The following is a 57,671-nucleotide window of genomic DNA, read 5'->3' as shown; positions in this document are numbered from 1 at the left end:
GCCGTTCCCGCCCAGTGGGGATGCCGTGCGCGACGTCGCCGCCGAGGACGCACTCCGAGACCCGTTGCAGGCGGTCTGGGCAGAGCACCTGGGCACGACACTCGCCCCGACGGGCTCGTTCCACGACGTCGCTGCGGCCGAGTTCGTCACCCGCACGGTGCCCGCGCTCGAGACCGAGGGCGTCACGGTCACGGTGTCGGGTCGTCGCAAGAGCTATCACGAACTCACAGGTGAGCCCGAGATCACGGTCTCCACCGTCGAGAGCAGCGACCCCGATTGGTTCGACCTGGGGGTCCTGGTCAAGATCGACGGACGCACCATCCCGTTCGAGCCGCTCTTCACGGCGCTCAGCAAGGGGCGGAAGAAGCTGCTGCTCGTCGACGGCAGTTACTTCTCCCTGAACCATCGAGCCCTCGATCGGCTGCGGGAGTTGATCGACGAGTCCGGGGAGCTCGACGAATGGGAGACCGGCCCGCGCATCAGCCGCTACCAGACCGATCTCTGGGAGGAATTCGAGGACCTCGCCGATGAAGCGGTTCCCGCCGTCACGTGGCGCGCGACCGCCGACGGTCTCCGCACCGCCACCTCGGTGCCCGCCGTGGCGGTGCCGTCGGGGATCACTGCCGGGCTGCGGCCGTACCAGAAGGAAGGCCTCGACTGGCTCGCCTTCCTGTGGAGCCATCGCCTGGGTGGCATCCTCGCCGACGACATGGGGCTCGGCAAGACGCTCCAGCTCCTGGCCCTGATCGCGCATGCTCGAGAGACGGGGGAGCGGCGTCCGTTCCTCGCCGTGGTGCCGACGTCGGTCCTGTCGACCTGGCGCAGCGAGGCTGAGCGCTTCGCGCCCGCCCTCCGGGTGCTGCTCCGGGGGAGCACGCAGGGCCCATCACTCGACGAGAGCATCCGTGACGTCCATCTCGTCATCACGACCTATGCCGTCGCCCGTCTCGATCAGGCCGAGTACGCCCGCGTCGACTGGGCGGGACTCATCCTCGACGAGGCGCAGTTCGTGAAGAACCCGGCGACCAAGCTGCACCGCGCCGTCGCCTCGTTCCGCGCGGACGTGACCTTCGCGGTCACCGGCACCCCGATGGAGAACAGCCTCAGCGAACTGTGGGCGCTCTTGAAGCTCACCGCGCCCGGTCTCTTCGCCTCCGCGCGCAAGTTCCGCGAGCAGTACATCCAGCCCATCGAGCAGGGGAAGGTCCCGGAGAACGAGGAGGGTGGCGCCTATCGCCAGCGCCGGCTCGAGCAGCTGCGTCGGCGCATCCGGCCGCTGCTGCTGCGACGCACCAAGGAGCTCGTGGCCCCGGACCTGCCGCCGAAGCAGGAGCAGATCCTCGACGTCGAGCTCAGCTCCGCCCACCGCGCGCTGTACGAGGTCGTCCTGCAGCGCGAACGTCAGAAGGTCCTCGGCCTGCTGGAAGACCTCGATCGCAATCGCTTCATCGTGTTTCGCTCGCTCACTCTGATGCGGATGCTCAGCCTCGCTCCGGGGCTCATCGACCCTGAAGACGCGAAGATCGGCTCGCGCAAGCTCGACGTGCTGCTCGAGCGTGTGGTCGAGCTGCAGGCCGAGGGCCACCGGGCGCTCGTGTTCAGTCAGTTCACGTCGTTCCTCGACCTGGCGGCGGCCCGCCTCGATGCTGCCGGCATTCCGTACGCGCACCTGGACGGATCGACCCGCCACCGCCAGAAGGTCATCGACAGCTTCACCTCGGGGGAGCAGCCGGTCTTCCTGATCAGCCTGAAAGCCGGCGGATTCGGCCTCACCCTGACCGAGGCTGATTACGTGTTCCTGCTCGATCCGTGGTGGAACCCGGCGGCGGAGGCGCAGGCGGTGGACCGCACGCACCGCATCGGCCAGGAGAGTCAGGTGTTCGTCTACCGGATGATCTCCACCGGCACGATCGAGGAGAAGGTGCTCCACCTGCAGCGCCGCAAAGCCCGGTTGTTCACCGCCGTGCTCGACGACGAGGCGCTGTTCGCGCAGTCGCTCTCGGCCGACGACATCCGCGGCCTGTTCGAGGGCTGACCGGAATACTCACGGCCGGGTCGACCGGGCGCACAGGGAGCCCTCGGTACAATCGAACGGTTCACTTTCGGGAGGAATGCAATGCGGATCACGGGACTCGGCCACGCCGGGATGTTCATCGAGACCTTGGGCGGGAACATCATCTGCGACCCGGTCCTCGGACCCTCGTTCTACGGATCCTGGTTCCCGTTCCCCGACAACCGGGGCCTGGATTGGGAGCGCTTCGGACGTGAGGCCGACTTCCTCTGGATCTCGCACCGCCACCGCGATCACTTCGACCCGAGGCTGCTCGAGCGGTACATCCGCAAGGACATCGAGGTGCTGCTCCCGGAGTATCCGACCGATGACCTCGAGAAGGACATCCGCGCCCTCGGGTACACGAACATCACCTACGCGCCGGCAGGCCAGGTGATCCAGCGCGGTGAACTCAAGATGATGATCACGCCGCTCCGCGCTCCCAGCGACGGCCCGATCGGGGACTCCTCGCTGAGCGTCGACGACGGCACCGGCTCGGTGCTCAACCAGAACGACTCGCACCCGCTCGATCTCGAGAAGCTGCTCGACTTCGGCAAGCCCGACGCCTACTTCACGCAGGTCTCCGGCGCGATCTGGTGGCCCATGGTCTACGACCTGCCGCTGGACGCCAAGCAGAACTTCGCACGGCTCAAGCGCGAGGCGCAGAATAAGCGCGCGATGTACTACATCGAGAAGGTCGACGCCCCGCACGTCTTCCCGATGGCGGGGCCGCCCATGTTCCTGCGCGACGATCTGTTCGACTTCAACGGGCTCGGCAAGAACGGCGAGTCGATCTTCACGGATCAGAAGCAGTTCCTCGCCCACATGAAGGAGCTCGCGCCCCAGTACGACGGGCAGCTCTTCATCCCCGGCACCGTCGTCACGGTCGAGGGGGGAGCGGTCACGACCGAGCAGACCCTTTACACCGAGACCGAGATCGCGCACATCTTCGATGAGAAGTGGGAGTACCTCGAGGAGCAGCGGGCGAGCCGGCAGCAGGAGATCCGCGACGAGGAGGCGTCTCGTGCCGCCGTCATCCCGCCCGCGGAGATGCTCGAGGCGATCAAGACCTGGTGGGAGCCCCTGCTGAAGAAGTCCCGCACGATCCGGCTCGGCGTCGGTGGATGCGTGCGCTTCCGCATCGGCGAGCTCGACATGGTCGTCGATTTCCCCCGGGCGAAGGTCCGCGAGTACGCGGGCGAAGAGTGCGTGTACTGGTACACGATCCCTGCCGATCTGGTCTCGACGAACATCGTCGATCACGAGATCGACTGGTCCAACTCGATCTTCCTCTCGATGCAGTTCTCGGTGGGCCGCAGCGGCAAGTTCAACGAGTTCCTCACCACGTTCCTCAAGTGCCTCTCGGTCGATCGGATCGAGTACGTCGAGAACTGGTACCAGGAGCAGACCGACCAGACCGAGGACGCCGAGATCGGCGACTGGGTCGTGCAGCGCCGTTGCCCGCACCTCCGCGCCGACCTCACCCGCACCGGAACGGTCGACGAAGACGGCATCCTCACGTGCAGCATGCACGACTGGAAGTGGGACCTGAAGACCGGTCGCTGCCTCTCCACTGCGGGACACCCGATCCGCTCCTCGAAGATCGACGACGTCACCGACCCTGTGCTGCAGGAGGCCAGCTGAGCCGCGGGAGCATCCACGCTCGGATAGACTGACGTCACAAGCAACCTTTAACACCGTCCTGTGAGGCGGAGAAGGGAGCGGCCGATGAGCATACGCACCGTGCTGCACGAAGCCGACATCTCACGAGCGCTGACTCGAATCGCGCACGAGATCCTCGAATCCAATCGTGGAGCCGAGAATCTCGTCCTGCTGGGCATTCCGACCCGCGGCGTCACGCTCGCCCACCGCCTCGGACTGCTGATCAGCGAGATCGCGCAGCAGCCCGTCCCGGCTGGAGCGCTCGATGTCACGCTCTTCCGCGACGATCTCGCCAAGCACCCGACACGCTCTCCGCAGCCCACCGAGATCCCCGTCGGAGGCATCGACGGCAAGACCGTGGTGCTCGTGGACGATGTCCTCTTCTCCGGTCGCAGCATCCGCGCCGCGTTGGACGCGATCCAGTCGATCGGACGCCCCGCCGTCGTGCGACTGGCGATCCTGGTCGACCGCGGGCACCGCGAGCTTCCGATCCGCCCCGACTACATCGGCAAGAACATCCCCTCGGCCCGCACCGAGCGCGTCAACGTTCGTCTCCTCGAGAACGATGGCGCCGAGGAGGTGACGATCGGCGAATGAGACACCTCCTCGACACCCGCACCCTCGACAGGGCGACCGCCCTTCGCATCCTCGACGTCGCCGAGGACATGTCCGACACGCAGTCGCGCGAGGTCAAGAAGCTCCCGACGCTGCGCGGCAAGACCGTCGTGAACCTCTTCTTCGAAGACTCGACCCGTACCCGCATCTCGTTCGAGGCCGCCGCCAAGCGCCTCTCCGCCGACGTCATCAACTTCGCGGCGAAGGGCTCGAGCGTCTCGAAGGGCGAGAGCCTGAAGGACACCGCGCAGACGCTGGAGGCCATCGGCGCAGACGCTGTCGTCGTCCGCCATCCCGGCTCCGGCGCCCCGCAGACCCTCGCCACCAGCGGCTGGATCTCGGCCGGTGTGGTCAACGCCGGCGACGGCACCCACGAGCACCCGACGCAGGCGCTGCTCGACGCCTTCACGATCCGCAAGCGCCGCTTCGGCGCCGACAGCCGCGGTCGTGACCTCAGCGGTCTGCGCGTCGTGATCGTCGGCGACGTGCTGCACTCGCGGGTCGCGCGCTCCAACGTCTGGCTGCTCACCACGCTCGGCGCCGAGGTCACGCTGGTCGCGCCGCCGACCCTGGTTCCGCAGAACGTGTCCCTCTGGCCGGTCCGTGTCGTCTACGACCTCGATGAGGCGCTGGCGGAAGAGCCGGATGCCGTCATGATGCTGCGCATTCAGCTGGAACGGATGAACGCGGCGTATTTCCCCACTGAGCGGGAGTATTCCCGCCGCTGGGGTCTGGACGCACGGCGTGTTGCCGCGCTTCCGGGCGGTAGCATTGTCATGCACCCCGGACCCATGAACCGGGGACTGGAGATCTCCTCGGAAGCAGCCGATTCCCCCCGCTCGACGGTGCTGGAACAGGTCACGAACGGAGTATCCGTCCGCATGGCGGTGCTGTACCTGCTGCTGGCAGGAGAACGAGACGACGAACGAGGGGGAGACCTGTGAACGAGACCCTCGTCATCACCGGTGCACAGCTGCTCGGTGCGGAGAGCGCCGACATCATCATCGAAGACGGACGGATCGCCGAGATCGGCAACGGGCTGAAGCGCTCGGGTGCGCGCGTCATCGACGCGGCGGGGCTCGTCGCGCTGCCGGGCCTGGTCGACCTCCACACACATCTGCGGGAGCCCGGTTACGAAGCCTCCGAGACGATCCTCACGGGGACGAGGGCTGCGGCCGCCGGTGGTTTCACCGCCGTCTTCGCGATGCCCAACACCTCGCCGGTCGCCGACACCGCGGGTGTCGTCGAGCAGGAGCTCGCTCTCGGTGAAGCAGCCGGATACGCCACGGTGCAACCCATCGGCGCCGTCACCGTGGGCCAGAGGGGCGAGCGCCTCGCGGAGCTGGGCGCGATGGCCACCTCCCGCGCGCAGGTGCGCGTCTTCAGCGACGACGGCTTCTGCGTGTTCGACCCGCTCATCATGCGCCGCGCACTGGAGTACGTGAAGTCGTTCGACGGCGTCATCGCCCAGCACGCGCAGGATCCCCGCCTCACCGAGGGCGCGCAGATGAACGAGGGCACGGTGTCTGCGGAGCTGGGCCTCGCCGGCTGGCCCGCTGTCGCCGAGGAGTCGATCATCGCCCGGGATGTGCTGCTGGCCGAGCACGTCGGTTCGCGGTTGCACGTCTGCCACCTCTCGACCGCAGGCTCGGTGGACATCATCCGCTGGGCCAAGAAGCGCGGCATCAACGTCACGGCCGAGGTCACCCCGCACCACCTGCTGCTGACCGACGAGCTCGTGCGCGGATACGACGCACGCTTCAAGGTCAACCCGCCCCTGCGGCGGGAAGAGGACGTGCTGGCTGTGCGCGAAGGCCTCGCCGACGGCACGATCGACATCGTCGCCACGGACCACGCTCCGCACCCGAGCGAGCACAAGGCGTGCGAGTGGCAGGCGGCGGCGAACGGCATGGTGGGTCTCGAGAGCGCCCTGCGGGTCGTGCACCAGTCGATGGTCCAGACCGGACTGCTCGAGTGGTCGGACATCGCGCGCGTGATGAGCGCGGCCCCGGCCCGGATCGGACGCCTCACAGGCCACGGCACGCCGCTCGAGGTCGGACAGCCGGCGCAGATCACCCTCTACGACGCGTCGGTCGACGGCGTGTTCACCGAGGCCGACCTCCACGGTCGCAGTGTGAACTCGCCGTACCTCGGCCGCGCTCTTCCCGGACGGGTGGAATACACGCTCCACGGCGGCGTCCTCACAGTCGATGGCGGCAGCGTCGTCGAGGAGCTTCACGCATGAGCGCTCGTGACCTCGCCGTCGCGATCACGATCGCCGTCGCGCTCCTCGTGCTGCTCGTGATGCTGCTCTCCTGGCGACGACGAATCCGCCGCGATTCCGTGTTCTCGGCCCCGCTGGGTGTCCCCGAGCATGCGGAGGTCGCCCGCCGCGACGAGGTGCTGTACGTGTCGACGACACGGCATGAGCAGCCGCTCGAGCGCCTGGCGGTGTCGCCTCTCGCATATCGGGCACGCGGTGAGATCGCGCTCACGGATCGCGGTATCGCGCTCTGCCTCGACGGCACCCCGACGGTCTTCCTCGCGAAGGACCGCCTGGTCGCCGTCGACCGCGCCACGGTCACGATCGACCGCGTCGTGGAGCCCGGCGGCCTTGTGCGCATCGCCTGGAACATCGACGACGACACGATCGTCGACAGCTACCTGCGCCTCGCCACCGGCGATCCCCAGAACCTCATCTCCGACCTGCAGCGGCTCGTCCCCGCCGCCCCCGACACAGGAGCAACGTCATGACATTCTCGACACTCTCCGGGCAGGCCCCCGCGGCCCAGCTCCCCGACCCCGCCGTCCTCGTCCTGGAAGACGGCACCCGCCACACCGGCCGCGCGTACGGCGCACGTGGACGCACTCTCGGCGAAGTCGTCTTCGCGACCGGCATGTCCGGATATCAGGAGACGATCACGGATCCCTCGTATGCGGGTCAGATCGTCCTGCAGACGGCTCCGCACATCGGCAACACGGGCATGAACGACGAGGACGCCGAATCGCGTCGCATCTGGGTCGCCGGTTACATCGTGCGCGACCCCTCGCGCGTGGTCTCGAACTGGCGCGCGAACGCCTCGCTCGACGACGTGCTCGTCGCGGACGGCGTCGTGGGCATCAGCGGCATCGACACCCGCTCGATCACCCGCCACATCCGTTCCGCCGGCTCCATGCGCGGCGGCATCTTCTCCGGTGCCGACGCGGCGCTCGACCCCGAAGAGCAGGTGCGCATCGTCCGCGAGGCGCCCGAGATGGCCGGGCGCAACCTGTCGGCCGAGGTCTCGGTCGACGTCGCGACCGTGACCACGGCGATGGGGGAGCGCATCGGCAACCTGGCCGTGCTCGACCTCGGCGTCAAGCAGGCGACGATCGACAACCTCGCCGCCCGCGGCTTCGAGGTGCACGTGCTTCCGCAGAACGTGACGATCGACGAGATCCGTGCGATCGACCCCGTCGCCGTCTTCTACTCGAACGGTCCCGGCGACCCCGCGGCCTCCGGTGACCACGTCGAGCTGCTGCGCTCGGTGCTCGACGACGGGCTTCCGTTCTTCGGGATCTGCTTCGGCAACCAGCTGCTCGGCCGTGCGTTGGGCCTCGGTACCTACAAGCTGCCGTTCGGTCACCGCGGCATCAACCAGCCGGTGCTGGACAAGCAGACCGGCAAGGTCGAGATCACCGCTCACAACCACGGCTTCGCGGTCGAGGCTCCGATCGAGGGCACCTTCGACAGCCCGAACGGCTACGGCAAGGTCGAGGTCAGCCACGTCGGCCTCAACGACAACGTCGTCGAGGGACTCCGCGCCCTCGACATCCCCGCCTTCTCGGTGCAGTACCACCCCGAGGCGGCAGCGGGCCCGCACGACGCCAACTACCTCTTCGACAGGTTCCGCGACCTGGTCATCGCAAGCCAGAAGGACTCCAAGTAATGCCCAAGCGCGACGACATCAACTCCGTCCTCGTCATCGGCTCCGGCCCGATCGTCATCGGTCAGGCCTGCGAGTTCGATTACTCCGGCACCCAGGCGTGCCGCGTACTCCGCGAGGAGGGCGTCCGGGTCATCCTGGTCAACTCCAACCCGGCCACCATCATGACCGACCCCGACTTCGCCGATGCGACCTACATCGAGCCGATCACCTGGCAGGTCATCGAGACGATCATCGCGAAGGAGCGTCCGGACGCGATCCTGCCGACTCTCGGTGGTCAGACCGCGCTGAACGCCGCGATCGAGCTGCACAACCACGGCATCCTCGAGAAGTACGACGTCGAGCTCATCGGCGCCAGCTTCGAGGCGATCAACAAGGGCGAGGATCGTCAGATCTTCAAGCAGCTGGTCCTCGATGCCGGTGCGGACGTGGCGGACTCCCGCATCGCCCACACGATGGACGAGGTGCTCGCGGCCGCCGACGAGCTCGGCTACCCGATGGTGGTCCGTCCGAGCTTCACGATGGGCGGGCTGGGCTCCGGCTTCGCGTACGACGAGGAAGACCTGCGTCGCATCGCCGGCGCCGGCCTGCGCGACTCGCCCACCACCGAGGTGCTCCTGGAGGAGTCGATCCTCGGCTGGAAGGAGTACGAGCTCGAGCTGATGCGCGACACGGCCGATAACACGGTCGTCGTCTGCTCGATCGAGAACGTCGACCCGGTCGGCGTGCACACGGGTGACTCGATCACGGTCGCCCCGGCGCTCACCCTCACCGACCGCGAGTACCAGAAGATGCGCGACATCGGCATTGACATCATCCGCGCCGTCGGCGTCGACACGGGCGGGTGCAACATCCAGTTCGCCGTCGACCCGTCGAACGGCCGCATCATCGTCATCGAGATGAACCCACGCGTCTCGCGGTCCAGCGCGCTGGCATCGAAGGCCACCGGCTTCCCGATCGCGAAGCTCGCGGCCAAGCTGGCCCTGGGCTACCGTCTCGACGAGATCCCGAACGACATCACGGGCGTGACGCCGGCGAGCTTCGAGCCGACGCTCGACTACGTGGTCGTCAAGGTGCCGCGCTTCGCGTTCGAGAAGTTCCCGGCAGCCGACGCCACGCTGACCACGACCATGAAGTCCGTGGGCGAGGCCATGGCGATCGGCCGCAACTACGCGACCGCGCTGCAGAAGGCCCTCCGCTCGCTCGAGAAGCGCGGATCGAGCTTCCACTGGGGCGCCGAAGACCGCTCCGTGGAGGAGCTGCTCGAGATCTCGAAGATCCCGACCGACGGTCGAATCGTCACGCTGCAGCAGGCGCTGCGCAAGGGCGCGACCGTCGAGCAGGCGTTCGACGCGACGGCGATCGACCCGTGGTTCCTCGACCAGATGGTCCTGATCAACGAGGTCGCCGAGATCGTGCGCACGGCTCCGGAGCTGGATGCCGCGACGCTGCGCTACGCCAAGGAGCACGGCTTCTCCGACGCGCAGCTCGCAGAGCTCCGCGGCATCTCCGAGGCAGAGGTCCGGGGTGTGCGTCACGGCCTCGGCATCCGTCCGGTCTACAAGACGGTCGACACCTGCGCCGGCGAGTTCCCTGCTCTCACGCCGTACCACTACTCGAGCTACGACTTCGAGACCGAGGTCGCACCGTCCGAGCGCACCAAGGTCGTGATCATCGGATCCGGCCCGAACCGCATCGGTCAGGGCGTCGAGTTCGACTACTCGTGCGTGCACGCCTCGTTCGCGCTGTCGGACGCCGGCTTCGAGACAGTCATGGTCAACTGCAACCCGGAGACGGTCTCGACCGACTACGACACCTCCGATCGCCTGTACTTCGAGCCGCTGACGCTCGAAGACGTGCTCGAGGTGCTCGACGCCGAAGCCGCGAGCGGCACCATCCTCGGCGTCGTGTGCCAGCTCGGCGGACAGACGCCGCTCGGGCTCGCGAAGGGCATCGAGGCCGCCGGCTACACGGTGCTCGGCACCAGCCCTGAGGCGATCGACCTGGCCGAGGAGCGCGAGCTGTTCTCCCGTCTCCTCGACGAGGCGGAGCTGGTCGCGCCGCGCAACGGCACCGCGATCGACGTCGAAGGCGCCGTGCGCATCGCCGAGGAGATCGGCTACCCGGTACTGGTGCGCCCGAGCTTCGTTCTCGGTGGACGCGGCATGGAGATCGTGTACGACACCGCGTCGCTGCGTGATTACTTCGTGCGCACCGCGGGCGAGGTCGTCATCGAGGAGGGCAAGCCGCTGCTGGTCGACCGTTTCCTCGACGACGCGATCGAGCTCGACGTGGACGCGCTCTACGACGGCACCGACCTGTACATCGGCGGTGTCATGGAGCACCTCGAGGAGGCCGGCATCCACTCCGGCGACTCCAGCTGCACGCTGCCGCCGGTCTCGCTCGGCCGCACCGACGTCGACCGCGTGCGCGAGGCGACACTGGCGATCGCGAAGGGCGTGGGCGTGCGCGGACTGCTGAACGTGCAGTTCGCCATCAGCGCCGGTGTGCTCTACGTCATCGAGGCGAACCCGCGTGCCAGCCGCACCGTGCCGTTCGTGTCGAAGGCGCTCGGAATCCCGATGGCCAAGGCCGCAAGCCGCATCATGACGGGGTCGACGGTCGCCGAGCTGCGCGCCGAGGGCATGCTTCCCGAGCAGGACGGATCGCGCGTTCCGCTCGACGCCCCGGTCTCGGTGAAGGAAGCCGTGCTGCCGTTCAAGCGGTTCCGCACGGCCGACGGCAAGACGGTCGACTCCGTGCTCGGACCGGAGATGCGCTCCACCGGTGAGGTCATGGGCATCGATCGCGACTTCCCGACCGCATTCGCGAAGAGCCAGGCTGCGGCCTACGGCGGCATGCCCACGTCGGGAACCGTGTTCATCTCGGTCGCCGATTCGGACAAGCGCGCCGTCATCCTCCCCGCGCACCGCCTGCAGCAGCTCGGTTTCACGATCGTCGCGACCGAGGGCACGGCCGAGATCCTCTCGCGCAACGGCATCGCCGTGACGGTCGTCGAGAAGTACAGCGAGACGCAGGAGTCCGGGGCGAAGAACATCGTCGACCTCATCAACGAGGGCGCGATCGACATCGTCGTGAACACCCCGTCCGGCGGAGCCGCCCGCGCCGACGGCTACGAGATCCGCGCCGCCGCGGTAGCAGCGGACAAGGCGCTGTTCACCACGATGGCTGTCCTCGGCGCCGCCGTGAGCGGGATGGACGCCGCGCATGAGGGCTTCCAGGTCAAGAGCCTCCAGGAGTACGCACTGGACCGGAAGGCGGCACTGTGAGCGAAAGCTTCGGGGAACGAGTCCGCTCCGCCCTCCACGCGCGAGGGCCCCTCTGCGTCGGTATCGACCCCCACGCCGCGCTGCTCGCGGCGTGGGGGTTGACCGATGACGCCCAGGGCGTCCGTGAGTTCGGCCTGCGCACGGTCGAGGCGGCTACCGGGAAGGTCGCCGTCGTGAAGCTGCAGGTCTCGTTCTTCGAGCGCTTCGGATCGCGGGGCATCGGCGCGCTGGAAGACGTTCTGGGGGCGGCACGCGCTGCGGGGCTGCTCGTGATCGCCGATGCCAAGCGGGGCGACATCGGGTCGACGATGGACGACTACGCGCGTGCCTGGCTCACTCCCGGTTCGCCCCTGGAGGCGGATGCTCTCACCGTGAGTCCCTTCCTCGGAGTGGGTGCCCTCGACGGCACCTTCGCCGTCGCTGAGACGTATGGCAAGGGTGTGTTCGTGCTCGCTGCGACCAGCAATCCCGAGGCCGAGGGCCTGCAACGCTCCACGGGTACGACAGGGAAGACGGTGTCGGCTTCGGTCATCGCCGAGGTCTCGGCGCGCAACGCCGAGCTGGCCCCCGCGGGGGAGTGGGGGAGCTTCGGCTTCGTCATCGGCGCGACCGTCGACTGGACGCAGGCGGGCATCGGGGCCTTCTCGCCCGCGGCCCCCATCCTCGCTCCCGGCTTCGGCGCCCAGGGCGCGACGCCGACCGATCTCCGCCCGCGCTTCGGCGAGATGTCGGAGGCGGTGATCGCCAGCGAGAGCCGCAGCATCCTCTCCGCCGGCCCCGTGGATCTGGCCGAGGCCATCTCCGCACGTGCCGCCGAGTACCTCGAGGTGGCCGGTGTCTGACGCGCAGCGCACGGTTCCCGAGGTCGACAGGGCCGCAGCGGCACGGCGCGCGGTGGAACGCCGTCGGGCCAGAGCATCGGTCAAGCGAGACCTCACGATGCGCGTGGTGACGCCGCAAGCCGTGCTCCACCGGGCGACGGCGGATGCCGACTCGGTCGAGGGCTCGATGCGCATCACCGACTTCCTGCTGGCCCTTCCGGCGATCGGCGCGGGAAAGCGCGACCGCGTCCTGGAGGAGCTGCATATCTCCCCGGTGAAGCGTCTCGGGGGTCTCGGTGCCCGCCAGCGCCGCGTGCTCGAGGCCTGGCTCGATTCCCGATTCCCGGAGCCGACCCCCCGCGGTGCACGCAGCCGCCTGCTGGTACTCGCCGGCCCCACCGCCGTCGGCAAAGGGACGGTCGCCGCACACATCCGCGAGAACAACCCGGAGATCCACCTCTCGGTCTCCGCGACGACCCGGCCTCCGCGCCCCGGTGAGATCGACGGCGTGCACTACTACTTCGTGGACGACGCCGAGTTCGATCGCCTGATCGCCGACGACGAGCTGCTCGAATACGCCGTGGTGCACAACCGCTCCCGCTACGGCACTCCGCGCGCTCCGATCGATGCCGCATTGGCCGACGGCAAGACCGTCCTGCTGGAGATCGATCTGCAGGGCGCACGGCAGGTGCGCAGGGCCGAGCCCTCCGCCACGCTGATCTTCCTGCTGCCGCCGAGCTGGGACGAACTGGTGCATCGGCTGGTCGGACGAGGCACGGAAGACGCCGAGGAGAGGGCCAGACGACTGCGTACCGCGAAGGTCGAACTCGCCGCACAGAACGAGTTCGATCACCTCGTCGTGAACGAGGACGTCGCCACTGCGGCTCGCGAGGTCGTAGAATTGTCTACAAGCTCTGCGCGCTGAGCGTCTTCGCGCGCCTTTCGCACCGTCTTCGCGACGATCCCGTCGCCTGATCAGGAGGTCTCACCATGGCCGGACACAACAACGGCATCATCGATCCCCCCATCGACAACCTGCTCGACCGCGTCGACTCGAAGTACGAGCTCGTCATCTACGCCGCCAAGCGTGCGCGTCAGATCAACGACTACTACTCCGACCTGCATGAGGGAAACCTCTTCGACAACGTCGGCCCGCTCGTGGACTCGTCGGTCGAGGACAAGCCGCTCACCATCGCCCTGCACGAGATCAACGAGGACAAGCTCCGCCTGCGTCACGCAGAGTGATATTCGAGACCGCGCCTCCCGTCTGTCGGAGGCGCGGTCCAGAATGGGTGCCACACCCTCCTTCCGTCCGTCCCGTTCTGGAGTATCGATGAGCGCCCTGCGTCTGTTCACATCCGAGTCCGTCACCGAGGGGCACCCGGACAAGATCTGCGACCAGATCTCCGACAGCATCCTCGACGGCCTCATCGCGAAGGACAAGGGCTCTCGGGTGGCGGTCGAGACGCTCGTCACGACCGGCCTCGTGCATGTGGCGGGTGAGATCCGCACCGATGCCTACGTCGACATCCCCACGATCGTCCGCCACGTCGTGAACGGCATCGGGTACACCTCCAGCGACACCGGTTTCGATGGCTCATCCTGCGGCGTCAGCGTCTCGGTGGGGGAGCAGTCGACAGACATCGCCCACGGCGTCGACAGCGCACAGGAGCACCGGGACGGGTCCTCCGTCGACCCGCTCGACAGCCTCGGCGCCGGCGACCAGGGAATCATGTTCGGCTTCGCGACGAACGAGACCCCTCAGCTCATGCCGATGGCCGCCTGGACGGCACACCGTCTCGCTGAGCGTCTCACCGAGGTGCGTCGCAGTGGTGCACTGCCGTTCCTGCGCCCCGACGGCAAGACCCAGGTCACGCTCGGCTACGACGGCTTCACGCCGAAGACGGTCGATGCGGTCGTGGTCTCCACTCAGCACCACCCGGACATCTCTCAGGAAGAGCTCCAGGCGCAGGTCCGCGAGCACGTGATCGACCCGGTGCTCGAGACGACAGGCCTCGACCTCGATGACGTCACCTTCTACATCAATCCCGCTGGTCCCTTCGTGACCGGTGGCCCCAAGGGTGATGCCGGTCTCACCGGACGCAAGATCATCATCGACACCTATGGGGGGGCAGCACGCCACGGCGGCGGTGCCTTCAGCGGCAAAGACCCCTCCAAGGTCGATCGTTCCGGTGCCTACGCGACCCGGTGGGTGGCGAAGAACGCGGTGGCAGCGGGCCTCGCAGATCGTCTCGAAGTTCAGGTCGCTTATGCGATCGGCGTCGCGCGGCCGGTCGGTCTGTACGTCGAATCCTTCGGTACGGGCAAAGTGTCGGACGACGTCATCACGCGCGCGATCAACGAGGTGTTCGATCTGCGACCGCAGGCGATCATCGAGGACCTCGACCTGCTGCGTCCGATCTACGCCCAGACGGCCGCGTACGGGCATTTCGGCCGCGAGCTCCCCGACTTCACCTGGGAGCGCACCGACCGCGCCGACGAGCTGCGCCGCGCTGCCGGGCTCTGATGGGACCGCGGTCCTGATGGCTCCGGCGAGCCGGCGCATCGCGCGCGTGCTCCTCGATTCGCCCCTGCCGCAGCTCGATCGACTCTTCGACTACGCCCTCCCGGAGGAACTGGGCGACGTTCCGCTGGGGGTCCGCGTGCGGGTGCCGCTGCGCACCGCCGGCCGCGTGATCGACGGCTACGTCGTCGACATCGACACGGAAGACGACGCCGATCGCGCGCTCTCGGAGGTCGAGAGCGTGGTGTCGACGGTGCCCGTGCTTCCTGAGCGTCTGCACACCCTCGCCCGTCGTGTCGCCGACCGAGCCGCGGGTTCGGCTTCCGACGTGCTGCGGCTGGTGATCCCGAAGCGGCAGGTGCGCGTGGAGAAGGCATGGACTGCCGACACGCCCGCCGAGGTGCCTGAAGCGGATGCCCTCGCCGTGGCTGAGAGCACGGTCGACCTCTACGACGGCCTCGACGCCGTGCTCGACTCGGGTGGTCGTGCGGCGGTAGAGGCGGTTCCCCAGCTCGGCGACGGCGTGCAGGGCTGGGCCCGGTTGCTGGCGGCTTCGGCGGCGCGGATGCTCGCCGCAGGGAAGTCCTCGATCATCGTCGTCCCCGACAGTCGCGATCTCGATCGACTCCTTGCCGCGCTCGAGGCCCTCGTTCCCGCCGCTGCGGTGGTCCGTCACGACTCCCGGCAGACCAATCCCGACCGTTATCGCGGCTTCCTCCGCACGCTCGAGGATGCGCCGTGCATCGTGGTGGGAAACCGTTCGGCCGTCTACTCTCCGGTCGTGGCCGGCCTGGTCGCGATCTGGGATGACGGCGACCCGTTGCTGGGCGAACCTCTCGCCCCCTACGTCAACGCACGCGACGCGGCTCTGCTTCGTCAGGAGCTCGAGGGCTCCGCGCTGCTCTTCGCCGGCCATACTCGGACGACCGATGTGGAGCGCCTGGTCGTCCTCGGCTGGTTGCAGGACGTCAGAGCGAGACGCCGGGTGCTCCCGCGTGTCGTGCTCAGCACGCCGCAGGAGATGGAGCAGCCGACGGCGCAGCGGATGCCGTCGTCCGCTTTCCTCGCCGCGCGCACGGCTGCAGCGGAGGGCCCGGTCCTCGTACAGGTGTCGCGACCCGGTTTCTCCCCGTCGCTGGTGTGCGCGCAGTGCCGAGCTCCGGCACGATGCGCCCACTGCGGCGGTCCGCTCGGCGCGAAGCATCGAGGTGCTGTGCCGGTGTGCGCGTGGTGCGGTCGAGCCGCCAGTGCCTGGTCGTGCCCCGCGTGCGCATCGACGAAGCTGCGCCTGGCCTCGTCCGGGAGCGAACGCACCGCCGACGAGCTGGGCCGGGCGTTCCCGGGCATACGCGTGATCGTCGCGGACAGCGCGCACCCGGTGGAACGGGTCCCGGCCAAGCCGGCACTGGTCGTCGCGACCCGTGGTGCCGAGCCGATCGCCGAGGGCGGGTATCGAGCCGTCGTCCTGCTCGACGGACCCCGGATGCTGCAGGCTCCCGATCTGCGGGTCGCGGAGTCCTGCCTGCGCTGGTGGTCGAACGCATCGGCTCTCGCGGCGCCCGGTGCGCCCATCCACCTGGTCGGTGTCAACGGCGCGGCCGCGAAGGCTCTCGCGACGTGGAGTCAGGCGGCTCACGCCCGCTCGGAACTCGAGAGCAGGGCTCCGCTGCACATGCCGCCGACCACGCGGGTGGCCCTCGTGCAGGGGTCGGTCACGGCCGTCGCCGGCGCCCTCGCCGCCCTGCATGACCTCGCCCTGCCCTCGGATGCGGTGCTCGGCCCGGTCCCCGTCGACTCCGACGACGTTCCGCCGCGGGTGCGGGCGCTCGTGCGGTTCGACTACAGCGCCGGAGCTCGCGTGGCGACCGCGCTGCGCGCTGCGGTCGTCGCCGAAGCGGTGAGCGGTCGTCGCAGAAAGGGGCGTGCGACCAAGAGCACGCTCTCCGTCCGCCTCGATATCCTCGAACCAGAGCTCTGACCCTTCCGGAGAACCTTCATGCGCCTCGTCTTCGCCGGCACACCTGCCGCTGCCGTGCCCACCCTTCGTCGACTCGCGGCGTCCCATGAGATCGCCGCGGTCGTCACGCGCCCCGACGCACCCCTCGGGCGTCGTCGGATCCTGACGCCGTCACCCGTGGCTCAGGCAGCCGCCGACCTCGGGCTCCCCGTCATCAAGACGGCCCGGCTCGACGATGCCGCGACCGCCGAGATCTCAGCCCTGGATGTGGACCTCGGTGTGATCGTGGCGTACGGCGGACTGGTGCGCGAGCCATTGCTCTCCTCGCCGACGGCGGGCTGGATCAACCTGCACTTCTCCCTGCTACCCGCGTGGCGCGGCGCGGCTCCCGTTCAGCGCGCGCTGATCGCGGGGGACGAGATACTCGGTGCCAGTGTCTTCCAGCTCGTCGCGGAATTGGACGCCGGTGACGTCTTCGCGACCCGCGAGGTCGATGTACCGGAGACCGCGACCGCAGGCGAGGCGCTCGATGCCCTCGCGCTCGATGGAGCGGAACTCACCGCAGACGTCGTCTCCGCGATCGCGGACGGCACGGCGCTGGCGGTTCCCCAGGAGGGCGAGCCGACTTTCGCCGCCAAGCTCACACTCGCCGACGGACTGCTGGACTGGAGTCAGCCGCTCGAGGCCGTGTTCGCCCGGTTCCGCGGCGTGACACCCGAGCCGGGAGCCCACACGACCGTCGGCGGTCAGATGCTCAAGGTGCTCGAAGCTGTGCCTGACCCGGATGCGGAGGCGCTTGCTCCCGGTCATCTCCGTGGCACCAAGACCGCTCTCCACATCGGCACGGGCACCGGGGCGCTCGCTGTTTCGCGGGTGCAGCCCGCGGGAAAGGGAGCGATGAACGCGGTTGACTGGTGGCGTGGTCTGCGCGGGGGCGACGAACTGGTGGCCGGATCATGAGCGACCAGGGACGCAACCGCCGATCCACGCCGTCGAACGGCCGACCGCGTGGTGCGCAGGGATCGCCGGAGGGACGTCGCGCCGGTCAGCGCGGCCCCGTCCGCACCGTGCAGCCCGCGAGACGGGTGGCCTACGACGTGCTGCGCGCCGTGTCCGAGACCGACGCCTATGCGAACCTCGTCCTTCCGTCGGCGATCGCCGAGGCGCGCCTCACGCCGCAGGACGCTGCCCTCGCGACCGAGCTGACCTACGGCACGTTGCGACGGCTCGGCACGTATGACGCGATCATCGCTGCCGCGGCGGATCGTTCGCCGGACAGCATCGACCCGGCCGTCCTCGATGCGCTGCGCCTCGCGGTGCATCAGCTGCTCGCCACTCGTGTCGCTTCACACGCGGCCGTCAACGAATCCGTGAACCTCGTAGCCACGGAGTCCGGCCGGGGGGCATCGAGCTTCGCGAATGCGGTTCTCCGCCGGATCGCTCGCGAGTCGGCCGAAGACTGGCACGCTCGTATCGAGGAGCAGGCGCGCTCCGACGACGAGCGTCTGGCTCTGCGATCCGCGCACCCGGTCTGGGTGATTCGCGCCCTGCGCCGCGCTCTGGCCGCTGAGGGGCGCGGTGACGAGCTGGAGGCGCTTCTGCACGCCGACAACGCGTCGCCCGAGGTCACACTCGTCGCCCTTCCGGGATTGGCAGAGCCGGGGGAGCCCCGCCTGCCCTATGCCCCCACCGCTTTCGCGTCACCCGGAGGCGACCCACGTCGTCCGGTCGAGGAGTCCGGCGGCACCGTGCGCGTGCAGGACGAGGGCTCCCAGCTCGTGGCACTCGCGCTGGCCGGTGCCGCTCCCATCGCCGCAGGGGAGCGCTGGCTCGACCTGTGCGCCGGCCCCGGTGGCAAGACGGCTCTCCTCGCCGCGGTCGCGCGTCAGCACGACGTCACGCTGGAGGCGAACGAGATCGTCCCGGTCCGGGCGCGTCTGGTGCGTAAGGCTCTCAGGGCTGTTCCCGGAGATGTGGTGGTGCACGAGCAGGACGGGCGGGCTCTCGCCGCATCTCGACCGGGCGAGTTCGACCGCATCCTCGTCGATGCGCCCTGCACAGGCCTCGGTGCACTCCGCCGACGCCCCGAGGCACGGTGGCGGAAATCGCCGGCCGATGTCGCCGAACTCGTCCCGCTCCAGGTGGAGCTTCTCTCCGCCGCTCTCGACGCTCTCGCCCCGGGCGGCATCGTCGCCTACGTCACCTGCTCGCCGCACCTGGCCGAGACCACGGGGGTCGTGAAGGAGGTCCTACGCGACCGCGCCGACATCGTCGAGCTCGACGCGCGCGCTGCCGTCGCTGAGGTCGCCCTCTCCCCGATAGATCTCGCCGACGAGGGCCGTGTGGGGTCCGGCAGCGCTCAGCTCTGGCCGCATCGCCACGGGACGGACGCCATGTTCCTCGCACTCCTGCAGCGCTCATCCGACGAGCACACCTCACCCGGAAAGGAAGACTAGGACCGTGGACCTGCCTCGCGCCCCGCGCATCAACCCGAGCATCCTCGCCGCCGACTTCGTCAACATGCAGGCGGACCTCGCCAAGATCGCGACCGCCGACTTCGCGCACGTCGATGTGATGGACAACCACTTCGTCCCCAATCTGACGTTCGGCCCGCAGATGGTCGAGCGCATCCAGGCCACCAGCCCGATCCCGCTCGATGTGCACCTCATGATCACGGATCCCGAACGGTGGGCTCCCGAGTACGCCGAGATCGGAGCCGCGAGCGTCACCTTCCATCTCGAAGCGGCCGACGAGCCCGTCGCACTCGCTCGTCGCCTGCGTGCCATCGGTGCTCGGGCCGGAGTCGCGGTGAAGCCCGCCACGCCCGTGGAGTCGCTCTATGACGTGCTCGACGAGTTCGATCAGATCCTCGTGATGACCGTCGAGCCGGGCTTCGGGGGGCAGGGGTTCATGCCGGACACGATGCCGAAGCTGCGCGCTCTCGCCGAGGAGGCGCGTCGACGCGGATCGCAGGTGTGGCTCCAGGTCGACGGCGGCATCTCCGACCGCACGATCGAGATCGCGGCCTCCGCGGGCGCCGACACCTTCGTCGCGGGCTCGGCGGTCTACGGTGCCGATGATGTCGAGGCGGCCGTCACCCGGCTGAGAGACCTCGCCAGAGCCGCTAGCCTGGAACCGTGAAGACTTTCGACGAGCTGTTCGCCGAGCTCAGCGTCAAGGCAGAGACTCGCCCTGCGGGATCGGGGACGGTCGCCGAGCTCGACGGCGGCGTGCACACGATCGGCAAGAAGATCGTGGAAGAGGCCGCCGAGGTGTGGATGGCGTCGGAGTACGAGTCCGACGAAGCCGCCGCGGAGGAGATCTCCCAACTGCTGTACCACGTCCAGGTGATGATGCTCGCGAAGGGTCTCAGCCTGCAGGACGTCTACCGACATCTGTGATGCGCTCCGTTCCGATCACCCCGAACTGAAAGCCATCCATGCTGCGCATCGCCGTTCCCAACAAGGGCTCGCTCTCCGAGACCGCCGCCGACATGCTCGCCGAGGCGGGCTACGCCGGTCGACGCGACCCCAAGACCCTTCATGTCATCGACGCCGAGAACGACGTCGAGTTCTTCTTCCTCCGACCCAAGGACATCGCGACCTATGTCGGCTCCGGTGCGATCGATGTGGGCATCACGGGACGTGACCTGCTCCTGGACGCCCGCATGCCGGGCGCCCGGGAGATCGAGGCGCTCGGCTTCGCCGGCTCCACGTTCCGTTTCGCCGCTCCGACGGGCCGCTACACCGATGTGACCGAGCTCGACGGTCTGCGCATCGCCACCTCGTACCCCGGTCTGGTCGACGCGTTCCTCGACGAGCGCGACATCGCGGTGGACCTGGTGCCGCTGGACGGGGCCGTGGAATCCGCGGTGCGTCTGGGTGTCGCCGACGCTGTCGCCGACGTCGTCGAGACCGGGACGACGCTTCGTCAGGCCGGGCTCGAGGTGTTCGGCCCGGTCATCCTCGAGTCGGAGGCCGTGCTCATCGCCGGGCCCGTCGATGCCGAGGGCGCGGATACACTCCTTCGCCGTCTTCGCGGCGTCATGGTCGCCCGGCGGTTCGTGATGATCGACTATGATCTGCCGGTCGCGCTCCTCGACGACGCCGTGAAGATCGCCGGCGGCGTCGAGTCGCCGACCGTCTCGCCGCTGCGCGACCCCGAGTGGGTGGCCGTGCGCGTCATGGTGGCGCGCTCGCGCGTCAACCCCGTGATGGATGCGCTCTATGCGCTGGGTGCGCGGGCCATCCTGGTCACCGCGATCCACAACGCGAGGCTCTGATGGCACTCGCCAGTCGTGTCATCCCCTGTCTCGACGTGGCCGACGGTCGCGTGGTCAAGGGCGTCAACTTCGAGAATCTGCGAGACATGGGAGACCCCGTCGAGCTCGCCAGGCACTATGCCGCCCAGGGCGCCGACGAGATCACCTTCCTCGATGTCACGGCGACGGTCGATGCGCGCGCCACGACGTACGACGTCGTGCAGCGCACTGCCGAGCAGGTGTTCGTGCCGCTGACCGTCGGCGGGGGAGTGCGCAGCGTCGACGACGTGGCTCGCCTTCTCTCCGTGGGGGCGGACAAGGTCGGCGTCAACTCCGCCGCGATCGCGCGGCCGGAGCTGATCGGAGAGATCGCCGACCGGTTCGGTGCGCAGGTGCTCGTGCTGTCGCTCGATGTGAAGCGTGCGCCGACGACCCCCTCGGGCTTCGTGGTCACGACGCACGGTGGCCGCACCCAGACCACCCTCGACGCTCTCGACTGGGCGCGGGAGGCCGCCGAACGCGGGGCGGGCGAGCTGCTCGTGAACTCGATCGACGCCGACGGCACGCGCGACGGCTTCGACTTGGAGCTCGTCCGACTGATGCGGGAGGCGGCCTCCGTGCCGGTCATCGCCTCGGGTGGCGCGGGCCGAGCATCCGACTTCGCGCCGGCGATCAAGGCCGGTGCCGACGCAGTGCTGGCTGCGAGCGTCTTCCACACGGGCGCGCTCACTGTCGGAGACGTCAAGGACGCGCTTCGCGCGGAAGGAGTTCTCGTTCGATGACAGACGCAGAAGCGCAGGCGACTCCTGTCGACGAGCGCATCGCCCAGGTGGTCTTCAACGCCGACAGCCTGGCACCCGTGATCGTGCAGCAGTGGGACACGCGCGAGGTGCTCATGCTCGCGTGGGTCGATGCGGAAGCCCTTCGACGCACCCTGACCTCTGGGCGAGCGACGTACTGGTCGCGCTCTCGCCAGGAGTACTGGCGCAAGGGAGACACCTCCGGTCACATCCAGGTGGTGCATGAGGCGCGTCTGGACTGCGACGGGGATGCGATCCTGCTCCTCGTGGCGCAGACCGGTCCGGCGTGCCACACCGGCACACGTACCTGCTTCGACACGAACGACCTCGAGGCGATCGCCGGGACGGATCAGTCATGACCTTCGCGCAGCGCGGCCGCTCCCTGTCCGTCTCCGGCTTCCTTCTCGCCGGTGCGATCGGCATCATCTCGTCGACCCAGACGTGGCTGACGGTCGAGCGCGCAGACGCGGGCGAGGCCATCCTGGTTCCCGGCGCGTCCGCCCTCGTACTGCTCGCTCCGCTCAGCCTCGCGGTGCTGGCCCTCGGCGCGGCGCTGTCGATCTCCGGCAAGGCCGTCCGACTCGTGTTCGGAGTGCTCGCGGCCGCGACGGCCCTGTTCCTCGGCTGGTCGACACTCCAGCTGCTGCTCGCCGAGCCCTTCGACGCCGTCTCGGCCACCGTCACCGAGGTGACCGGACTCGCCGGCGGCGCGGCGGTCCATGAAGTCGTGGCGAGCATCGTCCCGTCCGCCTGGCCCTACATCGCCCTCGTGGGATGGGTGATCCTGTTGGTCGCCTCGGTCGTGGTCCTGACGACGTGGCGGGGCTGGAAGGTCGGAGGGCGTCGCTACCGCACCGACCATGTCGAGGTCGTACATGACGGCCCCGTCGATGCCGTGGACTCCTGGGACGAGCTGTCCCGGGGAACCGATCCGACGCGCTGACCCCGATAGACTGATTCCGAACTGCACGTCGTCCCCCCGGAGGAGAACATGACTAACCCGATCGCCGACCCCGGCCACGGACACTCGCCTGCAGCCTGGACCGCCGTCGTGATCATGCTGGTCGGCGTCGCCGCCGGCACGGTCGCCTTCTGCTTCGAGCAGCCTGCCCTCGTCGTCGCTTCGGTCGCGCTCATCCCGATCGGCGCGATCGTCGGCTGGGTGCTCGCGAAGGCCGGTTACGGCGTGAAGGGTCCGAAGTACGCTCCGAAGGCGCACTAATGGTGCTCGCCGACCTGACGGCCGGCGCTGTCGCAGACGCTGAGCGTCGCGCCCTGTCGCGCCCGCTGGCCACTCTCGAACGAGAAGCTCTCGCACGCCCAGCGGCCAAGGACGCCCTGTCGTTCCTGGCTCCGGCGGATCGGGTGAAGATCATCGCCGAGGTCAAGCGGGCGAGCCCGTCGCGGGGTGCTCTCGCGGACATCCCCGATCCCGCGCTGCAGGCATCGCTGTATGAGACGGGCGGAGCCTCCGCGATCAGCGTCCTCACGGAGGAGCGTCGTTTCGGTGGCAGCCTCGCCGATCTCGAGGCCGTCACAGCCAGGGTCTCGCTTCCGGTGCTGCGCAAGGACTTCATCGCCACCCGCTACCAGGTGCTCGAAGCACGTGCGGCGGGAGCAGACCTCGTTCTGCTGATCGTCGCGGGGCTCGAACCCGATGTCCTGCGCGATCTCTTCGGTTTCATCGGCGAGCTGGGCATGACGCCCCTCGTCGAGACGCATTCCGCTGACGAGCTCGAAGCGGCGATCGACCTCGGAGCGCCTCTGATCGGCGTGAATGCGCGTGACCTCAAGACGCTTGAACTCGACCGCGATCTCTTCGGGCGCCTGGTCGATCGCATCCCCGACACGGCCGTGAAGATCGCGGAGTCGGCGGTGCTGACTCCCGCCGACGTCGTGCACTACCGTTCCGCGGGCGCCGACGTCGTCCTGATCGGCGAGGCGCTCGTGACCGGCGACCCCGTCGCCACCCTCAAGATCTTCCTGGAGGCATGATGAGCCTGCGCGACCAGCACGGACCTTTCTTCGGTGAGTTCGGCGGGCGTTTCATGCCCGAGTCGCTCATCGCCGCGATCGACGAACTGACCGTGGCCTACGAGGCGGCGATCGTCGATCCGGACTTCCGTGCCGAGCTTGCGCATCTGCTCAGCTCGTATGCCGGGCGCCCCTCCGCGATCACCGAGGTGCCGCGGTTCGCGGAGCACGCCGGTGGTGCGCGCATCTTCCTCAAGCGTGAAGACCTCAACCACACCGGGTCACACAAGATCAACAACGTGCTCGGGCAGGCACTGCTCACCCAGCGCCTCGGCAAGACCCGCGTGATCGCCGAGACGGGTGCCGGTCAGCACGGTGTCGCGACCGCGACCGCGGCGGCGCTGTTCGGCCTGGACTGCACCATCTACATGGGCGAGGTCGACACCGAGCGCCAGGCACTCAACGTGGCGCGCATGCGTCTTCTCGGCGCAGAGGTGGTCCCGGTGACGTCCGGATCGCGCACGCTCAAGGACGCGATCAACGACGCCTACCGTGACTGGGTGGCGTCGGTCGAGACCACGAACTACATCTTCGGCACCGCGGCAGGACCGCACCCGTTCCCGGCGATGGTCCGCGACTTCCAGAAGATCATCGGCGAAGAGGCACGTGCGCAGTTGCTCGACGAGGTCGGCAGGCTCCCCGATGCCGTCGTGGCGTGCGTGGGCGGCGGATCTAACGCGATCGGCATGTTCGACGCGTTCCTCGATGACGCGGACGTCAAGCTCTACGGTGTCGAAGCGGCCGGCGACGGCGTCGACACGGAGAAGCACGCGGCCTCGATCGAGCGCGGCCGCCCCGGCGTGCTGCACGGCGCGAAGACCTACGTCCTCCAGGATGCGGACGGGCAGACGATCGAATCGCACTCGATCTCCGCCGGACTCGATTACCCTGGCGTCGGTCCGGAGCACTCCTGGCTCGCTGATATCGGTCGGGCCGAGTACATCCCGGCCACCGATGACGAGGCGATGCAGGCGCTGCGTCTGCTCAGCCGCACCGAGGGGATCATCCCTGCCATCGAGTCGGCGCATGCCCTTGCCGGTGCACTGCGCATCGGTCGCGGGCTCGGCACCGACGGACTGATCGCCGTCTGCCTGTCCGGCCGCGGCGACAAGGACATGGACACCGCGGCGCGCTACTTCCAGCTCTACGACGAGGCCGCACTGGCCCACGACGCCACCGAGGAGAGCGAAGAGGAAGAACTGGCCGCGAAGGGGGAGCCGCAGCTATGAGCCGTGTCGAACAGGCGATCCAGCGCGCCCAGGACGCAGGGCGAAGTGCCTTCGTCGGCTACCTGCCCGTCGGCTTCCCCGACCTCGAGACGAGCATCCAGGCGGCTATCGCCCTCGCCGAGAACGGCGTCGACATCATCGAGCTGGGCCCGCCCTACAGCGATCCGGTGATGGACGGCGCGATCATCCAGGAGGCGACGACCAAGGCCTTGGCCGCGGGCTTCCGGATGGCCGATCTCTTCACGGCGATTCGTGCCATCACGGCGGCGACGGACGTTCCGGTGCTCGTGATGACCTATTGGAACCCGGTGATGCAGTACGGCATCGATCGTTACGCGGACGACCTGCTCGCCGCGGGAGGAGCCGGCCTCATCACTCCCGACATCACACCCGATGCGGCAGGGGAGTGGATCGCCGCCAGCGAGCGGACCGGCCTCGACCGTGTCTTCCTTGCGGCTCCCACGTCCTCCGACGAGCGCCTGGACCTGGTCGTGAAGTCGTCCACCGGATTCGTCTACACCGTCTCGACCATGGGCATCACGGGGGAGCGCACCGAACTCGACCGCGCGGCCCGCACCCTGGTCGGCCGCCTCCGCGCGCACGGGGCTCACCGTGCCTGCGTGGGGATCGGCATCTCCACCGCCGAGCAGATCGCCGGAGTATCGGAGTACGCCGACGGCGCGATCGTCGGCACAGCACTCGTCCGTGCCCTGCGCGACGGCGGAGTACCCGCCCTCGCCGAAGTCACCCGCAACCTGGCCTCCGGCACCTCGTCGGCACGCCCCGATCACGAGAACTAGAATCGCACTCATGTCACTCGCGCTCCACAGCACCTTCGCCGGTGTGCTCGCCAGCATCCCGAGCCCCACGGTCTCCTATTGGGACGTGTGGCCTGGCATCCGGATCCACTTCTACGCGCTCTGCATCATCGCCGGCATCATCGCCGCGACGTTCCTGACCAACCACCGTCTCACCAAGCGCGGAGCGGAGCCGTGGGTCGTGATCGACATCTCGATCCTCGCGGTGCCGTTGGCGATCATCGGTGCGCGCATCTTCCACGTGCTCACGCACCCGAACGACTACTTCGGTGAGGGGATCAACACCTGGAACCCCTTCCAGCCGGGGTCGGTGTGGGCGATCTGGGAGGGCGGAATCGCGATCTTCGGCGCACTCATCGGCGGCGCCATCGGCGCGTACCTCGGGTGCCGCTGGACGGGGATCCGCTTCTGGACCTTCGCGGATGCGCTGGCTCCGGGTCTGCTCCTGGCACAGGCCATGGGCCGCTTCGGCAACTGGTTCAACAACGAGCTCTTCGGCCTTCCCACCGATCTGCCCTGGGGTCTGGAGATCCCGTCCACGAACTCGGCGTTCCCTCCCGGGCTTCCCGAAGGAACACTCTTCCACCCGACGTTCCTCTACGAGGTCATCTGGAACGGTCTCGGCGTCATCGTCCTGCTCTGGCTCGGCCGCAAGCTCTTCTTCCAGTGGGGTCGCCTGTTCGCGATCTACCTGATCTGGTACAGCGCGGGACGCATCGTCTGGGAGTCGATCCGCATCGATCCGAGCGAGATCATCCTCGGCCTGCGCAGCAACGTCCTCGCGGCGATCATCGGCGTTCTCGTGGGTCTCGCGATCCTCATCGTCCAGACCCGTCGTCACCCGGGACTGGAGCCGTCGCCGTACCAGCTCGGCCGCGAACGGACCGATGCGGACGCTGATGTACAATCGCAGAACAATCCCTCTGACTTCGTAGACGTGAGCGAGCCTCCGACCGAAGAAGTCACCGCAGGAGCCACCGCCACAAGCACTGCTCCCACGAGCGAGGACGGCTCTCGATAACGCCGCCTCGTGGCGGGAGAACCATTGCACTGAACGAGCGGGCCGACGTCGTCCCCGGGTTTCACTCGAAGATCTGAGGACGGTAACTGGTGTACTTCCAGCCCCCTTACGGCGCCTCTGGCGCATACCCCCCGAAGCAGGGCATGTACAACCCGGCGTTCGAAAAGGACGCCTGCGGCCTCGCCATGGTCGCGACCCTGCGCGGCCAAGCCGGGCACGACATCATCGCGTTGGCCCTCGAGGCCCTGCGCAACCTGGAGCACCGCGGAGCCATCGGCTCGGACGCGGGCACCGGGGACGGCGCCGGCATCCTGACGCAGATGCCCGATGAATTCCTCCGCGCAGTCGTCGGCTTCGAACTGCCGCCCGTGGGGGAGTACGCCGCCGGGTTGGCGTTCCTGCCCCGCGATTCGAGCGAGCGCCGCCAGCAGAAGGCCGGGATCGAGAAGATCGCCCGCTCCGAGGGACTCCGCGTTCTCGGCTGGCGTGAGGTCCCCACCGCCAACGAGAACCTCGGCAAGCTCGCCGACGAAGCGCGTCCCGCCTTCGAGCAGCTCTTCGTGAGTGCCGGAGGGGCGACCCACACCGATGCGCCGCTGACGGGCATCGCCCTCGACCGCGTCGCGTACCGCCTGCGCAAGCGCGCTGGTCATGAACTCGGCGCCTACTTCGTCTCGCTCTCGGCCCGCACCCTCGGCTACAAGGGCATGGTCACCACCCTGCAGCTTGAGCCGTTCTATCCCGACCTGCAGGACGAGCGCTTCGCCTCCGAGCTGGCCGTCGTGCACTCCCGCTACTCGACGAACACGTTCCCCTCGTGGCCGCTCGCGCAGCCGCTGCGGATGCTCGCGCACAATGGAGAGATCAACACGGTCGGCGGCAACCGCAACTGGATGCGCGCCCGGCAGTCCCAGCTCGAGTCCGAGCTTCTCGGCGACATCTCGCCGCTGCTCCCGATCTGCACGGACGGCGCGAGCGACTCCGCCTCGTTCGACGAGGTGCTCGAACTGCTGACCCTCACCGGGCGCAGCCTTCCGCACGCCATCATGATGATGGTGCCGGAGGCGTACGAGAAGCAGGCCGACATCACTCCGGAGCTGCGCTCGTTCTACGAGTACCACTCCAACCAGATGGAGCCGTGGGACGGCCCGGCCGCGCTCATCTTCACCGACGGCACGCTCGTCGGTGCCACGCTCGACCGCAACGGGCTGCGTCCCGGACGTTGGACCGAGACGACCGACGGCCTGGTCGTGATCGGATCCGAGACCGGTGTGCTGCAGTTCGAACCGGAGCGCATCAAGCGTCGAGGCCGTCTGCAGCCCGGCAAGATGTTCCTGGTCGACACCGCGCAGCGTCGCATCGTCGAGGACAGCGAGATCAAGCACGACCTCGCCACGATGCACCCCTGGCAGGAGTGGCTGGATGGCGGGGCCGTGCGTCTGGCCGAGCTGCCCGAGCGTGAGCACATCGTGCACCCGCCCGCATCGATCACCCGTCGTCAGCGTACGTTCGGCTACACCGAGGAAGAGGTCCGCATCCTCCTCACTCCGATGGGGCAGACGGGTGTCGAGCCGCTCGGCGCGATGGGATCCGACACCCCGATCGCTGTGCTCAGCAAGCGTCCGCGCCTGCTGTTCGACTACTTCACGCAGCAGTTCGCGCAGGTCACGAACCCGCCGCTCGACTCGATCCGTGAAGAGGTCGTCACCAGCCTCAAGCTGGGGCTCGGCCCCGAGAGCAACCTGTTGTCGTGGGGGCCGGAGCACACCCGCACCGTGTCGCTCGACTTCCCGGTGATCGACAACGACGAGCTCGCGAAGATCCGCCACATCGACAAGGCGATGCCGGGTCGGTCGAGCGCGACCATCCGCGGTCTTTACCACTTCGACGCAGGCCCGCAGACCCTGCAGGACCGGCTCACCGAGATGTGCGCCGAGGTCGACGAGGCGATCGAGGACGGCGCCGAGTTCATCATCCTGTCGGACCGCGACTCCAACAAGGACCTGACTCCGATCCCGTCCCTGCTCATGGTCTCGGCGATCCACCACCACCTCATCCGGCGTGAGAACCGGATGAAGGTCGGTCTCATCGTCGAGGCCGGAGACGTGCGCGAAGTGCACCACGTGGCGACGCTGATCGGCTACGGCGCCTCCGCCGTCAACCCCTACCTCGCGATGGAGACGGTCGAGCACCTCGTGCGCACCGGCTACATCAACGGCATCACGCCCGAGAAGGCGGTCAAGAATCTGATCTACGCGCTCGGCAAGGGCGTGCTCAAGATCATGTCGAAGATGGGCATCTCCACGGTGTCGTCGTACGCGGGCGCCCAGGTGTTCGAGGCGGTCGGGCTCAGCCAGGAGTTCATCGACGCGTACTTCACCCGCACCGAGTCCAAGCTCGGCGGCATCGGCATCGAGGAGATCTTCGCCGAGAACCAGGCGCGTCACGACTACGCGTACCCCGAGGATGCGGCGGCGCGTGCGCACGAGCGGCTCTGGACCGGCGGCGAGTACCAGTGGCGTCGCGACGGCTCTCCGCACCTGTTCAACCCGGAGACGGTGTTCAAGTTGCAGCACTCGACCCGCACGAGGCGCTACGACATCTTCCGCGAGTACACCAAGCTCGTCGATGAGCAGGCCGCCGAGCTGAAGACCCTCCGCGGACTGTTCAGCCTGCGCACCGGCACCCGCAAGCCCGTGCCGCTGGACGAGGTCGAGCCGGTCTCCGCCATCGTCAAGCGCTTCTCCACGGGCGCGATGAGCTACGGCTCGATCTCCCGTGAGGCACACGAGACGCTCGCGATCGCGATGAACAGCATCGGCGCGAAGTCGAACACCGGTGAGGGCGGCGAAGATCCCGACCGGCTGGTCGACCCCGAGCGCCGCAGCGCGATCAAGCAGGTCGCCTCCGGGCGCTTCGGCGTGACGAGCCTGTACCTCACCGAGGCGGATGACATCCAGATCAAGCTCGCTCAGGGCGCGAAGCCCGGCGAGGGAGGCCAGCTGCCGCCGACCAAGGTCTACCCCTGGGTCGCGCGCACCCGTCATGCGACCGCTGGTGTGGGATTGATCTCCCCGCCGCCGCACCACGACATCTACTCGATCGAAGACCTCAAGCAGCTCATCTTCGATCTGAAGCGGGCGAATCCCGAGGCGCGCATCCACACCAAGCTGGTAAGCCAGTCAGGCATCGGCGCGGTGTCGGCGGGTGTCGCCAAGGCACTGAGCGACGTCATCCTGGTCTCCGGCCACGACGGTGGAACGGGCGCCAGCCCATTGAACTCGCTCAAGCACGCCGGAACTCCGTGGGAGCTCGGTCTCGCCGAGACGCAGCAGACGCTCATGCTCAACGGCATGCGCGACCGCGTGGTGGTTCAGGTCGACGGCCAGCTCAAGACGGGCCGCGACGTCATCATCGGCGCACTGCTCGGCGCGGAGGAGTTCGGTTTCGCCACCGCTCCGCTCGTGGTCAGCGGTTGCATCATGATGCGCGTGTGCCATCTCGACACCTGTCCGGTCGGCGTCGCCACGCAGAATCCGGTGCTGCGCGAGCGTTTCACGGGCAAGCCCGAATTCGTCGTGAACTTCATGGAGTTCATCGCTGAAGAGGTGCGCGAGCTCCTCGCCGAGCTCGGCTACCGTTCGATCGACGAGATCGTCGGCCGTGCCGACCTCATCGAGGTGAACGCCGCCGTCGAGCACTGGAAGGCAGAGGGCCTCGACCTCACCCCGGTGTTGGAAGGCCCGGTGTTCCCGGCCGGCGAGCCGCGTCGCAGCGGTCGCACCCAGGATCACGAGCTCGAGAAGCACTTCGACGTGCAGCTGATCGACATCGCGAAGGGGGCGCTGCTCAACGGAGAACCGGTCGTGGTGGAGCTGCCCATCGCCAACACCGAGCGCGCCGTCGGAACGATGCTGGGCCACCAGGTGACCTCTCGGCACGGTGCTGCGGGTCTGCCGCAGGGGACGATCGATGTCACTCTGCACGGCACGGCAGGGCAGTCGCTCGGCGCGTTCCTGCCACCGGGGATCATGCTGCGGCTGGAAGGCGATGCGAACGACTACGTCGGCAAGGGGCTTTCGGGCGGTGACATCACCATCCGTCCGCCGCGCGGTTCTGCGATCGCACCCCATGAGAACGTGATCGCCGGCAACGTGATCGGCTATGGTGCGACCTCGGGAACGATGTTCATCTCGGGCGTCGTCGGCGAGCGCTTCCTCGTCCGCAACTCGGGCGCGACCGCCGTCGTCGAGGGTGTGGGCGACCACGCGCTGGAGTACATGACGGGCGGCCTCGCTGTGATCCTCGGACCGACCGGACGCAACTTCGGTGCCGGCATGTCCGGGGGAGTGGCGTATGTGCACGCGCTCGATACGAGCAAGGTGAACGCCCAGTCGCTCGGCAGCGGAGAGCTGCTCCTCGAGCCGCTGGATCGTGCGGATCTCGAGGTGCTGCGCAGCCTGCTGGTCGCGCACATCGAGCGCACCGCATCGCCGTTGGCCGCGTCGCTCCTCGAGAGCTTCGAGGAGACCGCTGCAGAGTTCGTGAAGGTGCTTCCTCGTGACTTCGCCGCCGTGCGGAGCATGCGCGAGGAGGCGTTGGCTGAAGGGATCGACCCCGACGGCGACATCGTGTGGAACCGCATCCTGGAGGTGACCGGTGGCTGACCCCAAAGGCTTTCTGAAGGTGACCGAGCGGGAGCTTCCCGCCCGTCGTCCCGTTCCCGTGCGCATCATGGACTGGAAAGAGGTCTACGAGCCCGGCGACAAGCAGGTCCTGCGCCGTCAGGCCGGGCGCTGCATGGACTGCGGTGTGCCGTTCTGCCATCAGGGCTGCCCCCTCGGCAACCTGATCCCCGAATGGAACGACCTCACATGGCGCGGAGAGGGGCGGGCGGCGATCGAGCGTCTGCACGCCACGAACAACTTCCCGGAGTTCACTGGACGACTGTGCCCCGCACCGTGCGAGAGCTCGTGCGTGCTCGGCATCAACCAGCCGGCAGTGACCATCAAGCAGATCGAGGTCTCGATCATCGACGAGGCCTTCGCGAAGGGCTGGGTCGAGCCGGAGCCGCCGGAGCGTCTGACCGGCAAGACGGTCGCCGTCGTCGGGTCGGGGCCTGCGGGTCTCGCCGCCGCGCAGCAGCTCACGCGTGCGGGACACACCGTCGCGGTCTTCGAGCGTGACGACCGCATCGGCGGCCTGCTGCGCTACGGCATCCCGGACTTCAAGATGGAGAAGACTCAGCTCGAGTCCCGACTGCGTCAGATGCAGGAGGAGGGCACCCGCTTCCGTGCGGGTGTCGAGATCGGAAAGGACATCTCCTGGCCCGACCTTCGTGCGCGCTACGACGCGGTGGTGATCGCGACCGGTTCGACCGTGCCCCGCGACCTCGCCATCCCCGGGCGCGACCTCGACGGCGTGCACTTCGCCATGGAGTACCTCGTGGAGTCGAACCACGCGGTCGCCGGGGACAAGGTCACTGACCAGATCAGCGCCGAGGGCAAGCACGTCATCGTGATCGGCGGCGGAGACACCGGTGCGGACTGCATCGGAACCGCGCACCGCCAGGGCGCACTCAGCGTCACCAACCTCGCGATCGGCAAGCAGCCGGGCGACGCGCGTCCCGACCACCAGCCGTGGCCGATGATGCCGACTGTCTTCGAGGTCTCCTCCGCGCACGAGGAGGGCGGTGAGCGGGTCTTCCTCGCGTCCACCGTCGAGTTCCTCGGCAACGAGGTCGGCGAGGTGCGTGCGTTGCGTGTGGCCGAGACGGAGTACATCGACGGACGTCGCGTGCCCAAGAGCGGCACCGAGCGCGAGATCCCGGCCGATCTCATCCTGATCGCGATGGGATTCACGGGTCCCGAGCAGGGCGGCTACACCGAGGAGACGCTTCCGCAGGTGACCGACCGTGGCGCCTTCCGCCGCGACTCCTCGTACGAGTCGACGGTTCCCGGCGTGTTCGTCGCCGGCGATGCCGGCCGCGGCCAGTCGCTCATCGTGTGGGCCATCGCCGAGGGCCGTGCAGCGGCTGCGAACGTCGACCGGTTCCTGATGGGCACCACCGTTCTTCCCGAACCGGTGCGCCCGAGTGATGTCGCGATCGGTCTCCAGCCCGCGTAGGCTGAGGCCGGCACCGTCGCCTGTTTTACCTTCCCCCACTTCTACCCTGGAGAAATCTTTGAGACGCGCGAAAATCGTCGCCACCCTGGGCCCCGCCACCTCCACCTATGAGACGGTGCGCGCACTGATCGATGCGGGGGTGGACGTCGCTCGACTGAACCTCAGCCACGGTGACTACTCCGTGCACGAGAACAACTACGCCAACGTGCGTCGTGCCGCAGAGGATGCCGGTCGCCCGGTCGCCATCCTCGTCGACCTGCAGGGCCCGAAGATCCGTCTCGGTAAGTTCGAGAACGGACCCTACGAGCTCGCCAAGGGTGACATCTTCAAGATCACCACCGAAGACATCATCGGCAACAAGGACATCTGCGGAACGACCTTCAAGGGTCTCCCGCAGGACGTCAAACCCGGTGACTTCCTCCTGATCGACGACGGCAAGGTCCGTGTCGAGGTCGTCGAGACCGATGGCGTCACCGTCACCACCAAGGTGATCGTGGCCGGTGCGGTGTCCAACAACAAGGGCATCAACCTCCCTGGAGTGGCCGTCAACGTCCCCGCGCTGAGCGAGAAGGACGAAGACGACCTGCGCTGGGGTCTGCGCATCGGCGCCGACCTGATCGCCCTGTCGTTCGTGCGCAACGCCGCCGACGTCAACCGCGTGCACGAGATCATGGCGGAAGAGGGCGTCCGCGTCCCCGTCATCGCCAAGGTCGAGAAGCCGCAGGCGGTAGACGCGCTCGAGGAGATCGTCGACGCCTTCGACTCGATCATGGTCGCCCGTGGAGACCTGGGCGTCGAGCTCCCGCTCGAGGCCGTGCCGATCGTGCAGAAGCGCGCCGTCGAGATCGCACGTCGCATGGCGAAGCCGGTCATCGTCGCGACGCAGATGCTCGAGTCGATGATCAACAGCCCGGTCCCGACGCGCGCCGAGACCTCGGACGTCGCGAACGCGGTGCTCGACGGTGCGGACGCGGTCATGCTCTCCGGTGAGACCAGCGTCGGCGACTACCCGGTCGTGGTGGTCGAGACCATGGCGCGGATCATCGCGTCCACCGAGGAGCACGGTCTGGAGCGCATCGCGCCGCTGACGACCAAGCCCCGCACCCAGGGCGGCGCGATCACCCTCGCCGCTCTCGAGGTCGCCGAGTTCGTCGACGCGAAGTTCCTCTGCGTGTTCACGCAGTCGGGTGACTCCGCTCGTCGTCTGTCGCGTCTGCGCTCGCGCATCCCAATGATCGCATTCACGCCGGAGCCCGACATCCGTCGCCGCATGGCACTGACGTGGGGCATCCGCTCGACGCTGGTCGACATGGTCCAGCACACCGACCTGATGTATCACCAGGTCGACGAGTATCTCCTCGGCAACAAACTCGCCGAGGAAGGGGACAAGGTCGTCGTGATCTCCGGTTCCCCTCCCGGAATCATCGGATCGACGAACGACCTTCGTGTGCACAAGGTCGGCGATGCGATCCGCGGTGCAGCTCCGATCTACAAGGCCGGCGTCTGACACACTGCATCCAGAGGGGGCGGGACTTCGGTCTCGCCCCCTCTGTCGTACGCGTCAGGTAGTTTTCACTCATGGAGCCGAGGCATCGTCAGAGGAGCATCTCATCGGCGTGCTGAGGAACGCGGGGTGGTGGGTCGCCGATTACCTGTACGCGGGCTATTGGCAGGTGCGTGCGATGTTCGACCGCACCGATCCGGCATCTTTCGCCTCCGGGAGCGCCGCGCACATCGTCGTGCTGCCCGGCGTCTACGAGACCTGGAGGTTCCTGCAGCCCCTCGTCGTGGCGATGCATGAGCGCGGACATCCGGTTCACGTCGTCGATACGCTCCATCGGAATCAGCGCCCTGTGGTCGATATGGCAGAAGCCGTGGCGACCTTTCTCGTAGAGCAGGAGCTCCGTGATGTGATCCTCGTCGCGCACAGCAAGGGCGGTCTGGCAGGAAAGGTGGTGATGACGGGCCCGGCAGGGGGGCGCGTGCGTTTCATGCTCGCGGTCGCGACGCCGTTCGGCGGCTCGCGATACGCCCGTCTCATGCTGTCGAGAACGCTCCGGGAGTTCTCTCCGGACGACCCGTCGATCGTGGGTCTCGCGCGGCAGCTGACCGTGAACGAGCGGATCGTCTCGGTCTACGCGGAGTTCGATCCGCACATCCCGGAGGGGAGCGAGCTCGCCGGTGCCAGAAACGTCCGCCTCGACACGGGCGGGCACTTCCGGATCCTCGCGCACCCCCGCGTTCTGGCAGAGCTCGCCGTGCTGGCGGAGTAGCCGCTCAGCTGCAGCTGCCGGTCGGCGGACGCTCTCCGTAAAGCGTCGGAAGCCACGAGAGCAGGTGCGCAAGCGCGGCGGATGCGGCGAGGCCGTGGCTGGCATCCGGATAGCGGTGCAGGGTCACATCCGCGTTCTGCTCGCCGTGGAGCTTCACGTATCCCTCGGGATCAGAGACGTGTCCCGGCGGTGTCCCCGAGTGAGGTCTGGGGGGGTGTGGACGATCAGTACGGGACAGCGGGCGTGTTCTGCGCACGCAGCGCTGACCGAGCCCAGCAGCATCCCAGCGAAGCCTCCATGGCCGCGGCTGCCGAGAACGAGCATGTAAGTGTTCTCGCTCATGCCGATCAGAGTCCGCGCGGGGGACCCGAGCAAGGTCCGGCGGATCACACCTGAAGGGGGTGCTTCGCCGAAGGCCTTCCGGATGCTCTCGGAGAGGATCTCTTCCGCATCCTGTTCGGGCGACCACTCGATGGCGACGTAAGGATCGACGGGTGGGGCTGTCCAGGTCGTCACGGCTTCCAGACGTTTCTTCAGGGCAGCTGCCATATCAGCGGCGTAGCGCAACGCGTCGATTGATGAGGCGGAGCCATCGACACCGACGAGGATCCGGTCGCTCTGCGTGATCTCCATGTCGCCATGATCACGAGTTCCGGGCGCGATCGTCGGGACGAAGGTCACACGGACCGTCGTCCCGTCGTCGCCGAACGAAACGCTCGGCGACGACGGTGTGCGGCTGCGTCGGGACCTTCGGCACTGGGACCGTCGAGCGAACGGGGATGTACTCGTGCCATGACGAGAACCCCCTTCCGAGACGAAACGCGATGAGTGCGTCCGGAGCCCTCAGCTGGCCGAGCATCGTGCTGACCGAACCGTCAGCCCCGACGCTGGAGGCTCTGAACGCCTGGTGGCGTGCAGCGAACTACCTGTCGGTGGGGCAGATCTACCTGCTCGACAACCCTCTGCTGCGCGAGCCGCTCACCCGCGACCACATCAAGCCGCGACTGCTCGGCCACTGGGGGACCACGCCCGGCCTCAACTTCATCTACGCCCACCTGAACCGCGTCATCCGGGAGCGTGCGCTCGATGTCCTCTTCGTCGCCGGGCCGGGTCACGGAGGTCCCGGGATGGTCGCCAACGCCTACCTGGACGGCACATATAGCGAGGTGTACGACGCGATCCCTCGCACCGAGAACGGCGTCCGCGCGCTGTTCCGCCAGTTCTCCTTCCCCGGGGGGATCCCCAGCCACGTGGCACCGGAGACCCCGGGATCGATCCACGAGGGTGGCGAGCTCGGCTACTCGCTGTCCCACGCCTACGGGGCCGCATTCGATAATCCGGACCTGTTGGTCGCCGCCGTCGTCGGCGACGGTGAAGCGGAGACCGGGCCCTTGGCCACCGGATGGCACTCGAACAAGTTCCTCGATCCCCGGCACGACGGGGTGGTGCTGCCGATCCTGCACCTGAACGGCTACAAGATCGCCAATCCGACCGTGCTCGCCCGCATCCCCGAAGAGGAGCTTCTGCAGTTGATGCGCGGGTACGGGCACACGCCCTACCTCGTCTCCGGCGGCTTCGACGGTGAGGATCCCTTCGAGGTCCACAGGCGATTCGCGCACACCCTGGATCAGGTGCTCAACCAGATCGCGCAGATCAAGGCGGATGCGGCGTCGGGTGCGCTCAGCGCCCGCCCCGCCTGGCCGATGATCGTGCTGCGCACTCCCAAGGGGTGGACCTGCCCGAAGGTGATCGACGGACATCCGGCAGAGGACAATTGGCGTTCACACCAGGTTCCCCTCCGGGACGCGCGCGACACGCTCGCGCACACTCAACTGCTCGAGCACTGGATGCGCTCCTACCGACCGGAGGAGCTGTTCGACGACGCCGGTTCGATCAGGGCGACCGTAACCGCTCTCGCACCGGTGGGAGATGCGCGGATAAGCGCCAACCCCGTCGCGAACGGCGGCCTTCTGCGGAGAGACCTGGTTCTCCCGGACTTCCGCGACTACGCCGTCGATGTCCCGTCTCCGGGAGGCTCCGTCAGCGAGGCCACTCGCGTGCTCGGCACCTGGCTGCGCGATGTGATCGTGGCCAACCCGAAGGACTTCCGGATCTTCGGCCCCGACGAGACCGCCTCCAACCGTCTCGATGATGTCTTCGAGGTCACGGACAAGCAGTGGAACGCCGCGCTGTGGCCGATCGATGACGACAACCACCTGGCCAGGGCCGGCCGCGTCGTCGAGATGCTCAGCGAACACCAATGTCAGGGTTGGCTCGAAGGCTACCTGCTGACGGGGCGTCATGGAGTCCTCAACTCCTACGAGGCGTTCGTGCACATCGTCGACTCGATGTTCAATCAGCACGCCAAGTGGCTGAAGACCGCGAAGGGCATTCCCTGGCGCCGACCGATCTCCTCGCTGAACTACCTGCTCAGCTCGCACGTCTGGCGACAGGACCATAACGGGCTGTCGCACCAGGACCCGGGCTTCATCGACCACGTGGTGAACAAGAAGGCGGACGTGGTGCGCGTCTACCTTCCCTTCGACGCGAACACCCTCCTGTCGACGTACGATCACTGTCTGCGTTCGGTGGACTACGTCAACGTCGTCGTCGCCGGCAAGCAGCCGGCGCCGAACTGGTTGACGATGTCGGAGGCGATCGAGCACTGCACGCGGGGGCTGGGAATCCTGGAGTGGGCCGGGAGTGAGCGGACGGATCAGGAACCGGACGTCGTCCTCGCGGCGGCGGGTGATGTCCCGACGCTGGAGATCCTCGCCGCGGCAGCCATCATCCGTGAGCGCATGCCCCGGCTGAGCGTCCGGGTCGTCAACGTCGTCGACCTGATGCGGCTCCAGAGCGAGGGCGAGCACCCGCACGGCCTCAGCGACCGCGAGTACGATGCCGTCTTCACCGAGGACAGGCCCGTGATCTTCGCATACCACGGCTACCCGTGGCTCATCCACCGACTCACGTACCGGCGACACGGACACGACAACCTTCACGTGCGCGGCTACATCGAGGAGGGCACCACGACGACCCCGTTCGACATGGTCATGATGAACGACATCGACCGGTTCCACCTCGTGATCGACGTGATCGACCGGGTGCCCGGCCTCGCCTCCACGCACGCGGTGCTGCGACAGGAGATGCAGGATGCGCGGCTTCGCGCGCGGGCCTACACGCGTGCCCACGGTGAGGATGCTCCCGAGATCGCCGGGTGGACCTGGAACAGCGCCGCCACCCCGAACGGCGGCGACCGCAGGGCTTCAATGCCTTCCGTCGCCGCCGAGCAGCACGATCAGAAGGCGTAGAACCACGACATCCGCCACACGCGTCGATGACGAAGACCTGCAGCGACCCGTCCATCAGGAGCCCGAGTGCCCCCTCGATGTCGACAGCGCGGGGAGCGCGCGGAGCCGCGCCTGGCCGAGGCCGACGAGAGCATCGTCGTCGGCCCTTACGGACGAGGAGGCGCGGCCGACGCACCGGTCGAACTGTTTGCGGCCGTCCGCTCCGTTTCGAGCACGGCCGCCTGCGTCCGGCGCTCCAGTCCGAGCTTGCTGAGCACGGAAGAGACGTAGTTCTTCACCGTCTTCTCCGCGAGCCCGAGACGGTCACCGATCTGACTGTTGGTCAGCCCTTCGGCGATCAGTGCGAGCGTCTGCTTCTCGCGCACGTTCAGCGATCCGTATCGAGGGTCTTCTGCGCTCGCGTCGCGCACGCGATGGGTGATGCGGCGCACCATCGAGGGATTCAGCAGCGACTCTCCGTCGGCCACAGCGCAGACGGCACGCACGAGTTCGTCGGTGTGCAGACTCTTCAACAGGTAGCCGGAGGCATCGCCGGTGACAGCGGCGACGAGTGCGTCGTCGTCGTCGAATGCGGTCAGGATCAGACAGCGGACGCTCGGATGTGATTGGCGGATCTGGCGGCACAGATCGATACCGCTGCCGTCAGGGAGATGCACGTCCAGGACGGCGACGTCGGGGAGCGTCTCGGCGATCCGGATGACCGCCTCGCTGCAGCTCGATGCTTCCCCGACCACGGTCAGATCGGGGTGCGCCTCGAGGAGTCCGGCGATGCCGCGGCGCACGACTTCGTGATCGTCGACCAGGAACACTCGGTGCATTCGTCCCTCTCTTCGTGCTCGGGCTGCGGGGCGGCGGTCAGGCGGGTGCGGACGTGCAGATCACAGTACCGCTCGAGACTCGCACCGGAGCGCGACTCGTCATGGGACCAAAGACCCACCGCAGGGCGGACTTCGCGCCCTATCCTCGCGTTCTGGGAAAAAGAGGGGGGAGCCGCCCGCATCGGGAGGGCTGCTCCGAGAAAAAGGGACAGGGGCCGCGCTCCAGGGGCAGTGCGGTTCCTCTCTCTTCTCTCGGCCGTGACGATCAGCGCTGTCCAGGGGGAGCGGAGGCCCGCGGGGCTTCGGATGTGACGGGGTGCGGCATCGGTGTGTGGACGACGAGCACCGGACAGCGGGCGTGGGCCGCGCACGCCGCACTGACGGAACCGAGGAGCAGCCCGGCGAATCCGCCATGTCCTCGACTGCCGACGACGAGCATCGACGCACGGTCGCTCTGTTCGATGAGCACCTCTGCGGCGCGGCCGGGAACGACTGACTGCGTGAACCGCTTCGGAGGTGATCCCTGGAACGCTGCGCGCACGGCATCGAGGAGGCACCGCTGCGCATCCATCTTGGGAGACCATTCGGTGCCAGGATCGAACGGATCGAGCATCACAGGATACGTCCAGGTGGTGACCGCCGCGAGTGGGACATCGAGTGCAACGGCGATGCGCGCCGCGTACGACAACGCTTCCACGGAGGCAGCGGAGCCATCGACGCCGACGACGATGGGGAGCGGCTCGACGATGTCTGTCATCCGCCCAGGATTCACCCCGCGGGAGCGGCTTGCAGAGGCGAACGTCCCACGGTCTGGTCTCGGCTCATCCCGAGTGGTGGGCCCGATCGCCGGGCACGATGAGGACGGGTGCGTTGATGTTGACGAGGACGTCCTGGACGACAGGTCCGAGGGAATGCTCGCTGCGATGCGCGTGCCCTGCGCCGATGACGACGAGTGCGGCATTCCGGGAGGCGTCCAACAGCGCTTCCGCCGGCGGCCGCACGGTCTCGCGCGTTCGCAGCGTGGCCCGAGGGTGCAGCCGTTGGACGAGAGCGGCCGCCTGCTCCAGCGCGGATGCCGACGTCTCCACGGGCGCCGGAACGATCCCGGAGAACGAGGAATGCACGACTTGTAGCGGCTCCCCGCGCCGTGCGGCCTCGTCGGATGCCGCGCGGACGACGGGATCGAGCAGGTCATCGGCCTTCACTCCGGCGACGACCCCTGAGCGGAACCGCAGATCGAGGTGCGGCACGACCACGACGGCGCAGCGCGTCACCGCTGCGATGCGCAGACTCATGGTGCCGAAGACACGGCTGTGGATGAACCCCGTCTTGCCGGTGCTGATCACCAGGGCGTCATCATCCTGGAGGAAGCGGGCGAGCTGCTCCGGCACGGGCCCCGTCGGGAGTACGACGTCCGTCGTCCTGTGCGGTTCGGGGTGCGCGAACTCCACATCGTCTCCGGTCGACACATGCACGCGGACGACCGGGACGCCGGCCGCGGCAGCATGCGACTCGGCCCACGCATGCGCCGTTTCCTCGCCACCGCTTCCCTTGAGCGCCAGGACATATCGTGCAGGCATTCGCGCTTCCTCTCTCGGTGGAATGCCATCGTCCGATGAGGGAGGTCGAGCGTGAAGAGTCGAAGGTCCTGCAGAGGCCGTTCGAGAGTAGTGTCGGCAATGACTGCCGGGGAAAGTGGGGGTGATGGACGACGAAGAGCTTCGGTTCCCCGACCAGCGCCGATCCGAGCTGGAGAGCACGATCGGCGAGCTGGTGGAACGAGCTCAGCACGTGCTCAGCGCCCAGGGCCGACTGCGCAGCCTGTTCCGTGCGAGCCAGATCGTCGTGGAGGACCTCGACCTCGAACAGGTTCTTCGTCACATCGCCGAGGCCGCTGTGACCCTGGTGGACGCGCAATACGGCGCGCTCGGTGTGATCGACCGCGAGGGGCGCCTGGAGCAGTTCATCCACGTCGGGATGCCGGATGACGTCGCTGATCGGATCGGTCATCTCCCGGAAGGGCATGGTGTGCTGGGGGCGGTCATCGAGAGCGCGCATCCGATCCGCCTGGTCGACCTCGGTGCCGATCCGCGATCGGTGGGGCTGCCCCCGCACCATCCGGTCATGCGCACGTTTCTCGGCGTTCCGATCCGGGTGCGCGGGGAGATATACGGAAATCTGTATCTCACCAACCGCACGGGCGGCGAGTTCACCGACGAAGACGAAGAGCTGGTGCTCGCCCTCGCGACCACGGCCGCGATCGCGATAGACAACGCGCGTCGCTATGAGGAGTCCCAACGCCTTCAACGGCTCAGTCACGCCCTCGCTGAGATCTCCGCGGCGTTGCTCTCGGCGGACGCGGGTGACGTCTTCGGTGTGGTGGCGGAGAAGGTGGCCTCCGTCATCGATGCCGACCTGGTGCTGATCGTTGCGCCGGGAGCCGAGGAGGGGCGTTACCACGTGGAGACAGCCCGAGGAGTCGGTGCCGATCGGCTCGAGGGCACGGAGGTTCCCGATGGCGATTCCCTGATCGCCCGGGCGATGACTGGCGAAAGCGTCGTCTCCAACGCCGATCCTGCCGAGTCGCCCTCCTTCGAAGGGCATCTCTCCGGAGGGTCGACCATCGCCGTCCCCCTGCTCGTCGCGGGCACACCCGCGGGAGCCCTGTGTGTGGTCCGCGACGCGGCGGAGAAGCACTTCTCCTCCGAGGATCTGTCGGTGCTCTCCGAGTTCGCCGCGCAAGCGGGCATCGCCGTCGCCCTCGCGCATGCACGTGCTGACCGTCAGCGGCTGGATCTGATCGAGGATCGTGCCCGGATCGCTCGAGACCTTCACGACAACGTCATACAGCGACTGTTCGGAACAGGGCTCGGCCTGCAGGCGCTGGCGGCGACGACGCCTGATCGGGCCGAAGTCATCTCCGCGCACGCCGGAGAGATCGACGCGGCCATCTCCGACTTCCGCACGGCCATCTTCGCTCTTCAGACCACGGACCCCGAGTCGGTCCGCCATCGTCTCCTCGACGTGGTGGGCGAGTTCACCTCGAGTCTTCGCAGCGCTCCCCGCATCTCGTTCTCCGGTCCCGTCGATCTCCTGGTCACCGGCGCGCTCGGTGAGGACATCGTCGCCGTGGTGCGCGAGTCGCTGAGCAACGTCGCCCGCCATGCGCGCGCCACGACGTCGGAGGTCGTCGTCGCCGTCACAGCATCCCATGTCACGGTCGTCGTCGACGACGACGGGATCGGTATGCCCGAGAACCCGGAGCGCGTCAGCGGTACGGCGAATCTGGAGATGCGTGCGCGAGCGCATGGCGGTACGTGCACGATCGCGGCCCGAGACCTCGGCGGCACGAGGGTCCACTGGCGGGCGCCGCTCGAGGCGGAGACGGCGGGCTCCCGATGATCGGCGTGTTCCTGGTGGAAGACCACAGTGTCGTCCGTCGCGGAATCGCACAGATCCTCGACGCGGAGCCGGGGCTCGAGGTGGTCGGAGAATCGGGCACGGTGCGCGGCACGCTTGGGCGGGTGGAGGCGACTTCGCCGGATGTCGTCGTGCTCGATGTGCGGCTCCCCGACGGCAGCGGCGTGGACCTCTGCCGGAGCATCCGATCGGCGCACCCCGGGATTCGATGCCTCATGCTCACGGCCTTCGACGACGACGCGGCGAGCGCCGCAGCGGTGATCGCCGGCGCGTCGGGGTACGTCCTGAAGACGATCCGTGGCACTTCTCTCACCGACTCGATCCGCCGGGCGGCGGCCGGTGAGGACTTGACGCCCCCGGCCGTCACGGCGCGCGTACGCACCGAGCTCGCTTCTCGAGCGACGGACCCTCCCGCCCCTGAGGCGCCGCTGACCCTGCGCGAGGGTCAGATTCTGCGATTGATCGCGGAAGGACTCACCAACCGCCAGATCGGCGAGCGCCTCGGTCTCGCTGAGAAGACGGTCAAGAACTACGTCTCGGGTCTTCTCTCGAAGCTCGGTATGCAGCGTCGCACGCAGGCGGCAGTCTACGGTGCCACGGGGCACGTCTCCGATCGAGCGACGGGGGAACGCTTCGCGCAGCGGTGAGCGTCCATGGGACGTTCGACCCTGACGGGAGTGCTGCACGGGAGAAGCATGTCTCATCGGAGGACTCCCTTCACCGTCAGAGGAGCATCATGGCCGACTCGACCTTCGCCCCACATCGTCCACTCGTCGTCGATCCCGCCGATCGACAGCTTCCCGCCACGCAGCCGATCGACGTCACTGCTCTCCTGCAACAGGGAACGCGATCGTGACGACTGGACACCCGCAGACCGTCGCCTCGACCGCAGAGATCGTATTCGAGTCGTTCTTCGGCAACACCCGCCGCGTGGCTGAGGCGGTCGCCGACGGCATAAGGCAGCATCTCGTGGCCGCACTCGTCGACGTACGCGGTGAGGAGCCTTCGAGTGATCACGACGTCCTCGTGGTAGGAGCACCCACTCACGCCCACTCGCTGAGTGGACCCGCCTCCCGGCGAGAAGCCGAGTCCTGGGCCAAGGACCTCGGGAAGCACCTGACGCTCGAGAAGGGGAGCCGAGCGACCGGGATCCGGGAGTGGATCGAGACCGGCGCGCCGACAGCGTCCGGGTTCGCCGCATTCGACACCCGCGTCGACATGCCGAGGATCTTCACCGGCTCGGCCGCGACAGCGATCAGCACGCGGCTGCGAAAGCGGGGGATGCATGAGCTCCTCCACCCCGAGAGCTTCCTGGTCGACAAGGACAGCCGGCTCCTTCCCGGTGAGCTCGAACGTGCCCGCACCTGGGGCACCGCACTCGCCCTCGAGGCGCTCTCGGGATCGCCGGCAGTGAGGGCCCGGTGGTGACCATGTCCACGTCGCAGGGGACCGACGCGACCGTCGCCTTTCTCGGTGCCGCCGATACAAGGTCGGAGCCGATCGTCGCCGACCCCGCGCGCACTTCGCCCCTGAGAGGAACCACTCATGCAAGAGAGCATCCTGGTCGGAGTCGTCGACACTCCTGCTTCCCGACGAGCCGTCGAGTGGGCCGCGCACCGCGCGAATGAACGGCTCAGCAGGGTGGAGCTCCTCTCGGTCGTGGGCGGCGCGATCGGCACGGTCGGCGAAGGGGCGGTCGTCGCCGAGGCCATCAGCCTGACGCAGGCGTTGCTCGAACGCGAAGCGGAGCGCGTCAGGGCGCACGGGGTGAAGGCGGACACCGTGGTCTCGCGAGGAAACCCCGTGGAGGAACTGATCAGCGCATCGATGGTGTTCGACCTTCTCGTGATCGGAAGCGACTTCCGGGGGGAGCATTCAGGTGCGCGGAGCATCCGCCACGGCATCCGTGTGGCAGCAGGTGCCCACTGCCCGGTGGTCGTCGTTCCCGACATCGATCTCGCCGGTCGGCGGGGCGTGATCGTGGGCGTCGATGGATCCGCGGTGTCCGGGAAGCTCATCGACTTCGCCGCGGCCGAGGCCGCGCGCACCGGCGATCCGCTCACCGTCGTCAACACCTGGGTCACGGTACCTTTGCCGCTCAACATGTCGGCCTATCCCGCGGACTATCTCTCCGGCATGCAGAAGCTGACGGAGGAGGCTCTGGCCGAATCGCTGGCGGGGATCTCTCGCCTCTACCCGGAACTCGAGGTGCATCGAGTCGTCGAGCGCGGCTATGCCGCCTCCGTCATCGACCGCCTTGCGGGGGACGCGCGTCTCACGGTCATCGGCTCTCACGGCCGTGGCGCGATCGCCCGATTCCTCCTCGGTTCGACCAGCCAAGAGGTCCTGTCGAGTCCTTCCACTGTCACCGTGCTCGTCCGGTGAGCGCCCGGCATGGTGGGACCTTCGACCCGGGGAAGGAGGTCGGGCGGCGTCAGACTTGAAGCATCCACGAGTCCCGTCCAGGAGGAATGATGCGAGCAGCAGTCGTCACAGAGTTCGGTGCACCGGCGCAGGTGGAAGAGCGTCCGATCCCGCAGCCCGGTCCGGGACAGGTCCTGGTCCGGGTGGAGACATGCGGACTGTGCCACACCGATATCCACGCCATGCGCGGAGATTGGCCGGTCAAGCCCCCGCTCCCGCTCATCCCGGGGCACGAAGGCGTCGGCATCGTCGAACAGCTCGGCGACGGCGTGACCAATCGCACGGTCGGACAGCGCGTCGCGATGCCCTGGCTCGGCCACGCATGCGGCGAATGCCGTTACTGCGTCGATGGTCGAGAGAACCTCTGCGAGAGCCAGTACAACAACGGCTACGCCGTCGACGGCGGCTACGCCGAGTACATGCTGGCAGACGCCCGTTTCGCCGTTCCCGTTCCGGGGGGCATCACCGCGATCGACGCCGCGCCGCTCACCTGCGCCGGAGTCACGACCTACGCGGCGATCAAGAACGCGCATGTCACGCCGGGCGAGACGGTCGCGATCTTCGGTGTCGGAGGGCTCGGCCACCTTGCGGTGCAGTACGCGCGCCTGGTGGGCGCCAAAGTCATCGCGGTGGACATCACCGACGAGAAGCTCGACCTGGCATCTGAGCTGGGTGCAGACCACGTCGTGAACGCCGCCGGCGCCGATCCGGTAGCTGCGATCCGGGATCTCGGTGGTGCCGACGTCGTCGTCGTCCTCGCGGTCGCGCCCGCGGTCTTCGACCAGGCGTTCCGTTCTCTGAACCGTGGTGGCAGGCTCGTGCTGGTATCCCTCCCCGCCGGTGGGGAGCTCACGGTGCCGATCTTCGATACCGTGCTGAAGGGCATCAGCATCATCGGCTCCATCGTCGGGACCAGGCAGGATCTGGCCGAGGTCTTCGACCTTCACGCCGCCGGACGGACGCGGGTCGTCACCGAGCCCCGTGAGCTGGACCAGGTCAACGCATCGGTCGACGAGGTGCTGGCGGGGACTGTGCCGGCCCGGCTCGTGTTCCGATACCACACCGCCGATGTCGTTCCGACGCACGACGGGACCGCTGCGTCCCTGTGAGACGGCGACCGACTTTTCCGATGAGGAGAGCAAGGACATCGTGAGAACGAACGTGAGAATTCGAGTGTGGACAGGACTTGTGTTGGGTGTGGCCGTCGTGTTCGCCACGGCGGCCACAGCGAACGCCGCAGTGCCGCCTCCGCTCGGGGATGACGGCTCGTACCACGTGGTCCGGAGCTGGAACACCACCCAATCGGAGCCCACAGGGTTCCTGGTTCCTTCGACGATTCTCGCCACGACGGCGGGTGAGATCTACGGGATCGCGAACTACTCCTCAGGTTCGTCTCAAGCGATCATCCGTGACAGCGACACCGGAACACGCCTTGCCTCCTGGTACAACCCCGACACCTCGCCGACAGGTCTGGCATTGGATGCCGCGGAGAATCCGCACGTCTTGGAGCGAAACAACGTCACCGGGCTATGGCAGGTCACCACGTACGACCCGGTGGGGGTGACCCTCGACACGACGGTGCTCACCGGCAGTGAGGACAGCAGCCTCGTGGGGCTCGCCCTTGCCGAGGACGGCACGATCTACACCATCAACGCGGGCGCTTCCCCGAACGAGATCGCAGGCTACTCCTCGGACGGCACGGCTCGACCGGCGGCGCCGCTGCCGGGCCTGCAGATCGGCTACGCCGCATTCAACCTGAACCTCGCCTCCGACGGTCGGCTTCATTTCTCGGCGTACAGCCTCGCCGACGGCAACTCGGTCCTCGTCGGAGTCGGAACGGATGGCGGAGGCCTCGCCGTCACCGCCCTCCCGAATGCCGCGCAGACCACCCTCGGCCCGAACGACCGACTCTTCACCGTGCAGTACGACGGCACGATCGTCATCTCGGATACGAGCGGTGCAGTGCTCGACACCATCCCCCCGACCGCCTTCGCCCCGTCTCAGATATCGCCCATCGGAATCACAGCCGCGACCGACGGGGGGACGATATTCGTCAGCGGATACGCGTACAACCCCGTCACCGGCGAGTCGACTCCCGGGATCTCGGCCCTTCAGCCACTGCGCTCCCCGGACATCGCCGGCGCGGCGTTCACGGCCCTCAGCTGCGAAGCCTTCAGCGATGCCGTCACCGCCACGGGTACCCCGCCACCGAGCTTCTACCAGGTCATCAGCGGTGTGCTGCCGCCGGGAATCACGCTCAACGGCGATACCGGCGAGCTCGCCGGCATCCCGACGATCGACGGCGACTTTGGCTTCACGATCCAGGCATTCAACGGTGTGGCACCGACACCCGACACCACCACTCGGGACACCGCCGACTACACGATCAGTGTGAGTCTGAAGACTTTCACCACGTCATCCCCCGTCATCAGCGGGAAACCGAGCGAGGGGAGTGAACTCACCGTCGTCGTCGCCCCATGGGTCCCCCTGCCGACAGAGATCCTCTTCCAGTGGCTCCGCGACGGCCAGCCGATCGACGGAGCGACCTCGAGCACCTACACCCTGGTCGCCGCCGACGTCGGTCGAGACATCAGCGCGACGGTCTCCGGTACGGCGGACTGCTACAGCCCGGCCACGGCGACCTCTGCCGCGCTCACCATCCCGACTCCGGCGCCCAGCCCTCCTCCTGCTCCGGGTCCGTCGGATTCGGGCGCACCCCCGCATGGTGCTCTGGCGGGAACGGGTGGTGACGCGAGCGGGCTGCCACCTCTGATCATCAGCGCAGCGATGATGATGACGATCGGCGCCGCGCTCATCCTCGCTTCGAGGGCGCGCCGTCGTGTGAGGTGATTTGCGCTGCAAGGGTGCCGGCGGTGGGACTCGAACCCACACGCCCTTTCGGACAAAGCATTTTGAGTGCTCCGCGTCTGCCATTCCGCCACGCCGGCTCGTGTGTCGCGTCTACGACTTTAGCGCAGGGGAGAGGGAGTGATCCTCCGCGCCGAGCGCCTACGGCCTGCGGACAGGGGCGCTCCACTAGGATGGTTGTGTGACAGAGCAAGAAGAGCAGGCTGAGCAGCCCACGTCATCCGCACCCCGACGCGTCGTCGTCGCCGAAGATGAGTCGCTGATCCGTCTCGACATCGTCGAGATCCTCCGCGACAACGGCTTCGATGTTGTCGGCGAGGCCGGTGACGGAGAGACCGCGGTCGCTCTGGCGACCGAGCTGCGCCCCGACCTGGTCATCATGGATGTCAAGATGCCCCAGCTCGACGGAATCAGCGCCGCCGAGAAGCTGCACAAGGGCAACATCGCCCCGGTCGTCCTCCTCACGGCGTTCAGCCAGAAGGAGCTCGTCGAGCGTGCCAGCGAGGCGGGTGCGCTCGCGTACGTCGTGAAGCCGTTCACCCCGAACGACCTCCTTCCGGCGATCGAGATCGCACTGGCCCGGCACGAGCAGATCATCACGCTCGAGGCTGAAGTCGCCGACATGGTCGAGCGCTTCGAGACCCGCAAGCTCGTCGACCGTGCCAAGGGTCTTCTCAACGAGAAGATGGGCCTGAGCGAACCCGAGGCGTTCCGCTGGATCCAGAAGGCGTCCATGGACCGCCGTCTGACGATGCAGGATGTCGCCAAGGCGATCATCGAGCAGCTCGCCCCCAAGAAGTAGCGGTGAGTGCCGGGATCATCCGGCTCGATACCGAGCACATGCTGCGACCCGTGCGCCTCGGCGACGGGCCCGCGCTCTCCCGGGCGTATCTGGCGAACCGAGAGCACCTCACGCCGTGGGAGCCCACGCGCACCGAGGTGTTCTTCACCGTCGCCGCGCAAGAGCAGCACGCGCAGCAGTGCGTGGATGATGCGGCGGCGGGTCGCAGCATCCGTTTCGTGATCGAGTCCGATGACGGCGAGATCCGCGGACGGATGAACATCAACAACATCGTCCGGGGAGCGTTCTGGAGCGCCGACCTCGGCTACTGGGTCGACGCGTCGCGAACCCACCGCGGGCTCGCAAGCCGCGCGGTCGCGCAGGTCATCGAGTACTCGCTCTCGGAGTTGCGCCTCCACCGGCTGCAGGCGGCCACGCTGCTGCACAACCTCGGCTCCCAGCGCGTGCTGCTCGGAAACGGCTTCGAGCGCATCGGGATGGCGCCGAAGTACCTCCGCATCGCGGGGGAGTGGCAGGATCACCTGCTGTTCCAGCGACTGCTGGAGGAACCGCTCAGTTCGCGGCGGGAAGGTCCTTGATCATGTTGGTGATGCGGATCGTGGAGCAGCGGCGCCCCTGATCGTCTGTCACCACGATCTCGTGCACGGTGATACTCCGCCCCAGGTGCACCGGAATGCACACGCCTGTGACGACGCCTGAGGTCGCCGAACGGGTGTGCGTCGCATTGATGTCGACCCCGACGGCGAGTCGGCCGGCACCGGCGTGCAGGTTCGCCGCCATGGATCCGAGGGATTCCCCGAGCACCACGTAGGCGCCTCCGTGCATGAGTCCGACGGGCTGAGTGTTGCCCTCGACGGGCATGGTCGCGACGCAGCGCTCGACGCCGAACTCCACGAACTCCATGCCCATCTTCTCGGCCAGAGCACCCATTCCCCGGGCCGTGGCCCAGTCGAGTCCCTGGCTCATCGCGACGTCGCTCATGCATCCTCCTCAGCGGGTGTCTGTCGTCCTCGTTAGGCTGACAGGGTGACGGACTCCGCAAAGCCTACCCTCATGGTCGTCGACGGCCACTCGCTCGCCTACCGTGCCTTCTTCGCCCTCCCGGTCGATAACTTCACGACCAAGGACAACCAGCACACGAACGGCATCTACGGCTTCCTGTCGATGCTCGTGAACCTCATCAAGGCCGAGCAGCCGACGCACCTGGCCATCGCCTTCGACACCTCGCGTCACTCGTTCCGCACCGACGAGTACCCGGAGTACAAAGCCACGCGCTCCGAGTCGCCGCAGGAGTTCAAGGGGCAGATCCCGCTCCTGCAGGACTGCCTCGCCGCGATGTCGATCCCGGTCCTGACGAAAGAGGGGATCGAGGCCGACGACATCCTCGCGACGCTCGCCTCTCAGGGCGCGGAGCAGGGCTTCGACGTGCTCGTCGTCTCGGGTGACCGCGACACCATCCAGCTCGTCAATGACGATGTCACGCTGCTGTACCCATCGGTGCAGGGCGTCTCCCAGCTCAAGCGCTACGACCCGACGACCGTCCAGGAGCGCTATGGGGTCCGGCCCGAGCAGTATCCCGACATCGCGGCGCTCGTCGGCGAGACCAGCGACAACCTGCCCGGCGTGCCGAAGGTCGGAGAGAAGACCGCGGTCAAGTGGCTCACGCAGTTCGGATCGCTCGATGAGCTGATCGCGCGCGCCGACGAGATCAAGGGTGTGGTCGGAGGCAACCTCCGCGACCACATCGAAGACGTACGCCGCAACCGCAAGCTCAACCGGCTCCTCACCGACGTCGAGCTTCCGGTCGGGCCCGCCGACCTGGCCGTGGCGCCGATCGACGCGCAGGCGGTGCGCGACATCTTCGCTCGTCTCGAGTTCCGCACGCTGCTGCCGCGGGTATTCGAAGCCGTCGGAGCCGGGGAAGTGGCCGATGACCCTGCCTCGGTCGTCGTCCTTCCCGTCCCGGCAGAAGTGACCCCTGCGGAGCTCGCAACATGGGCGAGGGCACAGGAGGGCGACGTCTCGCTCCGTGTCACGACGCAGGGTGGTGCTCCGGTGCGCATCGGCGCGGCTACTCTGACCGAACTCCGCGAGGCCGACTGGTCGGAGTCCGCTGCCGAAGAGTTGCGCGGATGGATCGAGTCCGATGCCCCGAAGGTGCTGCACGAAGCGAAGCCGCAGGTGAAGGCGCTGATCCGGCAGAGCATCCGCCTCGGCGGCCTGGCTTATGACACGAGTCTCGCCGGGTGGCTCCTTCGACCGAGCTTCCCGGACAAGACACTTGCCGACCTGGTCGAGCGCTATCTGGGGGAGAAGCTCCCCGAGGCCGACCCGTCGCAGCTCGTCCCGGAGACAGAGGGAGCCACACCGTCGCAGGAGGCGTGGTTCGCGCTGCGCGTCGCCGACGCCCTTCGCGAAGACATCCCCGAGCCGGTCGCCAAGGTATTGATCGACATCGAGCTTCCGACGCTGCTCACTCTCGCCGACATGGAGGTCGCGGGCGTCGCGGTCTCCCACGACGTGCTCTCCACGTTCTCCGGTGAACTCGCCACCCGTGCAGAGGGCCTCGCACAGGAGGCATTCTCCGTCGTCGGACGGGAGTTCAACCTCGGCTCGCCCAAGCAGCTGCAAGAGGTCCTGTTCGAGGACCTTCAGCTTCCGAAGACACGCAAGACCAAGACGGGATACTCCACGGATGCCGCGGTGCTCGCCGACCTGCAGGACAGCAACCCCCACCCGTTCCTGAGCCTGCTGCTGCAGCACCGCGAGGCCACCAAGCTGCGCCAGATCATCGAGTCGCTCGACACGGCGATCGGTGACGACCACCGCGTGCACACGACCTATGTGCAGACCGGCAGCCAGACCGGACGCCTCTCCAGTACCGATCCCAACCTGCAGAACATCCCGGTGCGCACCGAGGAGTCCCGCCGCATCCGCAGCGCGTTCGAAGTGGGCGACGGGTATGAGGCGCTGCTCACCGCGGACTACTCGCAGATCGAGATGCGCATCATGGCCCACCTCTCCGGCGACGAAGGCCTGATCGAGGCGTTCAACAGCGGCGAAGACCTGCACCGCTTCGTCGGCGCCCGGGTGTTCGGCGTGGAGCCGAGCGATGTCACAGCAGCCATGCGCACCAAGGTGAAGGCGATGTCCTACGGTCTGGTCTACGGACTGTCGGCATTCGGCCTGTCCAAGCAGCTGCGCATCGAGCAGTCCGAGGCCAAGCAGCTGATGGTCGAGTACTTCGCGCGGTTCGGCGCGGTGCGCGATTACCTGCGGGCCTCCGTCATGAAGGCGAAGGAGGTCGGCTACACCGAGACGATCTTCGGCCGCCGTCGCCCGTTCCCCGACCTCGCCAGCCCGAACCGGGTGCTGCGTGAGAACGCCGAGCGCGCGGCCCTCAACGCTCCCATCCAGGGCAGCGCCGCCGACATCATGAAGATCGCACTTCTGCACATCCACGACGATCTCCGTTCCGAACAGCTCTCCTCTCGTGTGCTGCTGCAGATCCACGACGAGCTCGTGGTCGAGGTCGCTCCGGGGGAGTGGGATGCCACCGAACGGATCGTGCGGGCGCGAATGGGCGACGCCGCAGAGCTCTCGGTGCCGCTCGACGTGCAGGTCGGCCGTGGTCGGGACTGGAACGAAGCCGCGCACTGACGTCCGGCGGTGGAAGGGGGCCGGGGATTAGGCTGACAGCTATGACTTCAGCTCCCCGCACCCCCTCCGCCATCGACGCCGTCGCCGATGAATGGGTCGACACGATCGCGGTACTGGCGCCCACCCTCGGGACCTACATCGGCCGCGACGAGGTGAACGACCGCTTCGGCGACCTGAGCCCGGCAGGCCACGAGGAGATCGCCGCGGCGACGCGCGCGACACTCGACAAGCTCTCCGCACTCGAGCCAGTCGATGCGATCGACGAGGTGACGAAGACCGACCTCGGCGCCGAACTCCGCCTCGACCTCGAGCTGCACGACGCGAAGTGGCACCTGCGCGATCTCAACGTCATCGCTTCGGCGGCGCAGGATGTGCGTGCGGCGTTCGACCTGATGCCGACGGCGACTGTGGAGAACTGGGACGTGATCGCGACGAGGCTCGCCGCGGTCCCCGATGCACTCCGCGGCTACGTCGAGACGTTGCGGACCGGTATCGCCGAAGGAGTGACGCCGGCACGACGCCAGGTGGTCGAGGTCGCCACGCAGATCGATCGCTACGCCGCAGACGACGGGTTCTTCGCTGCATTCGTGGCCGACGCCGCTCCCGATGAAGGCCAGTTGCCCGCCTCGCTCGCGCGCACCCTCGCCGACAACTCGGCTGCGGCACGCGTCGCCTACGACGAGCTGCGTCGGTTCCTCGCCGAAGAGCTGGCTCCTGCCGCGGGAGAGGTCGACGCCGTCGGGCGCGACCTGTACGCCCTCAACTCCCGTCGCTTCCTCGGAGCGACGATCGATCTCGATGAGACGTACGAGTGGGGTCGTGAAGAGCTCGCGCGCATGGTGGCCGAGCAGACCGCGATCGCGAACGAGATTCTGCCGGGCGCGTCCGTCGAAGAGGCGGTCGCACACCTCGAGGCTGATCCTGCCCGCAAGCTGGTCGGCACCGACGCCCTCCAGAAGTGGATGCAGGAGACGAGCGACCGCGCCGTCGCCGAACTGGGGGCGTCGCACTTCGACATCCCCGAAGCCATCCGCACGCTTGAGTGCATGATCGCCCCCACGCAGGAGGGCGGCATCTACTACACCGGTCCGACCGATGACTTCTCCCGCCCCGGTCGCATGTGGTGGTCCGTGCCCGAGGGCGTCACCGAGTTCGACACCTGGCGGGAGCTCACCACGGTGTTCCACGAGGGCGTGCCGGGACACCACCTCCAGATCGCCCAGGCCGTCTACAACCGTGCCGAGCTCAACTCCTGGCGCCGCCTGCTGGCCGGAACGTCGGGTCACGCCGAGGGCTGGGCCCTGTATGCCGAGCGTCTGATGGAGCAGCTCGGCTACCTCGACGATCCTGCTGATCGCCTCGGCATGCTCGACGGACAGCGCATGCGGGCGGCTCGCGTGGTGCTCGACATCGGTGTGCACCTCGGCAAGCCCCGTCTCGACGGCACGGGCATGTGGGATGCGGACTATGCGCTCGACTTCATGCGCCGCAACGTCAACATGTCGGATCAGTTCGTGCAGTTCGAGGTGAACCGTTACCTGGGCTGGCCGGGTCAGGCCCCGTCGTACAAGGTCGGTCAGCGCATCTGGGAGCAGGTCCGTGACGGCGTCCGTGCGGCAGAGGGCGACGCGTTCTCCTTCAAGGGCTTCCACAAGCGCGCTCTCGACATGGGCGGCGTCGGCCTCGACACGCTGCGGAGTGCGCTGCTTCCGCGCTGACGGGAATGCGGCTCGACCGGCACGTGTTCATTCACCTGAATAGGAAGGGATGACATGAGCATCGAATTCGGGCTGGACACCTTCGGCGACATCACGAGGGACGCGGATGGAGAGCTCCTCACCGGCGCACAGACGATCCGCAACATCGTGGAGCAGGCGGAACTGGCTGACACGGTCGGTGTGGACTTCTTCGGAGTGGGGGAGCACCACCGCGCGGAGTTCGCGGTCTCCGCGCCGGAGATGGTGCTGGCCGCGATCGCGGCTCGTACGGAGCACATCCGGCTGGGCACCGCAGTGACGGTGCTGTCGTCCGACGACCCGGTGCGGGTGTTCGAGCGGTTCGCCACGCTGGACGCGCTGTCGAACGGTCGAGCTGAGGTCGTTCTCGGGCGCGGGTCTTTCATCGAGTCCTTCCCCCTGTTCGGCTACGACCTCCGTGACTATGACGCGCTCTTCGAGCAGAAGCTCGAACTGTTCGTCGAGCTCCTCAAGGAGGAGCCTGTGACGTGGTCCGGCACGATGCGCGCGTCACTCGACAACGCGAACGTGTTTCCGAAGACGGAGAACGGCCTGCGCACGTGGGTCGGTGTCGGCGGAAGCCCGGAGTCCGTGGTTCGCGTCGCGCGCCACGGTCTCGGGCTGATGCTCGCCATCATCGGGGGACCGGCGGTGCGGTTCAAGCCCTTCGTCGACCTGTATCACCGCTCCGTGGCATCGTTCGGCACGACCTCGCACCCTGTCTCCGTGCATTCGCCGGGCCACATCGCCGAGACCGACGCGGACGCCTGGGATGCCGCATACTCCGGATTCGAGGCGATGAACAACACCATCGGCCGCGAGCGTGGATGGCCGGCATACAGCCGTGCGCGTTTCCAGAACGACGTCGGACCCGAGGGAGCGATCTACTCGGGCTCACCGGATCGAGTCGCCGCGAAGATCGCCGACACGATCACGACCCTGGGGCTCGGCCGCTTCGACCTGAAGTACGCCACCGGCACCCTGTCGCACGAGTCGATGATGCGCAGCATCGAGCTGTACGGCACCGAGGTGATCCCGCGGGTGAAGCGGATCCTCGACGCGCAGAACTGACGACATCGCGAGCGGGACGTCCGGCGCTCGGCTCTACGATGAGGAGCATGGCCAATACCGCCCTGCCGAGCCGCTCTTCGCTGGCTGAGCGCCTGGACGTCCTGCCGTTCACGCGTCGACACCTTCGCCTACTGACCGGTTCGGGGCTCGGCTGGGCGCTGGACGCGATGGATGTCGGTCTGATCTCGTTCATCCTCGCGGCTCTCACACAGCAGTGGGGACTGTCCAAGGGCGAGGCCGGCTGGATCGCCTCGGTCGGCTTCATCGGCATGGCCATCGGTGCGACTCTCGGCGGCCTTCTGGCGGATCGTTTCGGGCGACGGCAGGTGTTCGCTCTCACCCTGCTCGTGTACGGCATCGCAACCGGCGCCAGCGCGCTCGTGGGTGGTCTCGCTGCGCTCCTGGTGCTCCGATTCCTCGTCGGCCTCGGTCTCGGCGCCGAACTCCCGGTCGCGTCGACCTACGTCAGTGAATTCGCTCCTGCTCGCATCCGTGGTCGTCTGATCGTCGTTCTGGAGGCGTTCTGGGCGCTCGGATGGACAGCAGCCGCTGTCATCGGATTCCTGGTCATCCCGGCATCCGATGACGGGTGGCGCTGGGCCTTCGCCTTGGGTGCCATCCCCGCGGTGTACGCGCTCTTCGTCCGTTGGCGGATGCCGGAATCGCCGCGCTGGCTCGCCTCGCGCGGACGCATCGCCGAAGCCGACCGCATCGTCTCGGCCTTTGAAGCGGATGCCGGGGTCGGGACGGCCCCGGCCATTCGGAAGGAACCGGCCTCTCGTGCGATCGCGGTCACGGCTCGAGCCCGGCTCGCGACGCTCTGGAACCCGGAGTTCCGATTGCGCACGCTGTGCCTGTGGCTGGTGTGGCTCGGAGTGAACTTCGCCTACTACGGTGCGTTCATCTGGATCCCGAGCATTCTCGTCGACGCCGGGTTCGATCTGGTGCGTTCGTTCGGATTCACGCTGATCATCACGCTCGCGCAGCTGCCGGGCTACGCGGTCGCCGCGTGGCTGATCGAGGTCTGGGGGCGACGGCTGACCCTGTCGGTCTTCCTTCTCGGTTCGGCCGTCTCAGCCGTGATCTTCGGCACGGCCACGACCGAGGGCGCGATCATCGCTGCGGGTATGGGACTGTCCTTCTTCAACCTCGGCGCCTGGGGTGCGCTGTACGCCGTGACGCCGGAGATCTACCCGACCTCACTGCGGGGAACGGGCGCGGGCTGGGCAGCCGGAGTCGGCCGCATCGCATCGATCGTGGCGCCGCTCTCCGTACCAGTCCTCCTGATCGCCGGTGGGGCTCCGCTGCTGTTCGCGGTGTTCGGTGTGTGTTTCCTCGGTGCCGCCGCCGCAGCATGGGGGCTGGTCGATCGAGGCGGCCAGGCGCTCGACGACCGTTGACGCCGCGCCTCGTGAGCCGCAATAGGCTGGGACGATGGCAGATGTGCGGTTCGTGGCGATCGGCGACTCGTTCACCGAGGGGGTCGGAGATGTGCTTCCGGATGGGCGGGAGCGCGGCTGGGCCGATCTCGCGGCCCAAGGCTGGGCAGATGCGGCGGGGCACTCCATCCAGTACGCCAATCTCGCGATCAGGGGCAAGCTCGCCTGGCCGATCGTCGAGCAGCAGCTCGAACCCGCGCTCGCGTTGCGCCCTACCCACCTCTCCTTCAACGGCGGCGGCAACGACATGCTGCGCCCGCGCACGGATGTCGAGCACATCGCCGACGCCTTCAGTCGCGTGCTGCGCCGGTGCGACGAGGAGGGCGTGACCATGATCCTCCTCTCCGGTGCGAACCCCAGCGGACAGCTCCCGATGGGCTCCCTCGTTCAGCGGCGCGGCGATCTGCTCTCCGACGCGGTGTTGCGGCGGATCGAAGAGCGCCCCGACGTGGTCCGGGCACTCAATTGGCCTGATCGTGAGCTCTCCCGTGGCGCGTACTGGGCGGATGACCGTCTGCACATGAACGCGGCGGGTCACCACCGTGTCGCTGCCCGTGTGCTGCACGCGCTCGGCTTCGAGCCCCCGGCGACATGGTGGGCGCCGAACGATCGACTGGGTACCGGGCCATCGGGGCTCGCCTATTACCGGGAGTTCGTCGGCCCCTGGGTGCGCCGTCGCGTGACGCGCACTTCGTCCGGCGATGGTCGCGCGGCC

50 protein-coding genes and 1 tRNA gene (2 of these 51 running past the window's edge) are annotated in these 57,671 nt (G+C 67.8%); 44 read left to right on the top strand and 7 right to left on the bottom strand.

Annotated elements, in window-relative coordinates; translation table 11 throughout:
• From ACFVWL_RS16025 to ACFVWL_RS15880, 30 genes are all read left to right on the top strand, one after another.
• Positions 1–2,035: the 3' portion of a DEAD/DEAH box helicase gene (locus tag ACFVWL_RS16025; protein ID WP_387184799.1), read on the top strand. The gene continues 926 nt to the left of window position 1, outside the view; 2,035 of the gene's 2,961 nt are visible here — the last part of the coding sequence; its start codon lies beyond the left edge, outside the window; it ends in the stop codon at positions 2,033–2,035.
• An 81-nt stretch (positions 2,036–2,116) separates the two neighbouring features.
• Positions 2,117–3,694 (top strand): Rieske 2Fe-2S domain-containing protein, encoded by a 1,578-nt coding sequence (locus tag ACFVWL_RS16020; protein WP_387184796.1) that lies wholly within the window; start codon positions 2,117–2,119, stop codon positions 3,692–3,694.
• 84 nt (positions 3,695–3,778) lie between these two features.
• Positions 3,779–4,309, top strand: a complete 531-nt coding sequence (gene pyrR, locus ACFVWL_RS16015) for a bifunctional pyr operon transcriptional regulator/uracil phosphoribosyltransferase PyrR (protein ID WP_387184793.1) — start codon at positions 3,779–3,781, stop codon at positions 4,307–4,309.
• Positions 4,306–5,271 carry an aspartate carbamoyltransferase catalytic subunit gene (locus tag ACFVWL_RS16010; RefSeq protein ID WP_387184790.1) on the top strand — a complete coding sequence of 322 codons (966 nt, stop codon included), beginning with the start codon at positions 4,306–4,308 and terminating at the stop codon, positions 5,269–5,271. Before pyrR ends, ACFVWL_RS16010 begins: the two co-directional genes overlap by 4 nt.
• On the top strand, positions 5,268–6,572 hold the full coding sequence (locus tag ACFVWL_RS16005) for a dihydroorotase (protein ID WP_387184787.1): 1,305 nt from the start codon (positions 5,268–5,270) through the stop codon (positions 6,570–6,572). The genes ACFVWL_RS16010 and ACFVWL_RS16005 overlap by 4 nt, the downstream gene beginning before the upstream one ends.
• Positions 6,569–7,081 (top strand): hypothetical protein, encoded by a 513-nt coding sequence (locus ACFVWL_RS16000; protein ID WP_387184785.1) that lies wholly within the window; start codon positions 6,569–6,571, stop codon positions 7,079–7,081. The genes ACFVWL_RS16005 and ACFVWL_RS16000 overlap by 4 nt, the downstream gene beginning before the upstream one ends.
• On the top strand, positions 7,078–8,256 hold the full coding sequence (gene carA, locus ACFVWL_RS15995; RefSeq protein ID WP_387184782.1) for a glutamine-hydrolyzing carbamoyl-phosphate synthase small subunit: 1,179 nt from the start codon (positions 7,078–7,080) through the stop codon (positions 8,254–8,256). The genes ACFVWL_RS16000 and carA overlap by 4 nt, the downstream gene beginning before the upstream one ends.
• On the top strand, positions 8,256–11,543 hold the full coding sequence (gene carB, locus ACFVWL_RS15990) for a carbamoyl-phosphate synthase large subunit (RefSeq protein WP_387184779.1): 3,288 nt from the start codon (positions 8,256–8,258) through the stop codon (positions 11,541–11,543). Before carA ends, carB begins: the two co-directional genes overlap by 1 nt.
• Positions 11,540–12,385, top strand: coding sequence for an orotidine-5'-phosphate decarboxylase (gene pyrF / locus ACFVWL_RS15985; RefSeq protein WP_387184777.1), 846 nt, complete (start codon positions 11,540–11,542; stop codon positions 12,383–12,385). Before carB ends, pyrF begins: the two co-directional genes overlap by 4 nt.
• Positions 12,378–13,289, top strand: coding sequence for a guanylate kinase (gene gmk / locus ACFVWL_RS15980; RefSeq protein WP_387184774.1), 912 nt, complete (start codon positions 12,378–12,380; stop codon positions 13,287–13,289). Before pyrF ends, gmk begins: the two co-directional genes overlap by 8 nt.
• A 65-nt stretch (positions 13,290–13,354) precedes the next feature.
• Positions 13,355–13,609 carry a DNA-directed RNA polymerase subunit omega gene (rpoZ, locus tag ACFVWL_RS15975; protein WP_017204385.1) on the top strand — a complete coding sequence of 85 codons (255 nt, stop codon included), beginning with the start codon at positions 13,355–13,357 and terminating at the stop codon, positions 13,607–13,609.
• A gap of 88 nt (positions 13,610–13,697) precedes the next feature.
• On the top strand, positions 13,698–14,891 hold the full coding sequence (gene metK / locus ACFVWL_RS15970; protein ID WP_387184771.1) for a methionine adenosyltransferase: 1,194 nt from the start codon (positions 13,698–13,700) through the stop codon (positions 14,889–14,891).
• A gap of 16 nt (positions 14,892–14,907) precedes the next feature.
• A complete protein-coding gene (locus tag ACFVWL_RS15965; RefSeq protein WP_387184769.1) occupies positions 14,908–16,866 on the top strand; it encodes a primosomal protein N' in 1,959 nt (652 codons plus the stop codon).
• Between the two features lie 18 nt (positions 16,867–16,884).
• Entirely contained in the window at positions 16,885–17,805 is a 921-nt protein-coding gene (gene fmt, locus ACFVWL_RS15960; protein WP_387184767.1) for a methionyl-tRNA formyltransferase, read from the top strand.
• On the top strand, positions 17,802–19,301 hold the full coding sequence (locus ACFVWL_RS15955; RefSeq protein ID WP_387184765.1) for an RsmB/NOP family class I SAM-dependent RNA methyltransferase: 1,500 nt from the start codon (positions 17,802–17,804) through the stop codon (positions 19,299–19,301). The genes fmt and ACFVWL_RS15955 overlap by 4 nt, the downstream gene beginning before the upstream one ends.
• A gap of 4 nt (positions 19,302–19,305) precedes the next feature.
• The gene (gene rpe, locus ACFVWL_RS15950; RefSeq protein ID WP_387184762.1) at positions 19,306–19,986 is read left to right on the top strand and encodes a ribulose-phosphate 3-epimerase; all 681 of its coding nucleotides are present in this window, start codon (positions 19,306–19,308) and stop codon (positions 19,984–19,986) included.
• Positions 19,983–20,246 carry a phosphoribosyl-ATP diphosphatase gene (locus ACFVWL_RS15945; RefSeq protein WP_045265324.1) on the top strand — a complete coding sequence of 88 codons (264 nt, stop codon included), beginning with the start codon at positions 19,983–19,985 and terminating at the stop codon, positions 20,244–20,246. Before rpe ends, ACFVWL_RS15945 begins: the two co-directional genes overlap by 4 nt.
• A gap of 38 nt (positions 20,247–20,284) precedes the next feature.
• Positions 20,285–21,127, top strand: a complete 843-nt coding sequence (gene hisG, locus ACFVWL_RS15940; protein ID WP_387184759.1) for an ATP phosphoribosyltransferase — start codon at positions 20,285–20,287, stop codon at positions 21,125–21,127.
• Complete coding sequence (gene hisF / locus ACFVWL_RS15935; RefSeq protein WP_387184757.1) at positions 21,127–21,888, top strand: imidazole glycerol phosphate synthase subunit HisF; 762 nt, start codon at positions 21,127–21,129, stop codon at positions 21,886–21,888. The genes hisG and hisF overlap by 1 nt, the downstream gene beginning before the upstream one ends.
• Entirely contained in the window at positions 21,885–22,265 is a 381-nt protein-coding gene (gene hisI / locus ACFVWL_RS15930; RefSeq protein ID WP_387184754.1) for a phosphoribosyl-AMP cyclohydrolase, read from the top strand. Before hisF ends, hisI begins: the two co-directional genes overlap by 4 nt.
• Positions 22,262–22,849 carry a Trp biosynthesis-associated membrane protein gene (locus ACFVWL_RS15925; protein WP_387184751.1) on the top strand — a complete coding sequence of 196 codons (588 nt, stop codon included), beginning with the start codon at positions 22,262–22,264 and terminating at the stop codon, positions 22,847–22,849. The genes hisI and ACFVWL_RS15925 overlap by 4 nt, the downstream gene beginning before the upstream one ends.
• Positions 22,850–22,897: 48 nt before the next feature.
• Positions 22,898–23,128: an HGxxPAAW family protein gene (locus ACFVWL_RS15920; protein ID WP_017830578.1), complete on the top strand. Its 231-nt coding sequence runs from the start codon at positions 22,898–22,900 to the stop codon at positions 23,126–23,128.
• A 2-nt stretch (positions 23,129–23,130) separates the two neighbouring features.
• Positions 23,131–23,901 carry an indole-3-glycerol phosphate synthase TrpC gene (trpC, locus tag ACFVWL_RS15915; RefSeq protein WP_387185338.1) on the top strand — a complete coding sequence of 257 codons (771 nt, stop codon included), beginning with the start codon at positions 23,131–23,133 and terminating at the stop codon, positions 23,899–23,901.
• On the top strand, positions 23,901–25,169 hold the full coding sequence (gene trpB, locus ACFVWL_RS15910; RefSeq protein WP_387184748.1) for a tryptophan synthase subunit beta: 1,269 nt from the start codon (positions 23,901–23,903) through the stop codon (positions 25,167–25,169). The genes trpC and trpB overlap by 1 nt, the downstream gene beginning before the upstream one ends.
• Complete coding sequence (gene trpA / locus ACFVWL_RS15905; RefSeq protein ID WP_136024900.1) at positions 25,166–25,969, top strand: tryptophan synthase subunit alpha; 804 nt, start codon at positions 25,166–25,168, stop codon at positions 25,967–25,969. Before trpB ends, trpA begins: the two co-directional genes overlap by 4 nt.
• A gap of 10 nt (positions 25,970–25,979) precedes the next feature.
• Positions 25,980–27,008 (top strand): prolipoprotein diacylglyceryl transferase, encoded by a 1,029-nt coding sequence (gene lgt / locus ACFVWL_RS15900; RefSeq protein ID WP_387184745.1) that lies wholly within the window; start codon positions 25,980–25,982, stop codon positions 27,006–27,008.
• Positions 27,009–27,151: 143 nt separating this feature from the next.
• On the top strand, positions 27,152–31,675 hold the full coding sequence (gene gltB / locus ACFVWL_RS15895; RefSeq protein ID WP_387185335.1) for a glutamate synthase large subunit: 4,524 nt from the start codon (positions 27,152–27,154) through the stop codon (positions 31,673–31,675).
• Entirely contained in the window at positions 31,668–33,134 is a 1,467-nt protein-coding gene (locus ACFVWL_RS15890; RefSeq protein WP_387184742.1) for a glutamate synthase subunit beta, read from the top strand. The genes gltB and ACFVWL_RS15890 overlap by 8 nt, the downstream gene beginning before the upstream one ends.
• 58 nt (positions 33,135–33,192) lie before the next feature.
• The gene (pyk, locus tag ACFVWL_RS15885) at positions 33,193–34,641 is read left to right on the top strand and encodes a pyruvate kinase (RefSeq protein ID WP_387184739.1); all 1,449 of its coding nucleotides are present in this window, start codon (positions 33,193–33,195) and stop codon (positions 34,639–34,641) included.
• 175 nt (positions 34,642–34,816) lie between these two features.
• The gene (locus ACFVWL_RS15880; RefSeq protein WP_387185333.1) at positions 34,817–35,407 is read left to right on the top strand and encodes an esterase/lipase family protein; all 591 of its coding nucleotides are present in this window, start codon (positions 34,817–34,819) and stop codon (positions 35,405–35,407) included.
• 4 nt (positions 35,408–35,411) lie between these two features.
• Here the strand turns inward: ACFVWL_RS15880 and ACFVWL_RS15875 are convergent, their stop codons facing one another.
• Entirely contained in the window at positions 35,412–35,564 is a 153-nt protein-coding gene (locus ACFVWL_RS15875) for a hypothetical protein (RefSeq protein WP_387184736.1), read from the bottom strand.
• Positions 35,561–36,040: a universal stress protein gene (locus ACFVWL_RS15870; protein ID WP_387184733.1), complete on the bottom strand. Its 480-nt coding sequence runs from the start codon at positions 36,038–36,040 to the stop codon at positions 35,561–35,563. The genes ACFVWL_RS15875 and ACFVWL_RS15870 overlap by 4 nt, the downstream gene beginning before the upstream one ends.
• A 191-nt stretch (positions 36,041–36,231) precedes the next feature.
• On the opposite strand from ACFVWL_RS15870, the gene ACFVWL_RS15865 reads away from it, so the two are divergent.
• Positions 36,232–38,718, top strand: a complete 2,487-nt coding sequence (locus ACFVWL_RS15865; RefSeq protein ID WP_387184730.1) for a phosphoketolase — start codon at positions 36,232–36,234, stop codon at positions 38,716–38,718.
• 146 nt (positions 38,719–38,864) lie between these two features.
• Here the strand turns inward: ACFVWL_RS15865 and ACFVWL_RS15860 are convergent, their stop codons facing one another.
• The 3 genes from ACFVWL_RS15860 to ACFVWL_RS15850 all read right to left on the bottom strand — a co-directional run bounded on the left by ACFVWL_RS15860 (position 38,865) and on the right by ACFVWL_RS15850 (position 41,116).
• Positions 38,865–39,536 carry a response regulator gene (locus tag ACFVWL_RS15860; protein ID WP_387184727.1) on the bottom strand — a complete coding sequence of 224 codons (672 nt, stop codon included), beginning with the start codon at positions 39,534–39,536 and terminating at the stop codon, positions 38,865–38,867.
• Positions 39,537–39,801: 265 nt separating this feature from the next.
• Complete coding sequence (locus ACFVWL_RS15855) at positions 39,802–40,293, bottom strand: universal stress protein (RefSeq protein ID WP_387184724.1); 492 nt, start codon at positions 40,291–40,293, stop codon at positions 39,802–39,804.
• Between the two features lie 64 nt (positions 40,294–40,357).
• Positions 40,358–41,116: a universal stress protein gene (locus ACFVWL_RS15850; protein ID WP_387184722.1), complete on the bottom strand. Its 759-nt coding sequence runs from the start codon at positions 41,114–41,116 to the stop codon at positions 40,358–40,360.
• Between the two features lie 124 nt (positions 41,117–41,240).
• Here ACFVWL_RS15850 and ACFVWL_RS15845 point away from each other — a divergent pair, with 124 nt between their 5' ends.
• From ACFVWL_RS15845 to ACFVWL_RS15820, 6 genes are all read left to right on the top strand, one after another.
• A complete protein-coding gene (locus ACFVWL_RS15845) occupies positions 41,241–42,938 on the top strand; it encodes a GAF domain-containing protein (RefSeq protein WP_387184719.1) in 1,698 nt (565 codons plus the stop codon).
• Positions 42,935–43,603 (top strand): response regulator, encoded by a 669-nt coding sequence (locus ACFVWL_RS15840; RefSeq protein ID WP_387184716.1) that lies wholly within the window; start codon positions 42,935–42,937, stop codon positions 43,601–43,603. Before ACFVWL_RS15845 ends, ACFVWL_RS15840 begins: the two co-directional genes overlap by 4 nt.
• A 205-nt stretch (positions 43,604–43,808) precedes the next feature.
• Complete coding sequence (locus ACFVWL_RS15835) at positions 43,809–44,384, top strand: flavodoxin family protein (RefSeq protein ID WP_387184713.1); 576 nt, start codon at positions 43,809–43,811, stop codon at positions 44,382–44,384.
• A gap of 117 nt (positions 44,385–44,501) precedes the next feature.
• Positions 44,502–45,341: a universal stress protein gene (locus tag ACFVWL_RS15830; RefSeq protein ID WP_387184711.1), complete on the top strand. Its 840-nt coding sequence runs from the start codon at positions 44,502–44,504 to the stop codon at positions 45,339–45,341.
• Between the two features lie 89 nt (positions 45,342–45,430).
• A complete protein-coding gene (locus tag ACFVWL_RS15825) occupies positions 45,431–46,489 on the top strand; it encodes a zinc-dependent alcohol dehydrogenase (RefSeq protein ID WP_387184708.1) in 1,059 nt (352 codons plus the stop codon).
• Positions 46,490–46,553: 64 nt separating this feature from the next.
• Positions 46,554–48,230, top strand: a complete 1,677-nt coding sequence (locus ACFVWL_RS15820) for a hypothetical protein (protein ID WP_387184706.1) — start codon at positions 46,554–46,556, stop codon at positions 48,228–48,230.
• A gap of 15 nt (positions 48,231–48,245) precedes the next feature.
• Here ACFVWL_RS15820 and ACFVWL_RS15815 read toward each other — a convergent pair.
• Positions 48,246–48,328 (bottom strand) — tRNA-Leu (locus tag ACFVWL_RS15815).
• Between the two features lie 101 nt (positions 48,329–48,429).
• Here ACFVWL_RS15815 and ACFVWL_RS15810 point away from each other — a divergent pair.
• Both ACFVWL_RS15810 and ACFVWL_RS15805 read left to right on the top strand, forming a co-directional pair.
• On the top strand, positions 48,430–49,050 hold the full coding sequence (locus ACFVWL_RS15810) for an ANTAR domain-containing response regulator (RefSeq protein WP_017830602.1): 621 nt from the start codon (positions 48,430–48,432) through the stop codon (positions 49,048–49,050).
• 2 nt (positions 49,051–49,052) lie between these two features.
• Positions 49,053–49,628: a GNAT family N-acetyltransferase gene (locus tag ACFVWL_RS15805; protein WP_387184702.1), complete on the top strand. Its 576-nt coding sequence runs from the start codon at positions 49,053–49,055 to the stop codon at positions 49,626–49,628.
• Here the strand turns inward: ACFVWL_RS15805 and ACFVWL_RS15800 are convergent.
• Positions 49,603–50,031: a hotdog fold thioesterase gene (locus ACFVWL_RS15800; RefSeq protein ID WP_387184700.1), complete on the bottom strand. Its 429-nt coding sequence runs from the start codon at positions 50,029–50,031 to the stop codon at positions 49,603–49,605. The two genes, ACFVWL_RS15805 and ACFVWL_RS15800, sit on opposite strands and share 26 nt — an antisense overlap.
• 45 nt (positions 50,032–50,076) lie before the next feature.
• Between ACFVWL_RS15800 and polA the strand changes: the two genes are divergently transcribed.
• The 5 genes in view from polA to ACFVWL_RS15775 are tightly spaced (at most 54 nt apart) and all read left to right on the top strand, a layout consistent with a single transcriptional unit that may run on beyond the window.
• On the top strand, positions 50,077–52,710 hold the full coding sequence (gene polA, locus ACFVWL_RS15795; protein WP_387184697.1) for a DNA polymerase I: 2,634 nt from the start codon (positions 50,077–50,079) through the stop codon (positions 52,708–52,710).
• A gap of 41 nt (positions 52,711–52,751) precedes the next feature.
• On the top strand, positions 52,752–54,428 hold the full coding sequence (locus tag ACFVWL_RS15790) for a DUF885 domain-containing protein (RefSeq protein WP_387184694.1): 1,677 nt from the start codon (positions 52,752–52,754) through the stop codon (positions 54,426–54,428).
• A gap of 54 nt (positions 54,429–54,482) precedes the next feature.
• Positions 54,483–55,517, top strand: a complete 1,035-nt coding sequence (locus tag ACFVWL_RS15785) for an LLM class flavin-dependent oxidoreductase (protein ID WP_387184691.1) — start codon at positions 54,483–54,485, stop codon at positions 55,515–55,517.
• A gap of 47 nt (positions 55,518–55,564) precedes the next feature.
• Positions 55,565–56,917 carry an MFS transporter gene (locus ACFVWL_RS15780; RefSeq protein WP_387184688.1) on the top strand — a complete coding sequence of 451 codons (1,353 nt, stop codon included), beginning with the start codon at positions 55,565–55,567 and terminating at the stop codon, positions 56,915–56,917.
• A 34-nt stretch (positions 56,918–56,951) separates the two neighbouring features.
• Positions 56,952–57,671, top strand: the 5' portion of a protein-coding gene (locus ACFVWL_RS15775) for an SGNH/GDSL hydrolase family protein (RefSeq protein ID WP_387184685.1). It continues 36 nt past the right edge of the window; 720 of the gene's 756 nt are visible here — the first part of the coding sequence; it begins with the start codon at positions 56,952–56,954; its stop codon lies beyond the right edge, outside the window.

The sequence above is a fragment of the Microbacterium sp. NPDC058269 genome (genome assembly GCF_042881445.1).
In the GTDB taxonomy this organism is placed as follows: domain Bacteria; phylum Actinomycetota; class Actinomycetes; order Actinomycetales; family Microbacteriaceae; genus Microbacterium.
This window is presented reverse-complemented; position numbering and strand designations above follow the sequence as displayed.

What these genes read in the sequence shown, in the direction of transcription:
- hisF (WP_387184757.1), top strand. Translation starts at nt 21,127, where the DNA reads ATGGCACTCGCCAGTCGTGTCATCCCCTGTCTCGACGTGGCCGACGGT.
- ACFVWL_RS15860 (WP_387184727.1), bottom strand. Translation starts at nt 39,536, where the DNA reads ATGCACCGAGTGTTCCTGGTCGACGATCACGAAGTCGTGCGCCGCGGC.
- ACFVWL_RS16000 (WP_387184785.1), top strand. Translation starts at nt 6,569, where the DNA reads ATGAGCGCTCGTGACCTCGCCGTCGCGATCACGATCGCCGTCGCGCTC.
- trpB (WP_387184748.1), top strand. Translation starts at nt 23,901, where the DNA reads ATGAGCCTGCGCGACCAGCACGGACCTTTCTTCGGTGAGTTCGGCGGG.
- carA (WP_387184782.1), top strand. Translation starts at nt 7,078, where the DNA reads ATGACATTCTCGACACTCTCCGGGCAGGCCCCCGCGGCCCAGCTCCCC.
- ACFVWL_RS15965 (WP_387184769.1), top strand. Translation starts at nt 14,908, where the DNA reads ATGGCTCCGGCGAGCCGGCGCATCGCGCGCGTGCTCCTCGATTCGCCC.
- ACFVWL_RS15830 (WP_387184711.1), top strand. Translation starts at nt 44,502, where the DNA reads ATGCAAGAGAGCATCCTGGTCGGAGTCGTCGACACTCCTGCTTCCCGA.
- fmt (WP_387184767.1), top strand. Translation starts at nt 16,885, where the DNA reads ATGCGCCTCGTCTTCGCCGGCACACCTGCCGCTGCCGTGCCCACCCTT.
- trpA (WP_136024900.1), top strand. Translation starts at nt 25,166, where the DNA reads ATGAGCCGTGTCGAACAGGCGATCCAGCGCGCCCAGGACGCAGGGCGA.
- ACFVWL_RS15800 (WP_387184700.1), bottom strand. Translation starts at nt 50,031, where the DNA reads ATGAGCGACGTCGCGATGAGCCAGGGACTCGACTGGGCCACGGCCCGG.
- ACFVWL_RS15925 (WP_387184751.1), top strand. Translation starts at nt 22,262, where the DNA reads ATGACCTTCGCGCAGCGCGGCCGCTCCCTGTCCGTCTCCGGCTTCCTT.
- ACFVWL_RS15870 (WP_387184733.1), bottom strand. Translation starts at nt 36,040, where the DNA reads ATGGAGATCACGCAGAGCGACCGGATCCTCGTCGGTGTCGATGGCTCC.
- gltB (WP_387185335.1), top strand. Translation starts at nt 27,152, where the DNA reads ATGTACAACCCGGCGTTCGAAAAGGACGCCTGCGGCCTCGCCATGGTC.
- ACFVWL_RS15785 (WP_387184691.1), top strand. Translation starts at nt 54,483, where the DNA reads ATGAGCATCGAATTCGGGCTGGACACCTTCGGCGACATCACGAGGGAC.
- ACFVWL_RS15955 (WP_387184765.1), top strand. Translation starts at nt 17,802, where the DNA reads ATGAGCGACCAGGGACGCAACCGCCGATCCACGCCGTCGAACGGCCGA.
- rpoZ (WP_017204385.1), top strand. Translation starts at nt 13,355, where the DNA reads ATGGCCGGACACAACAACGGCATCATCGATCCCCCCATCGACAACCTG.
- metK (WP_387184771.1), top strand. Translation starts at nt 13,698, where the DNA reads ATGAGCGCCCTGCGTCTGTTCACATCCGAGTCCGTCACCGAGGGGCAC.
- ACFVWL_RS15780 (WP_387184688.1), top strand. Translation starts at nt 55,565, where the DNA reads ATGGCCAATACCGCCCTGCCGAGCCGCTCTTCGCTGGCTGAGCGCCTG.
- ACFVWL_RS15865 (WP_387184730.1), top strand. Translation starts at nt 36,232, where the DNA reads ATGAGTGCGTCCGGAGCCCTCAGCTGGCCGAGCATCGTGCTGACCGAA.
- hisI (WP_387184754.1), top strand. Translation starts at nt 21,885, where the DNA reads ATGACAGACGCAGAAGCGCAGGCGACTCCTGTCGACGAGCGCATCGCC.
- ACFVWL_RS16020 (WP_387184796.1), top strand. Translation starts at nt 2,117, where the DNA reads ATGCGGATCACGGGACTCGGCCACGCCGGGATGTTCATCGAGACCTTG.
- pyrR (WP_387184793.1), top strand. Translation starts at nt 3,779, where the DNA reads ATGAGCATACGCACCGTGCTGCACGAAGCCGACATCTCACGAGCGCTG.
- ACFVWL_RS15825 (WP_387184708.1), top strand. Translation starts at nt 45,431, where the DNA reads ATGCGAGCAGCAGTCGTCACAGAGTTCGGTGCACCGGCGCAGGTGGAA.
- ACFVWL_RS16010 (WP_387184790.1), top strand. Translation starts at nt 4,306, where the DNA reads ATGAGACACCTCCTCGACACCCGCACCCTCGACAGGGCGACCGCCCTT.
- ACFVWL_RS15855 (WP_387184724.1), bottom strand. Translation starts at nt 40,293, where the DNA reads ATGACAGACATCGTCGAGCCGCTCCCCATCGTCGTCGGCGTCGATGGC.
- ACFVWL_RS15880 (WP_387185333.1), top strand. Translation starts at nt 34,817, where the DNA reads ATGTTCGACCGCACCGATCCGGCATCTTTCGCCTCCGGGAGCGCCGCG.
- ACFVWL_RS15840 (WP_387184716.1), top strand. Translation starts at nt 42,935, where the DNA reads ATGATCGGCGTGTTCCTGGTGGAAGACCACAGTGTCGTCCGTCGCGGA.
- ACFVWL_RS15845 (WP_387184719.1), top strand. Translation starts at nt 41,241, where the DNA reads ATGGACGACGAAGAGCTTCGGTTCCCCGACCAGCGCCGATCCGAGCTG.
- hisG (WP_387184759.1), top strand. Translation starts at nt 20,285, where the DNA reads ATGCTGCGCATCGCCGTTCCCAACAAGGGCTCGCTCTCCGAGACCGCC.
- ACFVWL_RS15790 (WP_387184694.1), top strand. Translation starts at nt 52,752, where the DNA reads ATGACTTCAGCTCCCCGCACCCCCTCCGCCATCGACGCCGTCGCCGAT.
- carB (WP_387184779.1), top strand. Translation starts at nt 8,256, where the DNA reads ATGCCCAAGCGCGACGACATCAACTCCGTCCTCGTCATCGGCTCCGGC.
- ACFVWL_RS15920 (WP_017830578.1), top strand. Translation starts at nt 22,898, where the DNA reads ATGACTAACCCGATCGCCGACCCCGGCCACGGACACTCGCCTGCAGCC.
- ACFVWL_RS15850 (WP_387184722.1), bottom strand. Translation starts at nt 41,116, where the DNA reads ATGCCTGCACGATATGTCCTGGCGCTCAAGGGAAGCGGTGGCGAGGAA.
- lgt (WP_387184745.1), top strand. Translation starts at nt 25,980, where the DNA reads ATGTCACTCGCGCTCCACAGCACCTTCGCCGGTGTGCTCGCCAGCATC.